General features: G+C 62.6%; 59 protein-coding genes. 29 read left to right on the top strand and 30 right to left on the bottom strand.

The features are described from left to right. Positions 1-237: 237 nt before the first annotated feature. The 5 genes from ACODSZ_RS08955 to ACODSZ_RS08935 form a co-directional block, all read right to left on the bottom strand. Entirely contained in the window at positions 238-612 is a 375-nt protein-coding gene (locus tag ACODSZ_RS08955; protein WP_008325678.1) for a hypothetical protein, read from the bottom strand. 148 nt (positions 613-760) lie between these two features. After that, positions 761-1,543 (bottom strand): 16S rRNA (adenine(1518)-N(6)/adenine(1519)-N(6))-dimethyltransferase RsmA, encoded by a 783-nt coding sequence (gene rsmA, locus ACODSZ_RS08950; RefSeq protein ID WP_175342657.1) that lies wholly within the window; start codon positions 1,541-1,543, stop codon positions 761-763. A gap of 26 nt (positions 1,544-1,569) precedes the next feature. Next, entirely contained in the window at positions 1,570-2,592 is a 1,023-nt protein-coding gene (gene pdxA, locus ACODSZ_RS08945) for a 4-hydroxythreonine-4-phosphate dehydrogenase PdxA (RefSeq protein ID WP_175342818.1), read from the bottom strand. Between the two features lie 119 nt (positions 2,593-2,711). Further along, entirely contained in the window at positions 2,712-4,205 is a 1,494-nt protein-coding gene (locus tag ACODSZ_RS08940; RefSeq protein WP_175342656.1) for a peptidylprolyl isomerase, read from the bottom strand. A 25-nt stretch (positions 4,206-4,230) separates the two neighbouring features. Next, positions 4,231-6,507 (bottom strand): LPS-assembly protein LptD, encoded by a 2,277-nt coding sequence (locus tag ACODSZ_RS08935; RefSeq protein WP_175342655.1) that lies wholly within the window; start codon positions 6,505-6,507, stop codon positions 4,231-4,233. A 97-nt stretch (positions 6,508-6,604) separates the two neighbouring features. Here ACODSZ_RS08935 and ACODSZ_RS08930 point away from each other — a divergent pair, with 97 nt between their 5' ends. The 5 genes from ACODSZ_RS08930 (at position 6,605) to upp (ending at position 11,733) form a co-directional block, all read left to right on the top strand. Next, on the top strand, positions 6,605-7,636 hold the full coding sequence (locus tag ACODSZ_RS08930) for an aminoglycoside phosphotransferase family protein (RefSeq protein ID WP_008325660.1): 1,032 nt from the start codon (positions 6,605-6,607) through the stop codon (positions 7,634-7,636). Positions 7,637-7,646: 10 nt separating this feature from the next. Continuing rightward, on the top strand, positions 7,647-8,363 hold the full coding sequence (gene murU / locus ACODSZ_RS08925; protein WP_175342654.1) for an N-acetylmuramate alpha-1-phosphate uridylyltransferase MurU: 717 nt from the start codon (positions 7,647-7,649) through the stop codon (positions 8,361-8,363). Then, entirely contained in the window at positions 8,360-9,706 is a 1,347-nt protein-coding gene (gene pepP, locus ACODSZ_RS08920; protein ID WP_488927417.1) for a Xaa-Pro aminopeptidase, read from the top strand. Before murU ends, pepP begins: the two co-directional genes overlap by 4 nt. 107 nt (positions 9,707-9,813) lie before the next feature. Beyond that, on the top strand, positions 9,814-10,962 hold the full coding sequence (locus tag ACODSZ_RS08915; RefSeq protein WP_488927416.1) for an FAD-dependent monooxygenase: 1,149 nt from the start codon (positions 9,814-9,816) through the stop codon (positions 10,960-10,962). A 123-nt stretch (positions 10,963-11,085) separates the two neighbouring features. Then, positions 11,086-11,733: a uracil phosphoribosyltransferase gene (gene upp / locus ACODSZ_RS08910; RefSeq protein ID WP_175342651.1), complete on the top strand. Its 648-nt coding sequence runs from the start codon at positions 11,086-11,088 to the stop codon at positions 11,731-11,733. Positions 11,734-11,823: 90 nt separating this feature from the next. Here the strand turns inward: upp and ACODSZ_RS08905 are convergent, their stop codons facing one another. The 4 genes from ACODSZ_RS08905 to ACODSZ_RS08890 all read right to left on the bottom strand — a co-directional run bounded on the left by ACODSZ_RS08905 (position 11,824) and on the right by ACODSZ_RS08890 (position 15,197). After that, entirely contained in the window at positions 11,824-13,263 is a 1,440-nt protein-coding gene (locus ACODSZ_RS08905; RefSeq protein ID WP_309985369.1) for an NAD(P)(+) transhydrogenase (Re/Si-specific) subunit beta, read from the bottom strand. Then, positions 13,260-13,574, bottom strand: a complete 315-nt coding sequence (locus ACODSZ_RS08900) for an NAD(P) transhydrogenase subunit alpha part 2 (RefSeq protein WP_006461707.1) — start codon at positions 13,572-13,574, stop codon at positions 13,260-13,262. The genes ACODSZ_RS08905 and ACODSZ_RS08900 overlap by 4 nt, the downstream gene beginning before the upstream one ends. A gap of 60 nt (positions 13,575-13,634) precedes the next feature. Continuing rightward, positions 13,635-13,997: an aspartate 1-decarboxylase gene (panD, locus tag ACODSZ_RS08895; protein WP_006461708.1), complete on the bottom strand. Its 363-nt coding sequence runs from the start codon at positions 13,995-13,997 to the stop codon at positions 13,635-13,637. 84 nt (positions 13,998-14,081) lie between these two features. Beyond that, positions 14,082-15,197 (bottom strand): Re/Si-specific NAD(P)(+) transhydrogenase subunit alpha, encoded by a 1,116-nt coding sequence (locus ACODSZ_RS08890; protein ID WP_175342649.1) that lies wholly within the window; start codon positions 15,195-15,197, stop codon positions 14,082-14,084. A 167-nt stretch (positions 15,198-15,364) separates the two neighbouring features. Between ACODSZ_RS08890 and ACODSZ_RS08885 the strand changes: the two genes are divergently transcribed. The 9 genes from ACODSZ_RS08885 to bfr all read left to right on the top strand — a co-directional run bounded on the left by ACODSZ_RS08885 (position 15,365) and on the right by bfr (position 20,826). Then, complete coding sequence (locus ACODSZ_RS08885) at positions 15,365-15,853, top strand: NUDIX hydrolase (RefSeq protein WP_008325648.1); 489 nt, start codon at positions 15,365-15,367, stop codon at positions 15,851-15,853. A 57-nt stretch (positions 15,854-15,910) separates the two neighbouring features. Beyond that, positions 15,911-17,017 (top strand): tRNA 2-thiouridine(34) synthase MnmA, encoded by a 1,107-nt coding sequence (gene mnmA / locus ACODSZ_RS08880; protein ID WP_488927415.1) that lies wholly within the window; start codon positions 15,911-15,913, stop codon positions 17,015-17,017. A gap of 219 nt (positions 17,018-17,236) precedes the next feature. Further along, the gene (gene hemP, locus ACODSZ_RS08875; protein ID WP_008325641.1) at positions 17,237-17,425 is read left to right on the top strand and encodes a hemin uptake protein HemP; all 189 of its coding nucleotides are present in this window, start codon (positions 17,237-17,239) and stop codon (positions 17,423-17,425) included. A 98-nt stretch (positions 17,426-17,523) separates the two neighbouring features. Next, the gene (locus ACODSZ_RS08870; protein ID WP_008325640.1) at positions 17,524-17,844 is read left to right on the top strand and encodes a hypothetical protein; all 321 of its coding nucleotides are present in this window, start codon (positions 17,524-17,526) and stop codon (positions 17,842-17,844) included. 46 nt (positions 17,845-17,890) lie between these two features. After that, positions 17,891-18,118 (top strand): (2Fe-2S)-binding protein, encoded by a 228-nt coding sequence (locus ACODSZ_RS08865; RefSeq protein ID WP_008325638.1) that lies wholly within the window; start codon positions 17,891-17,893, stop codon positions 18,116-18,118. A 9-nt stretch (positions 18,119-18,127) separates the two neighbouring features. After that, positions 18,128-18,826 (top strand): energy transducer TonB, encoded by a 699-nt coding sequence (locus ACODSZ_RS08860; protein WP_008325637.1) that lies wholly within the window; start codon positions 18,128-18,130, stop codon positions 18,824-18,826. Between the two features lie 93 nt (positions 18,827-18,919). Beyond that, the gene (locus ACODSZ_RS08855) at positions 18,920-19,651 is read left to right on the top strand and encodes a MotA/TolQ/ExbB proton channel family protein (protein WP_039786252.1); all 732 of its coding nucleotides are present in this window, start codon (positions 18,920-18,922) and stop codon (positions 19,649-19,651) included. Continuing rightward, on the top strand, positions 19,651-20,067 hold the full coding sequence (locus ACODSZ_RS08850; RefSeq protein WP_008325633.1) for an ExbD/TolR family protein: 417 nt from the start codon (positions 19,651-19,653) through the stop codon (positions 20,065-20,067). Before ACODSZ_RS08855 ends, ACODSZ_RS08850 begins: the two co-directional genes overlap by 1 nt. A gap of 279 nt (positions 20,068-20,346) precedes the next feature. After that, a complete protein-coding gene (gene bfr / locus ACODSZ_RS08845; protein ID WP_008325625.1) occupies positions 20,347-20,826 on the top strand; it encodes a bacterioferritin in 480 nt (159 codons plus the stop codon). An 87-nt stretch (positions 20,827-20,913) separates the two neighbouring features. Here the strand turns inward: bfr and ACODSZ_RS08840 are convergent, their stop codons facing one another. Beyond that, on the bottom strand, positions 20,914-21,528 hold the full coding sequence (locus tag ACODSZ_RS08840; RefSeq protein ID WP_008325623.1) for a glutathione S-transferase family protein: 615 nt from the start codon (positions 21,526-21,528) through the stop codon (positions 20,914-20,916). Between the two features lie 241 nt (positions 21,529-21,769). Between ACODSZ_RS08840 and purB the strand changes: the two genes are divergently transcribed. The 6 genes from purB (at position 21,770) to ACODSZ_RS08810 (ending at position 27,391) form a co-directional block, all read left to right on the top strand. Further along, positions 21,770-23,137 carry an adenylosuccinate lyase gene (gene purB / locus ACODSZ_RS08835; RefSeq protein ID WP_488927414.1) on the top strand — a complete coding sequence of 456 codons (1,368 nt, stop codon included), beginning with the start codon at positions 21,770-21,772 and terminating at the stop codon, positions 23,135-23,137. Between the two features lie 304 nt (positions 23,138-23,441). Continuing rightward, positions 23,442-23,966: a cytochrome b gene (locus tag ACODSZ_RS08830; protein WP_175342648.1), complete on the top strand. Its 525-nt coding sequence runs from the start codon at positions 23,442-23,444 to the stop codon at positions 23,964-23,966. Between the two features lie 64 nt (positions 23,967-24,030). Beyond that, positions 24,031-24,603 (top strand): YceI family protein, encoded by a 573-nt coding sequence (locus ACODSZ_RS08825; RefSeq protein WP_488927413.1) that lies wholly within the window; start codon positions 24,031-24,033, stop codon positions 24,601-24,603. Between the two features lie 102 nt (positions 24,604-24,705). Further along, positions 24,706-25,278: a YceI family protein gene (locus ACODSZ_RS08820; protein ID WP_008325614.1), complete on the top strand. Its 573-nt coding sequence runs from the start codon at positions 24,706-24,708 to the stop codon at positions 25,276-25,278. A 211-nt stretch (positions 25,279-25,489) separates the two neighbouring features. After that, positions 25,490-26,125, top strand: coding sequence for a pyridoxamine 5'-phosphate oxidase (gene pdxH, locus ACODSZ_RS08815; protein WP_008325612.1), 636 nt, complete (start codon positions 25,490-25,492; stop codon positions 26,123-26,125). A 57-nt stretch (positions 26,126-26,182) separates the two neighbouring features. After that, the gene (locus ACODSZ_RS08810) at positions 26,183-27,391 is read left to right on the top strand and encodes a class I SAM-dependent methyltransferase (RefSeq protein ID WP_175342646.1); all 1,209 of its coding nucleotides are present in this window, start codon (positions 26,183-26,185) and stop codon (positions 27,389-27,391) included. A gap of 95 nt (positions 27,392-27,486) precedes the next feature. Here the strand turns inward: ACODSZ_RS08810 and msrA are convergent, their stop codons facing one another. After that, on the bottom strand, positions 27,487-28,020 hold the full coding sequence (msrA, locus tag ACODSZ_RS08805) for a peptide-methionine (S)-S-oxide reductase MsrA (protein ID WP_008325606.1): 534 nt from the start codon (positions 28,018-28,020) through the stop codon (positions 27,487-27,489). A 211-nt stretch (positions 28,021-28,231) separates the two neighbouring features. On the opposite strand from msrA, the gene ACODSZ_RS08800 reads away from it, so the two are divergent. Next, positions 28,232-28,741, top strand: a complete 510-nt coding sequence (locus tag ACODSZ_RS08800; protein WP_008325604.1) for a flavin reductase family protein — start codon at positions 28,232-28,234, stop codon at positions 28,739-28,741. Positions 28,742-28,829: 88 nt separating this feature from the next. Here the strand turns inward: ACODSZ_RS08800 and ACODSZ_RS08795 are convergent, their stop codons facing one another. The 10 genes from ACODSZ_RS08795 to ACODSZ_RS08750 all read right to left on the bottom strand — a co-directional run bounded on the left by ACODSZ_RS08795 (position 28,830) and on the right by ACODSZ_RS08750 (position 38,901). After that, on the bottom strand, positions 28,830-29,567 hold the full coding sequence (locus ACODSZ_RS08795) for an OmpW/AlkL family protein (RefSeq protein WP_241821824.1): 738 nt from the start codon (positions 29,565-29,567) through the stop codon (positions 28,830-28,832). Positions 29,568-29,982: 415 nt separating this feature from the next. Next, positions 29,983-31,038: an L-threonylcarbamoyladenylate synthase gene (locus ACODSZ_RS08790; protein WP_175342644.1), complete on the bottom strand. Its 1,056-nt coding sequence runs from the start codon at positions 31,036-31,038 to the stop codon at positions 29,983-29,985. Between the two features lie 12 nt (positions 31,039-31,050). Then, entirely contained in the window at positions 31,051-32,256 is a 1,206-nt protein-coding gene (locus ACODSZ_RS08785; protein WP_488927412.1) for a 5-(carboxyamino)imidazole ribonucleotide synthase, read from the bottom strand. After that, positions 32,253-32,750 (bottom strand): 5-(carboxyamino)imidazole ribonucleotide mutase, encoded by a 498-nt coding sequence (gene purE, locus ACODSZ_RS08780; RefSeq protein WP_008325593.1) that lies wholly within the window; start codon positions 32,748-32,750, stop codon positions 32,253-32,255. The genes ACODSZ_RS08785 and purE overlap by 4 nt, the downstream gene beginning before the upstream one ends. An 11-nt stretch (positions 32,751-32,761) precedes the next feature. Beyond that, a complete protein-coding gene (locus ACODSZ_RS08775) occupies positions 32,762-33,658 on the bottom strand; it encodes a phosphoribosylaminoimidazolesuccinocarboxamide synthase (RefSeq protein ID WP_175342642.1) in 897 nt (298 codons plus the stop codon). A gap of 101 nt (positions 33,659-33,759) precedes the next feature. Continuing rightward, complete coding sequence (gene fba, locus ACODSZ_RS08770; RefSeq protein ID WP_006461735.1) at positions 33,760-34,824, bottom strand: class II fructose-bisphosphate aldolase; 1,065 nt, start codon at positions 34,822-34,824, stop codon at positions 33,760-33,762. 26 nt (positions 34,825-34,850) lie between these two features. Then, positions 34,851-36,284, bottom strand: a complete 1,434-nt coding sequence (gene pyk, locus ACODSZ_RS08765) for a pyruvate kinase (protein ID WP_008325578.1) — start codon at positions 36,282-36,284, stop codon at positions 34,851-34,853. 189 nt (positions 36,285-36,473) lie between these two features. After that, the gene (locus ACODSZ_RS08760; RefSeq protein WP_008325576.1) at positions 36,474-37,664 is read right to left on the bottom strand and encodes a phosphoglycerate kinase; all 1,191 of its coding nucleotides are present in this window, start codon (positions 37,662-37,664) and stop codon (positions 36,474-36,476) included. A 122-nt stretch (positions 37,665-37,786) separates the two neighbouring features. After that, a complete protein-coding gene (locus tag ACODSZ_RS08755; RefSeq protein WP_175342640.1) occupies positions 37,787-38,110 on the bottom strand; it encodes an AzlD domain-containing protein in 324 nt (107 codons plus the stop codon). Next, complete coding sequence (locus ACODSZ_RS08750) at positions 38,107-38,901, bottom strand: AzlC family ABC transporter permease (RefSeq protein ID WP_488927411.1); 795 nt, start codon at positions 38,899-38,901, stop codon at positions 38,107-38,109. The genes ACODSZ_RS08755 and ACODSZ_RS08750 overlap by 4 nt, the downstream gene beginning before the upstream one ends. A gap of 202 nt (positions 38,902-39,103) precedes the next feature. Between ACODSZ_RS08750 and ACODSZ_RS08745 the strand changes: the two genes are divergently transcribed. The 5 genes from ACODSZ_RS08745 (at position 39,104) to ACODSZ_RS08725 (ending at position 42,442) form a co-directional block, all read left to right on the top strand. Beyond that, positions 39,104-40,024 (top strand): branched-chain amino acid transaminase, encoded by a 921-nt coding sequence (locus ACODSZ_RS08745; protein WP_488927410.1) that lies wholly within the window; start codon positions 39,104-39,106, stop codon positions 40,022-40,024. 65 nt (positions 40,025-40,089) lie between these two features. Then, positions 40,090-40,290, top strand: coding sequence for a zinc-finger domain-containing protein (locus ACODSZ_RS08740; RefSeq protein WP_008325571.1), 201 nt, complete (start codon positions 40,090-40,092; stop codon positions 40,288-40,290). 68 nt (positions 40,291-40,358) lie between these two features. After that, positions 40,359-40,793 carry a YybH family protein gene (locus tag ACODSZ_RS08735; protein WP_488927409.1) on the top strand — a complete coding sequence of 145 codons (435 nt, stop codon included), beginning with the start codon at positions 40,359-40,361 and terminating at the stop codon, positions 40,791-40,793. Positions 40,794-40,851: 58 nt separating this feature from the next. Then, complete coding sequence (locus ACODSZ_RS08730; RefSeq protein ID WP_175342637.1) at positions 40,852-41,844, top strand: YheT family hydrolase; 993 nt, start codon at positions 40,852-40,854, stop codon at positions 41,842-41,844. Then, on the top strand, positions 41,837-42,442 hold the full coding sequence (locus ACODSZ_RS08725; RefSeq protein WP_488927408.1) for a DUF2946 family protein: 606 nt from the start codon (positions 41,837-41,839) through the stop codon (positions 42,440-42,442). Before ACODSZ_RS08730 ends, ACODSZ_RS08725 begins: the two co-directional genes overlap by 8 nt. Before the next feature lie 15 nt (positions 42,443-42,457). Here ACODSZ_RS08725 and ACODSZ_RS08720 read toward each other — a convergent pair whose 3' ends face one another. Then, positions 42,458-44,005: a M48 family metalloprotease gene (locus ACODSZ_RS08720; protein WP_008325562.1), complete on the bottom strand. Its 1,548-nt coding sequence runs from the start codon at positions 44,003-44,005 to the stop codon at positions 42,458-42,460. Between the two features lie 107 nt (positions 44,006-44,112). Between ACODSZ_RS08720 and moaC the strand changes: the two genes are divergently transcribed. After that, positions 44,113-44,619, top strand: a complete 507-nt coding sequence (gene moaC / locus ACODSZ_RS08715; protein WP_175342635.1) for a cyclic pyranopterin monophosphate synthase MoaC — start codon at positions 44,113-44,115, stop codon at positions 44,617-44,619. A gap of 92 nt (positions 44,620-44,711) precedes the next feature. Here moaC and ACODSZ_RS08710 read toward each other — a convergent pair whose 3' ends face one another. The 6 genes from ACODSZ_RS08710 to recA all read right to left on the bottom strand — a co-directional run bounded on the left by ACODSZ_RS08710 (position 44,712) and on the right by recA (position 50,595). After that, complete coding sequence (locus ACODSZ_RS08710; RefSeq protein WP_008325560.1) at positions 44,712-45,218, bottom strand: pilin; 507 nt, start codon at positions 45,216-45,218, stop codon at positions 44,712-44,714. A gap of 141 nt (positions 45,219-45,359) precedes the next feature. Next, positions 45,360-46,094: a TerC family protein gene (locus ACODSZ_RS08705; protein ID WP_175342634.1), complete on the bottom strand. Its 735-nt coding sequence runs from the start codon at positions 46,092-46,094 to the stop codon at positions 45,360-45,362. Between the two features lie 180 nt (positions 46,095-46,274). Next, positions 46,275-47,156, bottom strand: coding sequence for a succinate--CoA ligase subunit alpha (sucD, locus tag ACODSZ_RS08700; protein ID WP_008325558.1), 882 nt, complete (start codon positions 47,154-47,156; stop codon positions 46,275-46,277). Positions 47,157-47,256: 100 nt separating this feature from the next. Beyond that, positions 47,257-48,417, bottom strand: a complete 1,161-nt coding sequence (sucC, locus tag ACODSZ_RS08695) for an ADP-forming succinate--CoA ligase subunit beta (RefSeq protein WP_008325557.1) — start codon at positions 48,415-48,417, stop codon at positions 47,257-47,259. A 516-nt stretch (positions 48,418-48,933) separates the two neighbouring features. Continuing rightward, complete coding sequence (recX, locus tag ACODSZ_RS08690; protein ID WP_008325556.1) at positions 48,934-49,398, bottom strand: recombination regulator RecX; 465 nt, start codon at positions 49,396-49,398, stop codon at positions 48,934-48,936. 147 nt (positions 49,399-49,545) lie between these two features. Then, positions 49,546-50,595 carry a recombinase RecA gene (gene recA, locus ACODSZ_RS08685; protein ID WP_008325554.1) on the bottom strand — a complete coding sequence of 350 codons (1,050 nt, stop codon included), beginning with the start codon at positions 50,593-50,595 and terminating at the stop codon, positions 49,546-49,548. Positions 50,596-51,005: 410 nt separating this feature from the next. On the opposite strand from recA, the gene ACODSZ_RS08680 reads away from it, so the two are divergent. Both ACODSZ_RS08680 and ACODSZ_RS08675 read left to right on the top strand, forming a co-directional pair. After that, the gene (locus ACODSZ_RS08680; protein WP_175342633.1) at positions 51,006-52,634 is read left to right on the top strand and encodes a tetratricopeptide repeat-containing response regulator; all 1,629 of its coding nucleotides are present in this window, start codon (positions 51,006-51,008) and stop codon (positions 52,632-52,634) included. 2 nt (positions 52,635-52,636) lie between these two features. After that, complete coding sequence (locus ACODSZ_RS08675) at positions 52,637-53,242, top strand: sensor histidine kinase (protein ID WP_008325551.1); 606 nt, start codon at positions 52,637-52,639, stop codon at positions 53,240-53,242. Between the two features lie 319 nt (positions 53,243-53,561). Here ACODSZ_RS08675 and ACODSZ_RS08670 read toward each other — a convergent pair whose 3' ends face one another. Further along, positions 53,562-54,524 carry a Tim44 domain-containing protein gene (locus tag ACODSZ_RS08670; protein ID WP_488927407.1) on the bottom strand — a complete coding sequence of 321 codons (963 nt, stop codon included), beginning with the start codon at positions 54,522-54,524 and terminating at the stop codon, positions 53,562-53,564. A gap of 217 nt (positions 54,525-54,741) precedes the next feature. After that, complete coding sequence (locus tag ACODSZ_RS08665) at positions 54,742-55,164, bottom strand: hypothetical protein (RefSeq protein WP_034349661.1); 423 nt, start codon at positions 55,162-55,164, stop codon at positions 54,742-54,744. Between the last annotated feature and the right edge of the window lie 127 nt (positions 55,165-55,291).

Genomic DNA, 55,291 nt, shown 5'->3' with positions numbered 1-55,291 from the left:
CCTTGCTGGGTGGCAATGTGCGCGGCGTCGTCATTCTGACGAGACTTCACTCGCCATTATGCTGACAAAGTGACGACCGCTTCGTCATTATGTCGCGTTTTACTGACGTCTTGCTTGCTGGATTGCGCTCCCGGACACCGACAAAGCAAAACGGGCAACCTGCAAGGGTTGCCCGTTTTCCTCAAGATGGCTTGCGCCGGGATGTCCTGCCGCCAGGACCGCCGTCCTCCACGCCCCTCAGCGGCCGTAGTAGGAATAGTAATCCGGTCGATCATCGTAGCGGTAGGTACGCACCTCGGTGCGCTCCACGTAACGCACCGGACGCGGCGGCGGCGCGTAGTAGCGCGGCTGCTCATAGACCACCTGTTGCGGCGGCTGGTAGTACACCGGCTGCGGGGCCTGGTAATAGACCGGTTGCGGCGGCGCCTGGTAGACCGGCGCCGGAGCGGAATTGGCGATGAGCGATCCGATGGCGACCGCGCCGATGATGCCGGCAGCAATCGCCACGCCGTTGCCGCCCCGGTCATGCGCCATCGCAGGCGTGCTGACGACGGCGGCCGAAGCCAGAAGAGTGGTGGCGATCAATACCGATGCGATTTTTTTGCTGGCCATGATTGGCTCCTGTCAAAGAAGTCCGCGATCTGTCGCGGCACGATTCCAATATAAGACAGGTTCAGCTTTAAACCACGGGATATGAAACTTCGTTACAGTTCTTACGGGTGGCGGCGCGCCTGTAATAAAGTGCAACAGCGGGGCGCCGTCAGGCCTGGCGCACCGCCAGCAAGTTGGCCAGGGCCACGAATTGCTCGACCGGCACGGCTTCCGGACGCGCCTGCGGATCGACGCCCGCCTGACGCAATTCGTCCTCGGTGAAAAGGCCCGCCACGCAGTTGCGGATCACCTTGCGGCGCTGCGAGAAGGCCTTGGTGACCACCTGTTCCAGCAAAGCCTGTGGGCAATCCATGGGCTGCGCCAGCGGAATCATGCGCACGATGGCCGAATCGACCTGCGGGGGCGGGTCGAAGGCCGTCGGCGGGACCACGAACAGCAGTTCCATGTGATAGCGCCACTGCAGCATCACCGACAGGCGGCCATAGGCCTTGCCGCCCGGCTCGGCGACCATGCGCTCGACCACTTCCTTCTGCAGCATGAAGTGCTGGTCCTGCACGTTCGGCGCGATCTCGGCCAGGTGGAACAGCAAGGGGCTGGAGATGTTGTAGGGCAGGTTGCCGACCACGCGCAGCTTGCGGCCTTGCGGCACCGGGATGCTGGCAAAGTCGAACTTGAGGGCATCGGCCGAATGCACGGTCAGCCGCTCGGCGCTGAAACGCTTCTTGAGGCGCTCGACCAGGTCGCGGTCCAGCTCGACCACGTGCAGGTGGCGCAACTGTTCCAGCAGCAGTGCGGTCATCGCGGCCAGGCCCGGGCCGATCTCGACCATGGCGTCGTCGGCAGCGGGTGCGATGGCGCCGATGATGTCGTGCAGCACCACGTCGTCGGTGAGGAAGTTCTGGCCGAAGCGTTTGCGCGGGATGTGTTTCATGGGGATTCCAGTAAGTTCGTGCGATCTCAGGCGGTACAGCGGCGGCGTGCCATGTCGGCAGCGGCGCGGATGGCTACGCACAGGCTGCCATGGTCGGCGTGGCCCAGGCCGGCGGCGGCCAGGTCCAGGGCCGTGCCATGGTCGACCGACGTGCGGATGAGGGGCAGCCCGAGGGTGATGTTGATGCCATGGCCGAAGCTGGCGAACTTCAGGACCGGCAGGCCCTGGTCGTGATACATGGCCAGGACGCAGTCGGCCTCTTCCAGGTACTTGGGCTGGAACAGGGTATCGGCCGGATAGGGGCCGCGTGCGTCGATGCCGCGCGCCCGGGCGGCTTCCAGAGCCGGCGTGATGACCTCGATCTCTTCGCGCCCCAGATAGCCGTTTTCACCGGCGTGGGGGTTCAGGCCGGTGACCAGGATGCGCGGATGGGCGATACCGAACTTGCCGCGCAGGTCGGCTTGCAGGATATCCAGCGTGCGCGCCAGGCTCGACGCGGTGATCGCGGCCGGGACATCCTTCAAGGCCAGATGCGTGGTCGCCAGCGCCACGCGCAGGTGCGGGTTCTCGCCGCCGGCCAGCATCATCACCACCTGCGGCGTTCCGGTGACCTCGGCCAGATATTCGGTATGACCGGTGAAGGCCACACCGGCATCATTGATGGTGCTTTTCTGCAAGGGCGCGGTCACGATGGCGGCAAAGGCGCCATCCAGTGCGCCCTGCACCGCCAGGTCCAGAGTCTGCAACACGGCGCGGCCATTGCGCGCATCCAGCACGCCGGCACGCACCGGTTCGGCCACCGGGCAATCGATGACGGTGAGGCAGTCGATCGGGAAATGCGGCAGGCCGCTGTTGCGCCAGGCCTGGATGGAGAGTGCCGCCACGCGCATCTGCGGATCGATCTCGTAAGCCGTCTGCGCCAGCAGGGCGGCATCGCCCAGCAGGATGCAGCGCGCTTGGTGGCGCAGTTCCCAGGCGGCACGCAGGGAAATTTCCGGGCCGATGCCGGCCGGTTCGCCGCAGGTCAGCGCGAGGATGGGGCGGTTCATGGTGATGTCACTCATGGCCTGTGAGGGCAAAAACGGGCTTCAAAAAGCAAGGGCCGGCGACATGGCCGGCCTCTTGCGCGCAATGGGGAAACCTGCGGCCTCCCCTGCCGGATGGACGATCAGTCGTCGTTGCGATATTCGACGTAGGCGCGGTCACGGATCTGGCGCATCCAGTCCTCGGTGGCTTCCTCGATCTTGCGCTCGCGGATGGCCTGACGGGCAGCCTGGCGGGCACGTTCCTTGGAGGCGTCGTCAGTCTTGCGCTCGACCACCTGGATCAGGTGATAGCCGAACGGGGTTTCGATGGGCTCGCTGACTTCACCCGGCTTCAACTTGTCCATGGCACGCTCGAACTCGGGCACGGTATCGCCCGGGTAGATCCAGCCGAGGTCGCCCCCCTTGGAGGCGGACAGGTCGTTGGAATACAGCTTGGCCAGTTCTTCGAAGGTGGCCGAACCGTGGTCCAGACGTTCCTTCAGTTCGGTCAGCTTGCGCTTGGCTTCGGCAGCCGTCACCACCTGGTTGACCTTGATGAGGATATGACGCACATGGGTCTTCTGCACTGCCGGGGCGGCAGCCTGGGTGGCGCCGGCAGCGCGACGGCCGACCAGCTTGAGGATGTGGAAACCGTTACCGCTCTTGAGCAGGCCGCTGACCTGGCCATCCTGCAACTTGGACACGCCATCCAGGAACAGCTGCGGCAGGCGGTCGGCCGGACGCCAGCCGAGGTCGCCACCGGAAAGGGCATCGGACGCATCGGAATAGGCGGCCGCGGTCTTGGCGAAGTCGGCGCCGGTCTTCAACTGGCGCAGCACGTCTTCGGCGCGTTCGCGGCGGGCGGACAACTGCTCGGGGGTGGCGTTCTCTGGCACACGGATCAGGATCTGGGCGATGTCCAGTTCCTGGCGTTGACCACCGGCATTGGCTTCGGCGGCGAGGTAGTTGTCGATCTCGGATTCGGTGACCACCACCTTGTTGTCCACTTCACGCTCGCGCAGGCGCTGGCTCAGGATTTCACGGCGGATCTCTTCACGGAAGCTGGCGTAGTTCATGCCCTCAGCTTCCAGGCGGGTGCGGAATTCCGGCATGGACAACTTGTTCTGCTCGGCGATGCGCTGCATGGCGCGGTCCAGCATGGCGTCGTCGACCACGATGCCGCTTTCCTTGGCCATCTGCGCCTGGGCGCGTTCGACGATCATGCGTTCGACCAGCTGGCGCACCAGCTGCGCTCGCGGCGGCAATTGCACGTTCTGCGCAGCCATGCGCTTTTCCACGCTGGCCAGGCGCTCGGCGACTTCCTGGCGGGTGATGACTTCGTTGTTGACCACCACCAGGATGGAATCCACCGGACGCGGTTCCACACGTGCCCGGGTCGCCGCCGGCGCCGGCGCCGGGGCAGCGGGCGCGGCCACCGGGGTGGCCGGCTTGCTGGCGGCAGCCTTGGGCGCGCTCTTGGCCGGTGCTGCCGGTGCGCTGCCGGTGGTTTCGGTCGGCGTCACCGGGATGATGGTGGTGGCGAACTGCGCATGCGCATTGCTGATCACGCCCAGCATGCACAGCAGCACGGTCACTGTTTTGGTTGTTGCGAGGAGTGGTGTACGCATATTACGCATGGACTAATCGTTGGTTCGGAAAAGGTTAGAAGTTGTTGCCGGTCATGGTGTCCGGCAGGTTCACGTTCTGGTAACCGGGCACGCTGCTCTTGATGGCCTCCATCGGGTTGGAACCGATCTTGGAGAAGCCGTTCAGTTCAAGCTGGATGAAGAAGCCCGTCGACGCCTTGGTGGACGAGGTCGGGATGCGTTGCGCCACCACCCGGAAGACCCAGCAATCGGCCTTGTATTCGAAGCCTGCCAGACCTTCTGCCACGGTGCGGTCGGGGATCGAATAGTTCAGGCGACCCACGGCATAGATACGCTGGGTGATCGGCCACTGTCCGGACACATCGACCTGCCTGAGCGGATCGAGCACGCCCGTGTAGGGGTTGATGTAGGTGCGGTCCAGCCGGTATTGCAGGTTCAGCACGCGCTTGGGCGCCGGCTGCCAGCGGATGCCGAAGGTCGAACGCACCATCTGGCGCAGCGTCTCGCTGTACTGCACCGTGTTGTCGGTGGAGAACTCGCGCGTGATCTGGCCGCCCAGCGACAGCAGCAGGTCGGACTTGCTGCCCAGCGTGGTAGTGGTGGTCCCGGTGATATCGACCTTGGGGTCGACAAAGTAATAGCGTTGTCCCACGGCTGCGCGCAGGCGTTCCAGGCCATTTTCCTCGATCAGGCGCGAGGTCACGGCGGCCGTGAGCTGGTTGGCGTCGCTGATGCGGTCGTGGCCGACGAAGCGGTTCTCGGTGAAGATCTGCGCGAAGTTGAAATCGGACAGGCCGGAATCGAACACCGGGAACTGCGACTGGTCGCGATAAGGCGTGCGCACGTAGAACAGGCGCGGCTCCAGCGTCTGGGTCATGCTGCGACCGAGCAGGTTGGACTCACGTTCGAAGATCATGCCCGAGTCCAGCGACAGGGTCGGCAAGGTCCGGCTGAAACTGGTCGGCTGGCCCGCCGTGACGTTGGTGAGGTTGTAGCTGGTGGCATCCAGGATCACCTTGGGGGTGATGAAGTAACCCGGCCGGATGATGGGATAGGACACCGTCTGCGTGACGTAGGCACGGTCACCGCCCACCAGGTCGCCACTGGCGAAGCGGGTGAAGTCAGCGGTGGTGCTGAAGTCGAAGCCGCCGATATCGTAGCGGTTGCCGTTGAAGGTGATCTGCGGCACGCGATCGTAGGGCTTGGTGATCGGTGCGTCGACGTCCTGCAGCAACTGGTACTTGGACACCAGCCCGGTCACGCTCCAGTAGGTGCTGCTGTAGCTGAGGCTGACGTTGCGCGCCAGCAGGCGCTGCGTACTGCCGGTGATCGAATGCGAGAAGTCCGAGGGATAGTCGTTGTCGGAGGCCTTGTTCAGGTTCCAGGCCAGTTGCAGGCCGGGTGCCAGGGTCTGGTTGTGGATCGAGGACAGCGAATAACGGCCCGTGCCGGTGACGCGGTCCTGGATGCCTTCCACGTTGGTCGAACCGCTGTAGGTTTCGCCCATGTAACGGGTCTCGGCGCCCAGTTGCAGGCCCCGCCGCGCAATGAGCTTGGGCACCAGCGTCAGATCGTAGTTGGGCGCCAGGTTGAAGTAGTACGGTACCGCGATCTCGGCGCCACCGTTGGTGGTCATGCCGATGGTCGGCGGCAGCACGCCTGACTTGCGCTCGCCCGAGAGCGGGAACGACATCCAGGGCGAACCCAGGATGGGGACATCCTTGAAATACAGCAGTCCGCCGTGCATGGTGCCGACGTCACGGCCGCTGTCGAGGTCCATGGTGCTGGCGCGCAGATACCAGTCGGGATCGGGGGCCTCGCAGGTACTGTAGGTACCCTGGGTGACCTTGGCCTCGTCATCGGAGAGGAAATCGATGCGCTCGGCCTTGCCCCGCCCGCCGCTCTTGCCCAGCAGATAAGTCGGGCTGGTGACGTAGCCGGAGCCGGTACCCATGTTCATCTCGGCGCGGTCGCCGGTGTACTGGTCCTGCAGACGACGCATCCAGACGTGGCCGGTGGCCTCGACTTCATCCTGGATGATGCGGTATTCGGCCTTGTCGGCCTTGATGGTGGTCGCCCCCTTGACCAGTTCCACGTCGCGGTCAAGGTTGACCTGGCGGTCGGGACGGCCGGTCATCTGCTCGGCGCTGACGTTGACCGGCGCATCCGCGTCCTGCGCCGGGACCGGCGTGGCCGCAGGCAGCGACATCTGGGCGTGCACCGACAAGGGCAACAGGGCAGAGGCCGAGGCCACCACCATTGCCGAAGAGAACAGACGCGCCAGCCGCCAGTTGACAGTACGTTCAGTGAAAGACTTGGAAAACCGGATCATGAAAAGAGAGGCTAGATACCGTGCAGGCGGATTTTTTGGGTTGAATCCCTTATTATATGGGAACTCAACCACGTCAAACGATTTCCTCAGATAGTTCATGTCTTCACCTGGTTCCACCCCCGATCTCCGCCTGTCCGAACTGCAAGCCTGGCTGGCCACCCTGGCCGATACCCCGGTGCTGTCCGCCACCCTGCGCCCGGCCTCGGCCGACGCCAGCTTCCGCCGCTATTTCCGGGTGGATACACCCGAGGGCGGCAGCGCCATCGTGATGGATGCCCCGCCGCCGCAGGAGGACGTGCGCCCCTTCGTGAAAGTCGCCGGCCTCTTCGGCGAGACCGGGGTGACCGTGCCGAAGGTACTGGCGCAGGATACCGAGCGCGGTTTCCTGCTGCTCTCGGACCTGGGTTCCACGACCTACCTCTCGCAGCTCTCGGCCGACAGCGCGCACGCACTATACATGGATGCGATCGAGGCCCTGGTACTTTTACAAGCGCAAAGCAAGCCCGAAGCCCTGCCCGAATACGACCGTGCCCTGCTGCTGCGGGAGCTGGAGCTGTTTCGCGAGTGGTACATCGGCAAGCACCTGGGCGTGACGCTCACCGACGAGCAGAACGCGGTGCTGGACAAGACCTTCGACGCCATCCTGGCCAACAACCTGGCCCAGCCGCAGGTCTACGTGCACCGCGACTACCATTCGCGCAACCTGATGGTGCTGCCCAAGGGCAACCCCGGCATTCTCGATTTCCAGGATGCAGTCTATGGCCCCATCACCTACGATCTGGTCTCGCTGCTGCGCGATGCCTACATCCAGTGGGATGAAGAGATGGTGCTGGACTGGGCCATCCGCTACTGGGAAAAGGCGCGCCGCGCCGGCCTGCCGGTCACGCCCGACATCGATACCTTCTACCGCGATTTCGAATGGATGGGCCTGCAGCGCCACCTGAAGGTGCTGGGCATCTTCGCCCGCCTGTGGCACCGCGACGGCAAGGATGGCTACCTGAAGGACATCCCGCTGGTGATGGAATACACCCTCAAGACCGCGCGCCGCTACGTGGCCTTCACGCCCCTGGTGCGCCTGATCGAGAAGCTGGAGCAGGAACACGCGCCCAAGTTCGGCTACACCTTCTGAGGCGGCGACCATGAAAGCCATGATCTTCGCAGCCGGGCGCGGCGAGCGCATGCGTCCGCTGACCGATACCTGCCCCAAGCCGCTGCTCAAAGTCCGTGGCCGCCCATTGATCGTCTGGCAGATCCTCTCGCTGGTACGCGCCGGCATCACCGAGATCGTCATCAACCACGCCCACCTGGGCCAGATGATCGAAGACACCCTCGGTGACGGCAGCCGCTTCGGCGCCAGGCTTTTTTATTCACCTGAAACCACGGCCCTGGAAACGGCAGGCGGTATCGCCCAGGCGCGCCACCTGCTGGGTGAAGAAGCTTTCATAGCGGTCTCCGGCGACATCTGGTGCCCGCATTTCGACTACAGCGAACTGCTGACCGTGCTGGAAGACGAAGACCCCTGGGGCAATCCGCTGCCGCAAGACCAGCGCGACATGGCCTGGCTGTACCTGGTCAAGAATCCGCCCTTCCATCCCGAAGGTGACTTTGCACTGAACAACTTCGCCATTGCCAACGAAGGCCAGCCCAAGCTGACCTTTGCCAACATCGGCGTGTATCGCCCGCAGATGTTCGACGGCATCGCCCCCGGTACCCATGCCAAGCTGGGACCGCTGCTGCGCCAGTATGCCGACCAGGGCCGCATCGGCGGCGACGTCTACCGGGGCCAATGGCACAACGTCGGCACCACCGAACAACTGGAAGCACTGAACCTGCCACCGCAAGGAAACCGACCATGAGCTTCGACGCCTCCCCCTTCGCCGCCCGCCGCGCCCGCCTGTTGGCCAGCCTGCAACAAGCCGGGGGGGGCGTGGCCATCATCCCGACCGCGCCCGAGGTGATGCGCAATCGCGATGCCGATTATCCGTATCGCCATGACAGCTATTTCTACTACCTGACCGGCTTTACCGAACCCGAAGCAGTACTGGTGCTGGTGGCCGGCCAGGAAAACCGCAGCATCCTGTTCTGCCGCGACAAGAACCTGGAACGCGAGATCTGGGATGGCTACCGCCACGGCCCGCAGGCCGCGCAGCAAATGTTCGCGCTGGATGCAGCCCACCCCATTGAGGAGCTGGACAAGAACATGCCCGCCCTGCTCTCCGACGCCCGCGCCGTCTATTACGCGCTGGGCCAGGATGAGAAGCGCGATGCCCAGTTGCAGCGCTGGCTGCAAGGCGTGCGCGCCCTGGCACGCAGCGGCGTGTCCGCGCCCGGTGCCGTGGTCGATGTGAGCGTGCTGCTGGACGATATGCGCCTGTTCAAGGATGCCTACGAGATCGACGTCATGAAGCGCGCCGGCATCATCTCCGCCGAAGCCCATTGCCGCGCCATGCGCATCTGCCGCCCCGGCCTGCGCGAATACCATCTCGAAGCCGAACTGCTGCACGAATTCCGTCGCAACGGTTCGCAATATCCGGCCTACGGTTCCATCGTCGCCACCGGTGCCAACAGCTGCGTGCTGCACTATCGCGCGGGCGATGCCGAAATCAAGGACGGTGACCTGGTCTTGATCGATGCCGGCTGCGAACTGGACAGCTACGCCTCCGACATCACCCGCACCTTCCCCGCCAATGGCAAGTTCAGCGGTCCGCAGAAGGCGCTCTACGAGATCGTGCTGGCCGCACAAGCCGCCGCCGTCGCCGAGACGGCGCCCGGCAAGCGTTTCATGGATGGCCATGACGCCGCCGTGCGGGTGCTGGCGCAAGGCATGCTCGACACCGGTCTGCTGGACAAGTCCAAGGTCGGCTCGCTGGACGACGTCATCGAAAAAGGCGACTACCGCCAGTTCTACATGCACCGTACCGGTCACTGGCTGGGCATGGACGTGCATGACGTGGGAGATTACCGCGACCCGGCCTCGGCCGACGGCAACAAGCCATGGCGCACGCTGCAACCGGGCATGGTGCTCACCATCGAGCCGGGCATCTACGTGCGTCCGGGCGAAGGCGTGCCGGAGCAGTTCTGGAACATCGGCATCCGCATCGAGGATGACGCCCACGTCACGCCATCGGGCTGCGAACTCTTGACCACGGGCGTGCCCAGCAAGGTCGAGGACATCGAAGCGCTGATGCGCCAGCGCTGAAGCGAGCGCCTGTGCAGACCGCGCATGCGCCGGATCAAGCCCGGCCAGCGCGGCTCCGCTACAATGACGCCTTCTTGAATCTTCTGTAGAAGGCATCTCCCGGCATCATGGAATCCGTCGATTTCGACCTGATCATCTGCGGCGGCGGCCCGGTCGGCCAGAGCGTGGCCGGCCTGCTGGCCCGGCGCCAATTGCCTGCCGAGCGCATCGCCCTGGTAGACATGAAGTCGCCCGAGCAAGCCGCCGCCGACCCGCGCACCATCGCCCTCTCCTACGGCAGCCGCCAGATCCTCGACGAACTGGGCGCCTGGAACGATATCGGCCGCAGCGCCACTGCCATCGAACAGATCCACGTCTCGCGCCGAGGCCACTTCGGGCGCACCCTGCTGGACCGCAAGGATTACCAGCTGCCCGCGCTGGGCTATGTGGCACGCTATGGCCAGGTCAACCGCGCCCTGGCCTCAGCCATCACGCCGCTGGGACTGAGCCTGATGCGCCCGGCCGAAGCGCAAGACATCGCGGAAGACGACGATCACGTCGCCGTCACCCTGAAGGATGGCCGCGTGCTGCGCGCGCAATTGCTGATCCAGGCCGAGGGCGGTGTCTTCGGCGAGCAGCAGCAAAAGACTTTGCAGCGCGATTACCAGCAGTTGGGCATCATCGCCCACGTGCTGGCCGATGGCGTCATCGCCCATCGCGCCTTCGAACGCTTCACCGATGAAGGCCCGCTGGCCCTGCTGCCGCAGGACGACGGCTATGCGCTGGTCTGGTGTGTGCGCCCGGCCACCGGCGAGCAATTGATGGCGCTGGACGATGCGGCTTTCCTGGCGGCCTTGCAGCGCACCTTCGGCCAACGGGTCGGCCGCTTCACCCGCATCAGCGCGCGCCATGCCTTCCCGCTTGGCTTGAATGCCCGTCCCGGCCAGAGCCGGCGCGTGGTGGCCATCGGCAATGCCGCGCAAACCCTGCATCCGGTAGCTGGCCAGGGCTTGAACCTGGGCCTGCGCGATGCCCGCGTGCTGGCCGACGTGCTGGCGCGCGAGATTTCTCCCCAAGCCTTGCAGGCGTTCGAGCGCCAACGCGGCCAGGATCGCGGCCTGACCATCCGCCTGACCGACCTGATGGCCCGCATCTTTGCCGGATCGCCCCAGGGCTCGCCTCTGCAGGCCGCCCTGGGCTTGTCCCTGGGCGCCATCGACCTGCTCCCGGCAGCACGCGGGCTGCTGGCGGAACAGATGATGTTCGGTCGCCGATGAGGTGAACAATGCTGCATATGCGCGACGTCCTGTCGTCGCGCAGGCGGTCAGGAAATGCGACAATGCTGACTTGCGGCGCCCGCCGCTCCACTGAGCACTCCATCCAGCAGACACGCATTTGCCATGAAACAAGACCCGCGCTTCAAGAATCTCTTCATCCTCGACCACCCGCTGATCCAGCACAAGCTGACGCACATGCGCGACAAGCGCACCTCCACCCGCACCTTCCGCGACCTGCTGCGCGAGATCACGCTGCTGATGGGCTATGAAATCACGCGCGACCTGCCGCTGACCACCGAGACCATCGAAACCCCGCTGGTAACCTATGAAGCCCCGGTGATCGCCGGCAAGAAGCTGGCCGTGGTGCCGGTGCTGCGCGCGGGCGTGGGCATGAGCGATGGCCTCCTGGAACTGATCCCCTCGGCGCGCGTGGGCCATATCGGCGTCTATCGCGACGAGAACCACAAGCCGGTGGAATACCTGGTGCGGCTGCCCGACCTGCAAGACCGCATCATGATCCTGTGCGACCCGATGGTGGCCACGGGCAACTCGGCCGTCTATGCCGTGGATGCGCTCAAGAAGCGTGGTGTGCCGGCTTCGCACATCGTTTTCGTGGCGCTGGTGGCGGCCCCGGAAGGCGTACAGGTGTTCGCTGATGCGCATCCGGATGTGAAGCTTTACGTCGCTTCTCTGGATTCCCACCTGGATGAGGATGCCTACATCGTCCCAGGACTGGGCGATGCGGGGGATCGCATTTTCGGTACCAAGTAAGCGGCACTCTCCGCCTGGGCGGAAGCAAAGAAAAACGGGCTGCGCAATCACTGCGCAGCCCGTTTTCATTTCTGCTGGAGCAGACCAGACTCAGTCCACCGCCTTGACCATATCCTCGATGACCTTCTTGGCATCGCCAAAGACCATCATGGTCTTGTCCATGTAGAACAGTTCATTGTCCAGGCCGGCATAACCGGCGGCCATGGAGCGTTTGTTCACGATGACGGTCTTGGCCTTGTAGGCTTCCAGGATCGGCATGCCGGCAATGGGTGACTTGGGATCCTTCGCCGCCGGGTTGACCACATCGTTGGCGCCCAGCACCAGCACGACGTCGGCCTGGGCGAATTCGCTGTTGATGTCTTCCATCTCGAACACCTGGTCATACGGCACTTCGGCTTCAGCCAGCAGCACGTTCATGTGGCCGGGCATGCGACCCGCCACCGGGTGGATCGCGTATTTCACGGTCACGCCGTTGTGGGTCAGCTTTTCGGTCAATTCCTTCAGTGCGTGCTGCGCACGTGCCACGGCAAGCCCGTAACCCGGCACGATGATGACGGTTTCTGCATTTCCCATCAGGAACGCTGCATCGTCGGCCGATCCCGACTTGACGTTGCGCTGCTGCTGCGCCCCACCACCGGCGGCGGCCGCTTCACCGCCAAAGCCACCCAGGATCACGTTGAAGAAGGACCGGTTCATCGCCTTGCACATGATGTAGGACAGGATCGCGCCGGACGAACCCACCAGCGAACCGGCGATGATCAGCATGGAGTTGTTCAGCGAGAAGCCGATACCCGCCGCTGCCCAGCCGGAATAGCTGTTCAACATCGAGACCACCACCGGCATGTCCGCCCCGCCAATCGGGATGATGATGAGCACGCCCAGCGCAAAGGCGATGGCGGCCATGATGATGAAGGGCAGCCAGTTTTGCGTCAGCACGAAGATGATGCCGAAGCCGATCATGGCCACCGCCAGCAGCAGGTTCAGGAAATGCTGGCCGGCAAAGTTGACCGGCGCACCCTGGAACAGGCGGAACTTGTACTTCCCCGAGAGCTTGCCAAAGGCGATCACCGAACCCGAGAAGGTGATGGCCCCCACGAAGGTACCGATGAACAGTTCCACCCGGTTGCCCACCGGGATCAGCTGCCCGTGCGCCGAAATGCCCAGCGCCCACGGCTCGGCCACTGCCGCCACCGCGATACAGACCGCCGCCAGACCGATGAGCGAGTGCATCGCCGCCACCAGTTCGGGCATCTTGGTCATCTCCACACTGCGCGCCAGATAGGCGCCGATGCCGCCACCGACGATCACGCCACCGGCCACCAGCAGGTAACCGATGTCGCCGGAAGGATTGCCGCCCTCGCCCTTGAGCTTGACGATCAGCGCCAACGTGGTCAGCACCGCGATGACCATGCCGGCAATGCCGAAGCTGTTGCCACGACGCGCCGTGGCCGGGTGCGAGAGGCCCTTCAAGGCCTGGATGAAACAGATCGATGCGATCAGGTACAGCAGGGTCACCAGGTTCATGCTCATGCTTGTTCTCCCGACTTGGCCTTGGGCTCTTTCTTCTTGAACATTTCCAGCATGCGCTGGGTCACCATGAAGCCGCCGAACACGTTGACCGCCGCCAGCGCCACGGCCAGCGTGCCGGCGATGCGGCCGACCGTGCCTTCAGTGAGGCCCGCCGCCAGCATGGCGCCGATGATGATGATGGCCGAGATGGCATTGGTCACCGCCATCAGGGGCGTGTGCAAGGCCGGGGTCACCGTCCAGACCACGTGGTAGCCGACGTAGATGGCCAGCACGAAGATGATCAGGTTGATGATGGTGTGGCTGACTTCCATGGTGTTCCTCCTTGTGAGGCAGCCCGCCGGTGAAACGGGCCGCATGGTTCTTGTCGAGGGTCAGATTGCCTTGAGGCTGGTGATGCGGTTCTTGTCGTCCACGAAGACCACCTTGGGCTTGTAGGTGGCGACTTCTTCATCGCTCATCGGGGCATAGGTACAGATGATGAGCAGGTCGCCCAGGTGCGCCAGGCGGGCAGCCGCGCCATTGAGTGAAATCTCGCCGCTGCCGCGCTTGCCGCGAATGGCATAGGTGGAGAAACGTTCACCATTGTTGACATTGTAGAGTTCGATCTTCTCGAACTCGCGGATGTCGGCCGCTTCCAGCAGGTCTTCGTCGATCCCGCAGGAACCTTCATAGTTCAGGTCGCACTGGGTGACCGAGGCGCGATGGATCTTGGCGCGCAGCATGATGCGTTGCATGGACTTCTTCCTTCTTGATTCTGAATGTAATGGACTTGAGGGGGGCTAAACGCCCGGGTTTTCTGCCGACCCGGGCCGGCAGATTCATTTGCGCAGGATCTCGCCGCCCTGGCAGAGCAGCGTGGCCGCGACGATATCGTCTTCCTTGTTGATGACCAGCTTGCCCTCGGCGTCGATGATCAGCTTGAGGAAATCCAGCACGTTGCGCGCATACAGCGCCGAGGCGTCGGCTGCCACCAGGGCCGCCAGATTGCCTTCGCCGATGATGTGCACGCCGTGCTTGATGACGGTCTTGCCGGGTTCCGACAGGGGACAGTTGCCGCCCTGGTCGACTGCCATGTCCAGGATCACTGAACCGGGCTTCATGGCCTTGACCGTGTCTTCGCTGATGAGCACCGGTGCCTTGCGGCCGGGGATCAGGGCGGTGGTGATGACGATGTCGGCCTGCTTGGCGCGTTCGTGGACCAGCTCGGCCTGGCGCTTCATCCAGTCCGCAGGCATGGGGCGGGCATAGCCGCCCACGCCCTGGGCAATTTCTTTTTCTTCCTCGGTCAGGAAGGGCACGTCAAGGAATTTGGCGCCCAGCGATTCGATCTGTTCCTTGACCGCCGGACGCACGTCGGAAGCCTCGATCACCGCCCCCAGGCGCTTGGCCGTCGCAATGGCTTGCAGGCCCGCCACCCCGGCGCCCATGATCAACATGCGCGCAGCCTTCACGGTGCCGGCTGCTGTCATCAGCATGGGCATGAAACGCTGATAGGTGTTGGCGGCCATCAGCACGGCCTTGTAGCCGGCAATGTTGGCCTGCGAGGACAGCACGTCCAGCGATTGCGCGCGCGTGGTGCGGGGTGCGGCTTCGAGAGCGAAGGCGGTGAGGCCGGCGGCGGCCATGGCGGCGATGTTGTCGGCATCGAAGGGATTCAACATGCCGATGACCACGGTGCCCGGCTTGAGGCGAGCCCGTTCGGCCTCATTGGGAGCGCGCACCTTGAGCAGGATCTCGGCGGTGTAGACGGCTTCGGCGCTGCCGATGCTGGCACCGACGGCCACATAGGCCTCGTCGGGAATGCTGGACTTCACCCCGGCGCCGGACTCCACCATCACTTCGTGCCGGGCCGCCACCAGTTTCTTGACGGTTTCGGGGGTGGCGGCGACACGGGTTTCTCCGTCCCGGCTTTCGGCGGGGATCGCTATCCTCATTCCTCACTCCTTTTTTTGTGGATTCTTGGCCCAATCTTACACGACTCGCCTTGCCGGGCGAGAAATTGTCCAGCCTGCAAGAAAGCCGCGCGATGCCGCGCCACAGCGGCGCTGGCGCTGAAGAATGGGCCTCGACAGGGTAAAATGAGGGATTCACGAGGTCATCAATGTCTGAAGTCTGGAAACCCTCTGTCACCGTAGCCGCCATCATCGAGCGCGACGGGCGCTTTCTGATGGTGGAAGAACATAGCGCCGGCGGGCTGCGCATCAACCAGCCGGCCGGCCATCTGGAACCGGGCGAATCCCTGATCGAGGCGGCTGTCCGCGAGGCGCTGGAAGAATCGGCGCATGTCTTCACACCCACGGCGTTGGTGGGGACTTATCTTTCGCGTAACGTGTCGTCCTCGCGCGGTGGCCTGTCGGTCACCTACCTGCGCTTTGCCTTTGCGGGAACGGTCGGCGAGGCCCTGGACCGGCCGCTGGACGAGGGCATCGTGCGTGCCGTCTGGATGACACGCGACGAACTGGCGGCCTGCGCCGGACGACATCGCAGCCCATTGGTGTTGCGTTGCGTGGACGATTACCTGGCCGGCCAGCGCGCAGCGCTGGAACTGGTGCATACGGATCCCAGCGCCATCGGCACCCTGCCCGCCTGACGCGGGCGCATCACCTGGCGGACCTCTTTACGGGAGGCCGCATTGAACGGAAACAACATGAGCAAGAAAAGAGTAGTCATCGGCATGTCGGGCGGCGTGGATTCGTCGGTATCGGCATGGCTGCTGAAGGAACAGGGCTATGAAGTCATCGGCCTGTTCATGAAGAACTGGGAAGATGACGACGATTCGGAATACTGCTCCACCCGCGAAGACTGGATCGACGCGGTCAGCGTGGCCGATGTGGTCGGGGTGGATATCGAGGCAGTCAATTTTGCTTCCGAATACAAGGATCGCGTCTTCGCCGAATTCCTGCGCGAATACCAGGCTGGCCGCACGCCCAATCCGGATGTACTGTGCAATGCCGAGATCAAGTTCAAGGCTTTCCTCGATCACGCCATGAAGCTGGGCGCCGACCTGATCGCCACCGGCCACTACGCGCGAGTGCGCCAGGGGCCGCTGGGTGACTTCCAGCTGCTCAAGGCGCTCGACGCCAGCAAGGATCAGAGTTATTTCCTGCATCGCCTGAATCAGGAGCAACTCTCGCGCACCGTCTTCCCCTTGGGCGAGATCCACAAGACCGAAGTGCGCAAGATCGCCGAGCAGTTGCAACTGCCCAATGCGAAGAAGAAGGACTCGACCGGCATCTGCTTCATCGGCGAGCGGCCTTTCCGTGAATTCCTGAACCGTTATCTTTCCTACAAGCCTGGCCCCATCAAGACCGCCGATGGCAAGACCGTGGGTGAACACGTGGGCCTGTCCTTCTATACGCTGGGCCAGCGCAAGGGCATCGGCATCGGCGGCCTGAAGGCGCACCAGAACGCCGATGGCCATGGCGATGCCTGGTACGTGGCGCGCAAGGATGTGGACAACAACACCCTCTATATCGTCCAGGGACATGAGCATCCCTGGCTGCTCTCGCCGACGCTGTCGGCCGGACAGATCAGCTGGGTGGCCGGCCACGCGCCGCAACTGCCGGCACTGTCGGCCAAGACGCGCTACCGCCAGGCTGACGTACCCTGTGGCTTTGCCGACGCCGGCAGCAGCTTCTCGCTGGCCTTCGACACGCCGCAATGGGCGGTCACCCCGGGACAGTCGGCAGTGCTGTACGACGGCGACGTCTGTCTGGGTGGCGGCATCATCGAAAGCGCTGCCCTGCCGGACTGATCTTTCATCAAGGCAATTCTTGAACGCCCCGTGCGCGAACTTCGCGGCGGGGCGTTTTCTTTTGGGCAAGCTTGACAGCCTTGTTAGCCTTGAAGTGTTTCCCGCAAGACCCTAAATGATAAAAATTATCAATCAGGGCGATAAAAGGACTTGCAATCCCGCCGCAAATCGCAAATAATCTAAATAAGAATTGTTCGCATTTAATAGGAGGTGATTGTAATGAGCCAACTGAACGACAACAGCATGGACCGTCGCAACAAGCCGGGCACGACCGCCAACGGGACTCCGATCACACGCATCAAGAGCACGGACCTGTTCCGTCAGATGCGCGAACTGGAGATCGATCATGGCGGTCGCATCTACAAGCTGCGGCTGACGCAGTTGAACAAGCTGATCCTGACGGCGTAAGCCGGCAGCATCAAGACCAGGTGGATCCATAAACAGGCCAGCCAGTGTCGTCCGTCATGACGCACCGCCAGCCAAGCTAGCCCAGCGAGGAGAGTTTGATGGTCAACGAGAACATGACGTCCACATTCGTGGAACCGAGCAACGCACCGGCCCAGCCTGAACTTCTGGTGTCCGCCGTGCTGCATCTGATGTCGCACTACACCGCCAACAACAGCCAGGAAACGCAGAGCTGCGTGAAGCTGGCTTCGGTGATCGAAAGACACCTGAAGGCGCTGGCGGATTTGCCCAATCTGGCACCGGTGCTGCGGGCGACCTGCCAGCAGTTGTCGGAACAGTGGGCGCATGTGGTGGAACGGACGATGCCGCCGCAGGAAAAATTCAACTTCTTCTCGCGCATGGTTGCAGGAGCGAGATCCTAGCCATCGTCAAGACAAGAGCCTGATGAAGCAGGCAGCAAGGCGTAAAATGATCGTATGTGTTTGTAACAACATCTCTGAAGGCAAGATCCATCAGGCGGTCGACGCAGGCATGACCTCCATGGCCGAGCTGCGCAAGCAGCTTGGCGTGGGGACTTGCTGCGGCAAATGCCATTCCTGCGCCAAGAACGTCCTGCGCGAATGCCTCAGCAGTTCCCGTCAAACACAGCAAGGTGCGCGTCCGATGGTGTTCCATCCCTCGCTGGTCGCCGCCTGATTCAGATCAATGAACGCCATTTCACCGTCTCTCATGAGTATCAGCCCACCCAGCGCCCTGATGCGCCAGGCACGCAAGATCGGCCCCCTGGGCCTGATCATCCTGTTGCACATCGCCTTTTTCTGGGCGCTGCAAAGCGGCCTGGTCCACCAGGTTGCCAGCGCCGTCCCCAAGGAAGTGATCGCCACCTTCATCGTCCCCGAGAAGGCGCCCGAACCCGCGCCGCCCAAGGCCGAGCCGGCCCCGCCCAAACCGGTGAAGATCGTCAAGAAGGTCGTGACCCCGCCCAAACCGATCCCGGTGACCGAAACCCCGGCCCCGACCGCCATCACCGCACCGCCCCAGCCGCCGCAACCGGCTGCGCCCGCGCCGCAGGTGGCCGCCGAACCGACCCCGGCCCCGGCCGCCCCACCCGGCCCGGTACTGCCCAAGCAGATCACCTCCGGCATCGAATACATCGAGAAGCCCAACCCGACCTATCCCAGCGTCTCGCGCCGCATGGGTGAAGAAGGCGTAGTGGAGTTCCGCGTGACGGTCAACACCAGCGGTCGTGCCGAAAAGGTCGAGATCACCAAGTCTTCCGGTTATTCGCGCCTGGATGATGCTGCCCGCAACGCCATCATGCGTGCCGTCTTCAAGCCGTACATCGAAAACGGCCGTGCGATCACCGTCAGCACGGTCGGCAGCCTGGCCTTCCGCCTGAACTGAGCAAAGCATCTGGCCTGGCCGGGGTTTTCCCGGCCAGGCAGTCATTTCGTTTCATCATTCCCCATCTGATAGCCAAAAATAGAAGGAAACATCATGGAAGTTAGTCCGTACGGATTGGAAAGCCTCTGGGCCCAAGGCGATTTCGTTACCAAGGGCGTCGCCGTCCTGTTGCTGGCCATGTCGATTGCGTCCTGGTACGTGATCTTCACCAAGGCCTTCCAGCTGCTGCGTTTCCGCAAGGCCTCGGCCGCTGCCGGTCACCAGTTCTGGGATACCACCAGCCTGCCGGAAGGCGTAGCCACCTTGGGTCATGACAATCCCTTCGCCGAAGTGGCCAAGGCCGGTGTTACCGCCATGAGCCACCACACCGCCCACAAGGGTCACCTGCATGACCAGCTGTCAGTGAGCGACTGGGTCACCCTGTCGCTGCGCCAGGCCATCGACGAAGCCTCCGGCAAGCTGCAGACCGGCATGGCCGTGCTGGCCTCGGTCGGCTCGACCGCACCCTTCGTTGGCCTGTTCGGTACCGTCTGGGGCATCTACCACGCGCTGGTGTCCATCGGCACCACCGGCCAGGCCAGCATCGACAAGGTCGCCGGTCCCGTGGGCGAAGCCCTGATCATGACCGCCCTGGGTCTGGCCGTGGCCATTCCCGCCACCTTCGGCTACAACGCTCTGGTGCGCGGCAACAAGACCACCATCGCCAAGCTCAACAAGTTCGGCTTCGACCTGCATGCCCTGTTCGTCACCGGTGCCCGCGCGGCCGGTGAAGATGGCCAGCCCAATGGCGGCAAGGCCAAGCTGACCGCCGTTGGGAGAGCATGATGGGCATGGGTTCCCTGTCCGATTCGGACGACGATTTCAATCCCGAGATCAATACCACGCCGCTGGTGGATGTGATGCTGGTCTTGCTGATCATCTTCATCATCACCATCCCGGTGATGAACCATGCGGTCAAGATCGATCTGCCCAAGGCCAGCAGCCAGCCGGACCAGGTCAAGCCGGAAAGCATCAATCTTTCCATCGACGCGGCCGGCAACGTGTTCTGGAATGAGGAAAAGATCGACAGCAGCGCATTGAGCGTGCGCATCGCCACAGCGGCCCAAAAGCAGCCGCAACCCGAAATCCACCTGCGCGCCGAGCGCACCACCCAATATGAAAAGGTGGCGCAGGTGATGTCGGCCGTGCAATCCGGGGGACTGACCAAGATCGGTTTCGTGACCGATCCTGACAAGAAGTAATCCCCCGTCGCAAGCCCACCAGGGACTGCTGCCCGGCAAGGCGCATCCCCGCATGCGCCTGCCAGGCGGGCCTGCTCCCGGAAAACCTCCCTCGCGTCGCGAGGGAGGTTTTTTTTGATTGTCAGTCAACGAGACAATCAAGGTAAGAATGATTACTGCTAATTCTTGATGAACAATCAAACCAACTCGACTATCATCCGACCGTCCGCGGTCCGGCAGCTATACGTCACCCATAATTAACGCGGTTTTCCTCTCACATCATTTTTAAAGGTAATCCCCATGAAAGGCGATCCCGCAGTCATCAAGTTGCTCAATGCTCAACTGACCAATGAGCTCACCGCCATCAACCAGTACTTCCTGCATGCGCGCATGTACAAGCACTGGGGCCTGGACAAGATCGGCGCCAAGGAATACGCCGAATCCATTGGCGAAATGAAGCACGCTGACAAGCTGATCGACCGTATCCTGATGCTCGATGGCCTGCCCAATCTGCAAGCGCTGCACAAGCTGATGATCGGCGAAAACACCCAGGAAATGCTGCAATGCGACCTGAAGCTGGAACAGGCGGCCCACAAGACCGTCAAGGAAGGCATCGCCACCTGCGAGCAGCATGGCGATTACGTCTCGCGCGAACTGTTCCAGATGATCCTGGACGACACCGAAGAACACATCGACTGGCTGGAAACCCAACTGGATCTGATCGACAAGGTCGGCATCCAGAATTACCTGCAAAGCCAGATGTCCCCGGCCAGCGAGTAATCGCCAGCCCCGGGCAAACAAAAAGCGCGCTCATCCGGGCGCGCTTTTTTCATGGGTCCATCACCAGGACGGCAATGTTGCCATGCCTCACAGATGCGGCACGGTCTCCTTGAAGCTGGCCCGTTCCGACACTTTGTCAAACAGGCGTGCCAGCTGGGGATGATCCTCGCGCCACGCCAGGTCCGGGAAACGGAATGCCAGCCAGCCCAGTGCACAACCCACGGCCACGTCGGCCAGGGTGTAGTGGTTGCCCACGCAGAAGGGCTTTTCCCCCAGGCCATCGGCCATCGCCTTCAACGACGCCTCGACCTTGCTCCATTGACGCTTGATCCATTCCGGACTCTGCTGCTTGGTTGGACGCAAGGTCTTTTCCAGACGTACCAGCACGGCCGCATCCAGCGCGCCGTCGGCCAGCGCCTCCCAACACTTGATCTCGGCGCGTTCGCGACCGTTCGGCGGCAGCAGCTTGCCTACCGGCGTGAGAGTATCGAGGTATTCGACGATCACCCGCGAATCGAACATGGCACCGCCATCATCCATCAACAGGCAGGGCACCTTGCCCAGCGGATTGCTTTCCTGGATGGTGGTCGATGCACTCCAGACATCTTCCAGGAGGAATTCGTAATCGATCTTTTTTTCGGCCATCACGACGCGCACCTTGCGCACGAACGGACTGGCATTGGAGCCGATGAGTTTTAGCATAGCGTGTGGAGTAATGATCTCGTTCGATTATAACATTCGCATTTCCTGACAAATTTATGAAGAATCAAGCCAGGAACGGAAAGCAACGGTCCCTGCGGACCGCACCGGACGGGAAAATTGGGCCGTCCGGCGTGCCGATGGTAAAATGCCTGGCTCGGGCGGTTCGGGTTTTGGCACAAAAGCCTGCCAAAACTCGCCAATCTTCAGTCAACGCATCTCATCCGTTTTCATCTTTTCCATCATGTCCCTCTCTGCTCTCTCGGCCCTGTCCCCGCTGGATGGCCGCTACGCCTCCAAGACCGATCAACTGCGTCCGCTGCTGTCTGAAGCGGGCTTCATGCACCATCGCGTGAAGGTCGAGATTGCCTGGCTGCAAGCGCTGTCCGAAGCCGGTTTTGCCGAGATCAAGCCGTTCTCGGCCAGCGCCCGCGCGCTGCTGGACAAGCTGGCCGCCGACTTCACCGAAGCCGACGCCGCCCGCATCAAGGAAATCGAAGCCGTCACCAACCACGACGTGAAGGCGGTCGAATATTGGCTCAAGGAAAAAGTGAAGGATGTGCCCGAACTGGTGGCCGCTTCCGAATTCATCCACTTCGCCTGCACCTCCGAAGACATCAACAACACATCGCACGGCATGATGTTGAAGGCCGCGCGTGACACCGTGCTGCTGCCCTCGCTGCAAGCCGTCATCGCCAAGCTCACCGCGCTGGCCCACGAACACGCCGCCGTGCCGATGCTCTCGCGTACCCACGGCCAGCCGGCCAGCCCGACCACCCTGGGCAAGGAAGTGGCCAACGTCGTGGCGCGCCTGCAACGCGCAGCCAAGCGCATCGCCGCCGTCGAGATCCTGGGCAAGATGAACGGTGCCGTGGGCAACTACAACGCCCACCTGTCGGCCTACCCGCAGACCGATTGGGCCGCCTTCTCCAAGGATGTCGTGGAAAAGCGCCTGGGCCTGACCTTCAACCCCTACACCATCCAGATCGAGCCGCACGACTACATGGCCGAGCTGTTCGATGCCGTGGCCCGCACCAACACCATCCTCTTGGACCTGAACCGCGACATCTGGGGCTACATCTCCCTGGGCTACTTCAAGCAGCGCACCAAGGCCGGCGAAATCGGCTCCTCGACCATGCCGCACAAGGTCAATCCGATCGACTTCGAAAACTCCGAAGGCAACCTGGGCATGGCCAATGCGGTCCTGAAGCACCTGGCCGAGAAGCTGCCGGTCTCGCGCTGGCAGCGTGACCTGACCGATTCCACCGTGCTGCGCAACATCGGCGTGGGCTTCGGCTACACCCTGCTGGCCTACGACAGCTGCCTGCGCGGCCTGAACAAGCTGGAAGTGAATCCGCAACGCCTGGCCGACGACCTCGACGCCACCTGGGAAGTGCTGGCCGAGCCGGTACAGACCGTCATGCGCCGCTATGGCATCGAGAATCCGTATGAGCAACTCAAGGAGCTGACCCGCGGCAAAGGCATCTCCAAGGACGCTCTGCGCGACTTCATCAATGGCCTGGCCATCCCGCAAGAGGCCAAGGATCATCTGCTGGCCATGACCCCGGCCAATTACATCGGCACCGCCGTGGAACTGGCCAAGCAAATCTGATCGTTCCTCTTCAAGATCCACAAACTGAACGAATGGCGCACAGCAATGTGCGCCATTTTTCATTTATGCCATCAAAATAGTGAAGCATTCTTAGGATTACTCGCAAAACCGGACGGCTGAAGTGCCATTTCAGCGAGTAATGCGAGCAGCCAAAGCTCTTTATACTCGGCAAGGTCAAAAAAAGTGGCATGATCGCCTGCCGCCAGGAATCTTTCGGGATTTCTCGACGCCAGCCCGGCCCGCCCGCCTGCAGAACCATTGCAGAGCCAGCCGCTCCAAATGCCACCTACGCTCGCCACATCCTATGGAACGCTATACCAAACCCGCCGTGCTGCTGCACTGGCTGATTGCCCTGTTGATCATCTCCGCCTTCGGTCTGGGACTGACCATGGTCAACATTCCCGGCCTGACGCCGACCAAGCTGAAGTATTTTTCCTGGCACAAGTGGCTGGGCGTGACCGTGCTGGCCCTGGTCTGCGTGCGACTGCTGTGGCGTCTCACGCACAAGGCCCCGGCCTATCCGGCCAACATGCCGGGCTGGCAGCAATCGGCCGCGCATGGTCTGCACCTGGGGCTGTATGTGCTGATGTTCGCCATTCCGGTCTCGGGCTATTTCTACAGCCTCTCTGCGGGCGTTCCGGTGGTGTATCTCGGCGTGGTGCCGCTGCCGGTGCTCATGGCCCCCAGCCCTGAGCTCAAGCCGCTGCTCAAGGAGGTGCACTACTGGCTCAACATGACCCTGCTGGCCGCCTTTGCCCTGCACGTGCTGGCTGCGCTGAAGCATCAGTTCATCGATCGCGACAATATCTTCAAGCGCATGCTGCCCTGATGCCCTGCAAGCCGCTTGTTACGCAAGAACATTCATATTGCTCGTTTTTTTTACGGAACCCGACATGACCGCCACTTCCTCCCTCCGCTTCCTCAAGCCCACCCTGCTGGCCCTCGCCACGGCCTGCTTCACCCTCTCCGCCCAGGCGGCCCCGCTCAAGGTGGATGCCGCCAAGAGCACTGTCGTCGCCACCTTCAAGCAACTGAACGTGCCGGTCGATGCCAAGTTCAAGAAGATCAACGCCGCCATCGACTTCGACGCCGCCAAGCCGGAACAGGGCAAGGCCTCGGTGGACATCGACGTCTCCAGCTTCGACCTGGGTGAAGCCGAGTACAACAAGGAAGTGCAGAAGAAGGAATGGTTCAACGCCGCCCAGTTCCCCAAGGCCAGCTTCGTGAGCAGCAGCATCAAGGCCGCCGGGGCAGGCAAGTATGACGTGGCCGGCAAGCTGACCATCAAGGGCAAGACCACCGATGTCAGCTTCCCGCTGACCGTCAAGAAGGACGGTGCTGCGCAAGTCTTCGACGGTGTGCTCCCCATCAAGCGCCTGACCTACAACATCGGCGAAGGTGAATGGAAGGATACCGGCATGGTGGCCGATGAGGTGAGCATCAAGTTCCACATCGTCGCCCAGTAATTCGACCCGACAACATCACAAGAAGTCGTTCCGCGCCATGACGCACCGCCCTGCAAGGGGCGGGCTCCCCAGCGGTTTTTCTCACTCAAGGAATCAATACACATGAAACTGAATCACCTCCTGCTCGCTCTGCTCACGGCCACTGCCGCCGTCTCCGCCAACGCGGCTGACACCTACAGCATCGACCCCAGCCACACCTATCCCAGCTTTGAAGCGGACCACATGGGCGTGTCCATCTGGCGCGGCAAGTTCGACAAGACCAGCGGTACCGTCACCCTGGATCGCGCCGCCAAGACCGGCACCGTGGACATCATTGTCGACACCGCCTCGATCGACTTCGGCATGGCCAAGATGAACGATCACGCCAAGAGCGCCGACATGTTCGACGTCGCCAAGTACCCCACCGCCGAATACAAGGGCACGATCAAGTTCAACGGCGACAAGCCGGCCACGGTCGAAGGCAAGCTGACCCTGCACGGCGTGACCAAGCCGGTCACCCTGACCCTGAACAAGTTCACCTGCATCCAGCATCCCATGCTCAAGCGCGAAGTCTGTGGCGGCGATGCCTCGGCATCCTTCAACCGCGCCGACTTCGGTATCGACTACGGTGCCAAATATGGCTTCTCGATGGAGACCAAGCTGGCCATCCAGGTCGAAGCCATCAAGACCAACTGATCTTTCCCGGTACGGGCGGGACCTGGTTCCGCCCAGGCCAGGCGTGAAAGCCGATGCGATAATGCATCGGCTTTTTTATTGGCGTGCCTTGCTTGCGATCATGGAGCAATCGGCTGCCAGGCCGCACAATGGCTCGCATTCGCCGTTTTGCTGCTCTGCAAAACATTTTGAAACGCGCTAATCTAGCGCCACTCCCCAAGGAGCAAGAAGCATGTCGTTAGCAGACCTACGTAAAGACTACAGCCGCGCCAGCCTGTCCGAAGTCGACACGGCCGCCGACCCGATAGACCAGTTTGCCGTCTGGTTCGAGGAAGCGACCAAGGCCCAGGTCCCCGAGCCCAACGCCATGAGCGTGGCCACCGTCGGGGCCGATGGGCGGCCTTCTTCGCGCATCGTGCTGATCAAGCAGTTCGATGCGCAGGGCTTTACCTGGTTTACCAACTACGACAGCCGCAAGGGCGTCGATGTAGCGGAAAATCCCTACGTGGCGCTGCTGTTCCACTGGGTAGAACTTGAACGCCAGGTCCGCATCGAAGGAAAGATCGAGCGCGTGAGCATGGAAGAAAGCGACGCGTACTTCTACAGTCGCCCGCTGGCCAGCCAGCTCGGCGCGATCGCCTCGCAGCAGAGCCGGACCGTGGCCAGCCGCGAGGCACTGGAGCAGCAATACGAAACGACCAAGCAACAGTTCGGGGAGCATCCGACCCGTCCGCAGCACTGGGGCGGTTACCGCGTGATTCCCGATCGCATTGAATTCTGGCAAGGCCGCCCCTCCCGCATGCACGACCGCGTGCTCTATACGCGTTCCGATGCGGGCCAGTGGCAACGGCAGCGCCTGCAGCCCTGACGACATCCCCATGCCAGGCAGGGCCGTACAGCATTCATCACTGACGCGGAGGACATCGTGTTTTGGGAAAAGAAGCTAGACGCCTGGGTAGAAAACATTCGCAACGTGTCGGCCCTGCCACTGCGGCTGGAGCTATGGAACGGACAGCATTACGACTTCAGCAGCGGCACGCCCGAAGTCACGCTCAAGGTTCCTCATGCCTCAGCCATCACTTCACTGCTCACGCCCTCGCTGGCCAACCTGGGCGAAGCCTACGTCGAGGGCAAGATCGAGGTCGAGGGCAAGGTCAAGAGCATCATTCAGGTCGCCAACGGCCTGGCTTCCAACACCCTCAAGGCCGAGGGCCGGCTGGGCCGCATGGTGCGCAACGTGACGCACACCAAGAAGCGCGACGCCGAAGCCATCCAGTATCACTACGATGTCTCCAACGACTTCTACAAGTTGTTCCTGGATGAGAACATGGTGTATTCCTGCGCCTACTTCGAGAACGGCGACGAGGACCTCGCCACGGCCCAGCTCAAGAAGATCGACCACATCCTGCAGAAGATCCAGTTGAAGCCCGGCCAGACCCTGCTCGACATCGGCTGCGGCTGGGGCGCGCTGGTATTGCGGGCGGCGCAGAAATTTGGCGCGCGCTGCGTGGGGGTGACGCTCTCCAGGAACCAGTACGCCTTGGCACGTGAGCGGGTGGAAGCGGCCGGTCTCAGCGACCGCATCGAAATCCGCCTGCAGGACTACCGCGACGTCACCGGCACCTTCGACCGCATTACCTCCGTGGGCATGTTCGAGCATGTGGGCATCAAGAATTTGCCGACGTATTTTGCCCAGATCAGGAAGCTGCTGGCCGATGGCGGCATGGCCATGAACCACGGCATCACCAGCACCGACATCGAGAATGGCGAGTCGCCCTATGGCGCCGGTGAGTTCATCGACAAGTACGTCTTCCCCGCCGGTGAACTGCCGCACATCAGCACGGTACTACGGACCATGCAGGAAGGCGGACTGGAAGCCTTTGACGTGGAAAACCTGCGGCGCCACTATGCCCGCACCTGCGGTATCTGGGCCGACAATTTCGAAGCCAATGCCGAGGCCATCCATCGCGTGACCGACGAGAAGCGCTACCGCATCTGGCGCGTCTACCTGGCCGGCAGTGCTTACGGTTTCGAACGTGACTGGATTTCGCTGCATCAGGTCATCTGCACCAAGGCCGGCCGCAGCGCACAGCAGCTGCCCTGGTCGCGCAAGTACATCTACGCACAACAATAAGCATTCGCCAGCCCCATGAAGCAACGGGCCTGCCCTCTTCCGGGGGCAGGCCCGTTGTACGTCATACGTGGTACGTAGTGATGCGCAGCGAGGCTTTATTCAGGCTTGCTCTTCTCGGCAAACACCTCCCGCAACTTGGCCACCTTGGGCGCCACCACGAAGGCGCAGTAGCCCTGGAAGGGATGCTGCACGAAGTAGTTCTGATGGTAGTCCTCGGCACGGTAATAGGTTTGCGGCGGCGAGAGTTCGGTCACGATGGGGGCATCCCATACCAGCGCCATCTCGGCGATGATGTGTCTGGCCGTGTCGTGCTGGATGTCGTCCTGATAGTAAATAACTGAACGATATTGCGTGCCCACGTCATTGCCCTGTCTGTTGAGCGTGGTCGGATCATGGATGGTGAAGAAAATTTCCAGAATCTCGCGGAAGCTGATCTGCTGCGGATCGAAGGCCAGCTTGACCACTTCCGCATGCCCGGTCTGACCGCCACACACCTGTTCATAACTGGGATTGGCGACGCTGCCACCGGTATAGCCGGACTCCACCGACTGCACGCCCTTGACCTGCTGGTAGACCGCTTCCAGGCACCAGAAGCAACCGCCGCCCAGTACTGCAATTTCCGTGGCCATGATGTTCTCCCGTTAAGTTGCTTGTTGCCAAACTTTACCCCAATTCAGTGCTTCAGGTGCGGTCGATGTGAAGCAGTGTCAAGCTGCCAGGCAACCGTGACCGGACGGCACGGCAAGACTGCGCGCGATCCGCTATCATGTGCATCTCTGCGCATTGACCGGCTGTCCGCAAGGCAAATACCGGGCGCTTCGACCTCCAACCAGACTCCCGATGCACACACGTTTCCCCCGCGCCGAAGCGCGTCAGTTCGACGCGGCGCACTTTCGCCAGGCCCTGTCGCAGTTCGCCACGGGCGTCACCGTCATCACCACCCGACTGGCCGATGGCAGCTTGCTGGGACTGACCGCCAGCTCCTTCAACTCGGTCTCGCTGGACCCGCCCCTGGTGCTGTGGAGCCTGGGTACGCGCGCCAACAGCCTGCCGGTGTTCTCCGGCAATTCGCATTACGTCATCAACATCCTCGGCGCCGACCAGGCACATCTGGCGCAACAGTTCGCCAGCAAGATGGAAAACCGCTTCGAAGGCGTGCCCTACTCACTCTCGCGCACCGGCCAGCCCGTGCTGGATGGCGCCTCGGCCTGGTTCGAATGCCACAACCGCAGCCAGTACCCGGAAGGCGACCACGTCATCTTCGTCGGTGAAGTCGAACACTGCGAAGTCGATCCGAAGGCTGCCCTGGTCTTCCACAATGGCCGCTTCGTCAAGACCGAAACATTCTGAACACCAGGGCCGGCGCTGTTGCCGGTCGCATCAATGAAAATGGCGCCCGGATTGCTCCGGGCGCCATTTTTTCAGCCGTGTTGCCGACTTAGAACTTGTAGCCGATCGACAGGAAGGTCACGATCGGATCCAGCGTGATGGTTGTCTTGTAACGCTGTGCACCCAGTGCCGCCAGGGAGCCCGCCGGTTGGGCGGTGATGTCCGCGTCGGTCTTGAGCGGGATGTAGGAAACCGACAGGCTGGCAGACCAGCGATCGTTGAAGGCATAGGTCGCACCACCCGTGAGCACCGGCGCCCACGAGGAACTCAGGCTGGCCGTGGCCGTGCCGCCGCTGTTGAGCGAAGCGGAATTCTGGAAGCTGCGCGACAGCGACACATCCGAATACCACACATAGGTCACACCCGCGCCCACGAAGGGACGGAAGGCATCATTGGCACCACCGAAGTAGTACTTGGCGACGATCGCCGGGCTCCACTGCTTGGCCTTGCCCAGTTCACCCAGCGCTTGCAGGTCGCCCGTGCCCTTGAGCTTGAATTCCGGGGGAATCCCCAGGTCTGCGGTCAAGGCAAAGTTGTCGGTGAAGAAGTGCGTGAAGGCGATGCCGACCGTATCGGCATCGCTGACCGAAGAGGTGCGGTTCGGGAAGCTGCCGGCGCTGGGGCCATTGAGCTTGGTCAGGCCACCACTGGAATCCTGCGGCGCCAGATGGAACCAGCCCAGGTTGACGATATTGCTGCCCGCCGTCTGCGCCATGGCCGGTACAGCGCACGCCGCCATCACGGACAGGGCGGCGATTTTGGGCAGGAAGGAAAATTGTTTTTGCATTGCTGTCTCCAAGAGTTGCGGGCAGTGCCCGGATTTTTTATTCCCGACGTCTGGCGTCTGACGGGATTGGGTTCACGGCTGGTTACCGTTTTTTCATTATTCTGCGTAAGTTCACGTAACTGATGGATACGCGTTTTTACGCTGACGAAACAAAAAGAACGCACGTGCTATTTCGTGGAGATACTATGCCAGCTTTGTCACAGTTTGTATAGAAGATGTGAAGAGCACGACCGTGCTTGTCTTCTTTTGGCAACCGAGTACTGACCCGAAAGTCAGTACCAGAGCGGCAGACCGGGATAGGGCCGGACAAGGGAGGGACTGCAGCGACCAGACCGGGGGGCTTTGCAAGCACGATACGAGCGCCGTCGCGCTAGTGGCGTGCAATGGCCTGTGCGCTGTGCTGCGGTGTTGCGGTTCAGCGCTCCAGCAGGCGCGCCAGCACACCCTGCGAATCAAAAGCGGCGCGCCGCAGGCGGTCATTGACGCCCTGCCATTCTGCAGCCGGCGGCAAGGACTCCACCACGATCAGGTCAGCCCCGGCATGATCCATGTCACGCAGCGCGGCGTAGAGGTCATGGGCATAGGCATCGGCGCTCTGGGGCATGGTACGGGTGGCCATCACTGCGGGCAGCTCTTCGCCACGGAATTGGCGTTGAATCAGGGCGAGCTTCTGGCCGATGCCAGCCAGCCTGTGCAACAGATCAGGGAGCTCGCTCACCGCCGCCTGCACCACCGGCGTATGCGGCGCGTAATGAGCATCGAGCGTCCCCGAAGCACGCGGTGCAGTGGCATCGGGCGTGGCCAGGGGAACGCCCAGTACCGCAGCGATACGGTCGGCGCTGATCTGGCCAGGACGCAGCAGCACCGGACCATGCGTGTCGATGCGGGACAGATCGACGATGGTGGACTCGATACCCACTTCACTCTGCCCACCATCGAGCACGTAATCCACCAGGCTGTGGGCATCGTTGCCGAATTCCTCGCGCACATGCTCGGCGGTAGTCGGGCTGACATGTCCGAACTTGTTGGCCGAGGGACCGGCGATACCGCCCTTGCCGCCGCGGAATTCCCGCAGCAGCGCCTGCGCCACCGGATGCGAAGGGCAACGCACCCCCACCGAATCCTGGCCACCGGCCACGGCATCGGGAATGTGCGCCGCACGCTTGAGAATGAGCGTGAGCGGACCCGGCCAGAACGAGGCAATGAGGCGACGCGCTTCCACCGGTACCGAGGCGGCCCAGTAAGCGATATCAGCTTCGGGCGACACGTGCACGATCACCGGATGATTGGCCGGTCGTCCCTTGGCCGCATAGATGGCGGCAATCGCGGCCGGGTTCTCGGCATCGCCACCGAGGCCGTAGACGGTCTCGGTCGGGAACGCCACCAGGCCACCCTGCTCCAGCTTGCGGGCGGCATACATGATGGCTGCCGCATCGATGACCGGTGTGGAAGAAGCGCGCTTGTCGTTCATCACCCGCCTCGCTTACAACGTGATGCCTAGGATGGCGCAGGCTGCTGCCAGCTGGCGCTGCGCATCAGCCAAGGTGGCACCGGTGAAGGTGACATGGCCCATCTTGCGGCCACGGCGCGCTTCGGCCTTGCCGTACAGGTGCAGGTGCGCACCGGGCAGCGCCAGCACCTGATCCCAGGCAGGCTCGCGCTGCTGATCGCCCTCGCCTTCGTACCAGACATCACCCAGGATGTTGAGCATCACCGAAGGCGAATGCTGGCGCGTATCGCCCAGCGGCAGGCGCGCCATGGCGCGGGCCTGTTGTTCGAACTGGCTGGTGACGCAGACATCGATGGTGTAATGACCGCTGTTGTGCGGACGCGGGGCCATCTCGTTGACCACCAGCGCGCCGTCTTCCAGCACGAAGAATTCGATGCACAGCACGCCCACGTACTGCATCGCACCGATGATCTGCAAAGCCGCCTGCTGCGCACGCTCGGCGGCATCGGCCTTGATGTTGGGGCCGGGTACGGTGGTGGTGAAGAGGATGCCATCGCGATGCACGTTCTCGGCAATCGGATAGACCACGGCCTGACCATCATGGCCGCGCGCCACCAGTACCGAAACTTCATAGGCCAGCGGCAGCATCTTCTCCAGCACGCAGGTCACGCCCTTCATGGCGGCGAAGGCGCTGCGCACTTCTTCCACCGAACGCACGCGTACCTGGCCCTTGCCGTCATAACCCATGCGGGCCGTCTTGAGGATGCCCGGCAGCAGGTTGGCATCGAGGCCATCGATGTCGGCCTCGCTATTGATCACCAGGTGCGGTGCCGGCAGCACGCCGGACTGCGATCCGCATTCGGTGAAGAAAGCCTTCTCGGCCGTGCGGTCCTGCGCAATCGACACACCAGACGCAGCCGGTGCCACGAAGGTCTGCGCCGCCAGCGTGGCCAGGCTCCTGGCCGAGACATTTTCAAACTCGGTCGTCACCGCTGCACACAGCGCACCCAACTCCGCCAGCGCCGCACCGTCGTCGTAGGCGGCGTTGATGAGGCGGTCCGCCACCTGCCCGGCCGGGCAGTCGGCATCGGCTTCCAGCACGGCGACCTTGAAGCCCATGCTCTGCGCCGCGTGGGCGAACATGCGACCGAGCTGGCCACCGCCCATCACGCCCAGCCAGGTGGCCGGGGTGGTCGAGGGAACGGCGGGACGAAGGGTGGAGGCGGACTGCTGGGTCATACAGGCAACTTCATGTCGAGGGCGACTTGCGTCTGGGTCTTGCGGAAGGCTTCCAGCTTTTCAGCCAGAGCCGCGTCGGTGGTGGCCAGCATGGCGATGGCGGAGAGCGCCGCATTGGCGGCACCGGCTTCACCGATGGCATAGGTGGCCACCGGAATGCCCTTGGGCATCTGCACGATGGACAGCAGCGAATCCTCGCCACGCAGGTACTTGGAGGGCACGGGCACACCCAGCACCGGTACGATGGTCTTGGCCGCGATCATGCCCGGCAGGTGCGCAGCACCGCCGGCACCGGCGATGATGGCGCGCAGCCCGCGCGCGCGGGCGCTCTCGGCGTAGGCGAACATCTGGTCCGGCATGCGGTGTGCGGAAATCACCTGGGCTTCGAAGGGCACGCCAAAGTCCTTCAGGATGGCGACCGCATTCTGCATCACCTCCCAGTCCGAGGACGAGCCCATGACCACGCCGATCAGCGGTTTGACAGTATCGTTCATATCCGCCCCCGTCAGTCCTTGAGCTTCTCGCCGGTGAGGCGTTCCAGCGCCTCGCGGTACTTGGCGCCGGTCTTTTCGATCACATCGGCCGGAAGCGCCGGTGCAGGCGGGGTCTTCTGCCAGCCCTCGACGGTTTCCAGGTAGTCGCGCACGAATTGCTTGTCGAAGGACGGCGGCGAAATACCCACCTGGTAACTGTCAGCCGGCCAGAAGCGCGAAGAGTCCGCAGTCAGCACTTCATCCATCAGGTGCAGCACGCCATTGTCATCCAGGCCGAATTCGAACTTGGTGTCGGCGATGATGATGCCACGCGTGGCCGCATAGTCAGCGGCTTCCTTGTAGAGCTGGATGGCGACGTCGCGGATCTTGTGGGCCAGCTCGGAGCCGATGCGCTTTTCGGTTTCTTCAAAGCTGATGTTTTCGTCGTGTTCGCCCAGGTCGGCCTTGGCGGCCGGGGTGAAGATCGGCTGCTCCAGCTTGGAAGCCTGTTGCAGACCGGCCGGCAGCTTGATGCCGCAGATCGCACCGGTGGCCTGGTAATCCTTCCAGCCGGAACCGATGATGTAGCCGCGCACCACGGCTTCCACCAGGATCGGCTTCAAGCGCTTGGCCACCACGGCGCGTCCGCGCACCTGCTCCACTTCGGCCGGGCTCACCACGGACTCGGGATCGACGCCGGTCAGGTGATTGGGCACGATATGGCCCAGCTTGTCGAACCAGAAATCGCTCATCTGGTTCAGGACCTTGCCCTTGCCGGGGATCGGTTCATTCATGATGACGTCGAAGGCCGACAGGCGGTCGGTGGTCACGATCAACAGCTTGTCGTCGCCGACGGCATAGTTTTCGCGGACCTTGCCTGTGCCCAACAGCGGCAGGGAAGTGATCGAGGATTTGTAGAGACTGCTCATGGTGGTCTTCTCGTAAAGTCAAAAACCGGAATCGCCATTTTCAGGGCGATTCCGGTCGGTGGGGCCTTGCGTCCGGCGTAGGCCGATGAACGCTTGTGCGCTTACTGGACGATCTGTGCCAGTTCGCCGCTCTTGTACTTCTCGGCGATCTTTTCCAGCGAGACCGGCTTGATCTTGCCAGCCTGGCCTTCGCAACCGAAGGACAGGAAACGCGCCTTGCAGACCAGCTTGGCGGCTTCGCGGGCGGGCTTGAGGTAGTCGCGCGGGTCGAACTTGGACGGGTTCTCGAACAGGTAGCGGCGGATCGCACCGGTCATGGCCAGACGGATGTCGGTGTCGATGTTGATCTTGCGCACGCCGTGCTTGATACCTTCCTGGATTTCTTCGACGGGCACGCCGTAGGTTTCCTTCATGTCACCGCCGAATTCGCGGATCTCGGCCAGCAGTTCCTGCGGCACCGACGAAGAACCGTGCATCACCAGGTGGGTGTTGGGGATGCGGGCGTGGATTTCCTTGATGCGATCAATCGCCAGGATGTCGCCGGTGGGCTTGCGCGAGAACTTGTAGGCACCGTGCGAAGTACCGATGGCAATGGCCAGCGCGTCGCACTGGGTGGCCTTGACGAAGTCGGCAGCCTGGTTCACGTCGGTGAGCAGCTGTTCGCGGGTCATGGTGCCGTCGGCGCCGTGGCCGTCTTCCTTGTCACCCTTCATGGTTTCCAGCGAACCCAGCACACCCAGTTCGGCTTCCACGGTCACGCCGATGGCGTGCGAGAACTCCACCACCTTGCGCGAGACTTCGACGTTGTACTCGTAGCTGGCCACGGTCTTGCCGTCGGCTTCCAGCGAACCATCCATCATGACCGAAGAGAAACCGGACTTGATGGCGGCCATGCAGACGGCCGGCGACTGGCCGTGATCCTGGTGCATCACCACCGGGATGTGCGGATAGGCTTCCACGGCCGCCGAGATCAGGTGGCGCAGGAAGGCTTCACCGGCATATTTGCGGGCACCGGCGGAGGCCTGCATGATCACGGGCGCGCCGACTTCGTTGGCGGCTTCCATGATGGCGGTGACCTGCTCCAGGTTGTTGACGTTGAAAGCCGGCAGGCCATAACCGTTTTCAGCGGCGTGGTCCAGCAATTGACGCATGGATACGAGAGGCATGATGAAACTCCAGAACGATGAAAAAATCAGTACTCGCCAACGCGCAGGATCTTCAGCGCATTGGTGCCGCCGACCTGACCGATGGGCTCGCCCCAGGTCACGACGATGAGATCACCCTTCTGCACCACGCCTTGCGCCAGCAGCAGATCCTGGGCGCCCTTCAACATGGCTTCGGTGTCGGGCGCCTGGGCCAGTTCCAGCGTGTGCACATTGCGGAACAGGGCCGCCTTGCGGCGCGTGGCGACATTGGGGGTGATCGCGAAGATCGGGATATCGATGTTGTGACGGCTCATCCACAGCGCCGTCGAACCGGATTCGGTGAGCGCGGCAATCGCCTTCACGCGCAGGTGGTGCGCGGTGAACAGCGCGCCGTAGGCAATGGACTGGTCCACGCGGGTAAAGCGCAGGTTCAGGAAGTCCGCATCCAGCTGCACATTCTCGGAGCGCTCGGCTTCCAGGCAGATGGCCGACATGGCTTCCACGGTTTCCACCGGATACTTGCCGGAGGCAGTCTCGGCCGAAGTCATGACGGCATCGGTACCATCCAGCACGGCGTTGGCCACGTCGGAGACTTCGGCGCGGGTCGGCACGGCGTTGACGATCATGGACTCCATCATCTGGGTCGCGGTGATGGTCAGCTTGTTGGAGGCGCGCGCCATCTTGATCATGCGCTTCTGCAAGCCCGGCACGGCGGCATTGCCCACTTCCACGGCCAGGTCGCCACGGGCCACCATGATGCCGTCGGAGGCATCCAGGATTTCCTGCAGCAGGGGGATGGCTTCGGCGCGCTCGATCTTGGCGATCATCATCGGCTTGTGGCCGAAGGGCTCACCGGCCACGTTGGAGAGCTGACGCGCCATTTCCATGTCGGTGGCGTTCTTGGGGAAGGACACGGCCACGTAATCAGCCTGGAAGCTCATGGCGGTCTTGATGTCGTCCATGTCCTTGGCCGTCAGCGCCGGTGCGGACAGGCCGCCACCCTGGCGGTTGATGCCCTTGTTGTTGGACAGCTCGCCGCCGATCTTGACCACGGTGTGAATCTCGTTGCCGATCACGCGCTCGACCTTGAGCACGATCAGGCCATCGTTCAACAGCAGGATGTCGTTGCCCTTCAGGTCACGCGGCAGTGCCTTGTAGTCCAGGCCCACGCGTTCCTGATTGCCCATCTGGCAATCGGAATCGAGGATGAACTTGTCGCCGTTGGCCAGCATGATCTTGCCATTCTCGAACTTGCCCACGCGGATCTTGGGACCTTGCAGGTCGGCCATGATGGCGACCTTCTTGCCGCATTCGTCGGCCACTTCGCGCACCAGGGTAGCGCGGTCGATGTGGTCCTGCGGCTTGCCGTGCGAGAAATTGAGGCGCACGACGTCAACGCCGGCGCGGATCATGCGGGTCAGGGTTTCACGGTCGCTGGATGCGGGACCGATGGTGGCGACGATTTTTGTTGCTCTGGACATGAATACCTTCTGGTTGCGACTTGGTGATAGAAGCCCGCTGCCCGGCCCGATGCAGGGCCGATCAGGCGGAGAGCTTCCGCCCCGAACGCGCGTCTCGGACGCGTTCATCATTGGTGGTGCTACAGACTCAGAATCCGGATGGAACAGCCGGGCGCCGCGCCCGGCAACAGGGCGCAGCGCCGGTCATGCTTACTGCGCGCGTTGCAGCAGGATCTCGACAGCCGGCAGGGTCTTGCCTTCCAGGAATTCCAGGAAAGCGCCACCGCCGGTGGAGATGTAGCCGACCTTGTCGGCGATGTCGTACTTGGCAATGGCGGCCAGGGTGTCGCCACCACCGGCAATCGAGAAGCCCGGGGAAGCCGCGATGGCGCGGGCCAGGGTCTCGGTGCCACGGCCGAACTGGTCAAACTCGAACACGCCCACCGGACCGTTCCAGACGATGGTGCCGGCGCGGCCCAGCTGCTCGGCCAGGGCGGCCGCAGTTTCGGGGCCGATGTCGAAGATCATGTCGTCGTCGGCCACGTCGCTAGCCGCCTTCACGGTGGCCGCTGCGGTCGGAGAGAATTCCTTGCCCACCACGACGTCGGTGGGGATGGGCACCGAAGCGCCGCGCTTGGCCATCAACTCGATGATGGCCTTGGCGTCATCCACCAGGTCAGGCTCGGCCAGCGACTTGCCGATCTTCAAACCGGCAGCCAGCATGAAGGTGTTGGCGATGCCGCCACCGACGATGAGGTTGTCGACCTTCTCGGCCAGGGTCTTCAGGATGGTCAGCTTGGTGGAGACCTTGGAACCGGCCACGATGGCCACCAGCGGACGGGCCGGCTGATTCAGTGCCTGGCCCAGGGCATCGAGCTCGGCGGCCAGCAGCGGGCCGGCGCAGGCGATGGGGGCAAACCTGGCTACACCATAGGTGGTGGCTTCGGCACGGTGTGCGGTACCGAAAGCATCGTTGACGTAGATATCGCAGAGCTTGGCGATCTTTTGCGCCAGCTCGTCGCTGTTCTTCTTTTCGCCCTTGTTCAGGCGGCAATTTTCCAGCAACACGACCTGGCCCGGCTGCACATCCACGCCATCAACCCAGTTGGCGATCAGCTTGACTTCACTGCCCAGCAGTTCGGAGAGACGCCGGGCCACCGGGGCCAGCGAATCCTCGGGCTTGAACTCGCCTTCGGTGGGACGGCCCAGGTGGGAGGTCACCATCACTGCAGCACCTGCCTGCTGGGCCTCGCGAATGGCCGGGACCGACGCGCGGATACGCGTATCTTCGGTGATATTGCCGGCATCATCCTGCGGGACGTTCAGATCAGCACGGATGAAGACGCGTTTGCCTTGCAATTGGCCAGCGGAAATCAGATCGCTCAGTCGGTTGAATTTCATAGGTAGGAATTCGAAGAAGGGGGCGAAAAACGTCGTATTTTACTCCAGCCTGACCCGCTCCTGACGGCTTTTTGGCAGCCTGAACAACATCCGGAGCGGCGCCTGCGGGTCTGCGCAAAACTTCACAAGAACCAGCGCAACAGTGTAAAGAGTGACATTCCTGCCACAATAGTTCCCAAAAGATGACGTGTTGCCACAAAGAAAGCGCCGGCACCGATGCCGGCCAGCAACTTGGGATTGGCCAGGCTGATCTCGACGGCACCGCCCGTGGTCACCAGATCGGGGAAGATGATGGCCGCCATGGCGGCCGCCGGCGCATAGCTCAGCGCATGCTTGAGCCGAGGTGGCAGCTTGACCGCATGGCCGAACAGGAAGAAACCGCTGCGGGTGATGACGGTGGAAACGGTCATCAGCACGATGGCACCCCAGACATACCACTCATTCATGCTGCCGCCTCCACATCGCCATCATTACCGGGAAGCAATTTGTCGACCAGCATTGCCGTCGCCATGCCCAGCACCATGGCCAGCAACAGGCCCAGCCGGTAGGGCAGCCCCAGCGCCAGCACCGCCACTGAGCCCGACACCACCACGCCGGCCAGGGCCGGCAGACTGCTGGTCATCGGAATCATCACCGCAATCAGGGCCAGGGTGCCGGCAAAGCCGATGTTCCAGCTTTCCGGAATCTGGCTGCCCAGCAGGATGCCGATGGTCGCCCCCAATTGCCAGGCAAGCCAGCCGGGGTAACAGATCGCCGCAAAATAACCGACTTTGCCAGCGGGTTGATGAAACGTAGACGGAGGATAGCGCTGCGGAAAGAAGGCCATCGAGATATCGCCGTTGAAGAAGCCGTACCAGACCCGGCGATACCAGGGCAGATGCTCGAAGTGCGGCGCCACCGCCGCCGAGAAGATCACGAAGCGCAAGTTGACGATCATGGCCGTGAAGAACACCACCAAGAGCGGCACCCCGGCCGCCAGCAGCGGCAGCGCGGCAAACTGGGCCGAACCGGCGTAGACCAGGAGGCTCATGCCCAGCGACTGGTAGATCGTCAGTCCCGACTTGACCATGGCCATGCCCGAGACCATGCCCCAGGCCAGCACGGCCGGAATGGTCGAGGCACTGGCGCGCCAGCCTTCCTGGAAAGCTTCCTTCTCGATGCGGCGGGCGGCTTCGGAATCGGGCGCGTGGGTGCGCGGCGCTGCTCCTGAATCGTCCTCGCCTGTCTCCTTCTGCATGCTTGTTCCGTGACGGGATGGATGACGCGACCGGCGTCGGGGCGCGCGGTGATGTGTGCATTTTCGCTCAGTACTTTCATTCTACAGATGAAAGTTTTTACTCGCGTGAATCCGCTAGAATGGAGCTCTTTGCTCAGTTCTTCATGACCGAACTGAGGTCCATTTCAGGAAATCTGCAATCACTGCACAGAGGGAGACCACCATGTCCATGGCTGACCGCGACGGCAAGATCTGGAAGGATGGCGCGCTGATCGACTGGCGAGACGCCACCATCCACGTACTGACCCACACCCTGCACTACGGCATGGGTGTCTTCGAGGGCGTGCGCGCCTACAAGACCCCGGAAGGCACGGCCGTCTTCCGCCTCAAGGAGCATACCCAGCGCCTGTTCAACTCGGCCAAGATCTTCCAGATGGAAGTTCCGTTCGACCAGGCCACCCTGGCCGAGGCGCAATGCCAGGTGGTGCGCGAGAACAAGCTGGAATCCTGCTACATCCGCCCCTTGATCTGGATCGGCTCGGAAAAGCTGGGCGTGTCCGCCAAGGGCAACCAGATCCACGTGGCCATCGCCGCCTGGCCGTGGGGTGCCTACCTGGGCGAGGATGGCATCAACAAGGGCATCCGCGTGAAGACCTCTTCCTTCACCCGCCATCATGTCAATGTCTCGCTGGTGCGCGCCAAGGCCAGCGGCTACTACATCAATTCCATCCTGGCCAACCAGGAAGCGCTGGCCGACGGCTACGATGAAGCCCTGCTGCTGGATACCGACGGCTATGTCTCGGAAGGTTCGGGTGAAAATGTCTTCATCGTCAAGAACGGCAAGATCTATACTCCCGACCTGGCCTCCTGCCTGGATGGCATCACCCGCGACGCCGTGCTGACCATGGCGCGCGACCTGGGCATCGAGGTCATCGAGAAACGCATCACCCGCGACGAAATGTATTGCGCCGATGAAGCTTTCTTCACCGGCACCGCCGCCGAAGTCACGCCGATCCGCGAACTGGATCGCCGCATCATCGGCAATGGCGCCCGCGGCCCCATCACCGAGAAGCTGCAGACCCTGTTCTTCGACGTGGTCTCGGGCCGGGCACCGCAGTACAAGCACTGGCTCACGCTGGTGTAAGCGCGGCCGATCAGCGCGGGTTTTCACGTATCAACTTCAGTCAATTGCAAGCAACGGAGAACAACATGAGCCAAGCTCAAGCATCGCAGGGCGTGATCCTGCTCGAAGGCAAGGACCTCCCGGCCCATTGCCCCAACCCCAGCATGTCGGCCTGGAACTCGCACCCGCGCGTGTTCCTGGAACTGGACGCGCACGGCGCGGCCAAATGTCCTTACTGCGGAACCCAGTACCAGCTCAAACCGGGCACCGTGGTCAAAGGCCATTAAGATTCAGGTTTCGCACCAGACACGAGAGGGCCCACAAGGCCCTCTTTTCATCTGATCCGGAGATTCTCATGTCCCGCAACAAACTGATCCATGGTTCGCCCGATGAAATCGAAGCTGCCTACTACGACGCCCTGGCCCGCGCCGATCTGGACGCGCTGATGGACCTGTGGGCCGATGATGAGGAAATCGTCTGCATCCATCCCGGCGCACAACGCCTGGTCGGCCATGCGGACATCCGCGCCGTGTGGGAAGACATCCTCTCCAACGGCGGCCTGCATATCCGCCCGCGCCAGCTGCACGCCACCCAGAACATGATGACCGCCGTGCACAGCGTGGTGGAAGACATCGACCACGGCGGCGAGCCGCAACCCGACGTGCACGTCATCGCCACCAATGTCTACCTCAAGACCGCCCTGGGCTGGCGCCTGGTGATGCACCACGCATCGGTAGCCCCCGGTACGGCACCGCTGGAGCCGGTGATCAGCGGGGCCATGCTGCATTGACGGCGGCCTGATTTATCCACAGGCGCTTGCGCCATCCGATTCCGAGCAAGGCTGCATCATGCTTTACGTCCCACCCCGCTGGCTTCCCGGCGGCCATCTCCAGACCATCTATCCGTCCACCTTCCTGCCCAAGCCGCAGGTGGCCTACCGGCGCGAGCGCTGGGAAGCCCCGGATGGCGACTTCATCGACATCGATTTCGTCGATGGTCAGCCGGGACGACCGCTGCTGCTGCTGTTCCACGGGCTGGAAGGCTCGTCCGACAGCCACTACAGCCGCGCACTCATGGCAGAGGTGGAGCGGCGTGGCTGGCATGGGGCAATTCCGCATTTTCGCGGCTGCTCGGGTGAAATCAACCTGGCACCGCGCTTCTATCACTCGGGCGATAGCGCCGAGCTGGACTGGATCATCCGTCGCCTCAAGCTGCGCCAGCAAGACCTGGCCGCCACCCACCTGTACGCCTGCGGTGTGTCGCTCGGTGCCAATGCGCTGCTGCGCTGGCTGGGCGAATCGCAGCACCAGGCCGAGATCGTCGATGCCGCCTGCGCGGTATCGGCCCCGCTGGATCTGGCCGGTGGCGGCGCGGCCCTGGCCAGCGGCTTCAACCGGCTCTATACCTGGGTTTTCCTGCGCACCATGCGGCCCAAGTGCCTGGCCAAGCTGGAGCAGTTCCCGGGCCTGTTCGACCGCGACGCCCTGCTGTCGGCGCGCGATCTGTATGCCTTCGACAACGTGGTCACCGCGCCCCTGCACGGCTATCGCAATACCGACGATTACTGGGACCGCGCCAGCGCCAAGCACATCCTGCACGACATCAGCGTGCCCACGCTGGTATTGAATGCGCAGAACGATCCCTTCCTGCCGGCCCGCCATCTGCCACGCTCGGCGGCGCCGGAAGTGGTGCTGGAATATCCCGAACAGGGCGGACATGTCGGCTTTGCCGCAGGGGGGCCGCCGGGCAGCCTGGCGTGGCTGCCGCAGCGACTACTGCATTTCCTCGAAGGCCGGGCCGAGAGTGCCTTCGACGTCCGCCCGGAGCTGGCCCATGGATGAGATCGTCCACCAGGCCATGGCCCGCTGGCCCAACGTACCGCGCTGCTTCGGCTGGCTGCGGCTGGACGCGCGCGGCCAGTGGCGCATGCGCGATGAACGCGCGCAGCAACTGAAGCTGGCCGGCGATCCGATTCGCCACCCTGCCCTGCTGGCCTTCATCGAACGCAACTATGCCGCCGACGACACGGGACGCTGGTATTTTCAGAACGGGCCGCAGCGGGTCTATGTCGATCTGGAATGGATGCCGCATCTGCTGCGCACCCAGCCGGGCGCGGACCAGAATGCACCCGCCCTGCTGCTGCATACGCAGGGCGCGGTGGAGCAGGTCGATGCCGCCTGGATGGATGAGCGCGGACGGCTCTATCTGCGCAGTGACCAGATCGTTGCCGGGGTCGATGACCGTGACTTGGCCAGCTTGCTGCCCTGTCTGCATCCGGCCGATCATGCCGACGAAGACGCCCTGCTGCGGTGGCTGGAGGGCAGCGACGATTTGACACTTTCCTTCATCTGGAAGGGACAGGAACTGGCGCTGCAACGCATCACCAGCGACCACCTGGAAGAAACCTTCAGATTCGTCGCCAACCCCCGCCAGTACTGACTTTCCGGCCGGTGCTCAGCCGCGCTCTTTCAGATCTTTCTGCTCATCCTTCCAGCGCGCCTTCCATTCGCGCTCGAGGGCGTCGACCTGCGACTGGTCGTAGAAGGTCGCATCCGGTGCCTTGCGTGCAATTCCCAGCTGATCGATGGCGGCCAGCAGGCTGCCGTTGAGCGCATAGGATTGCGCCAGTGCCAGGTGCTGCAAGGCCTGCTTGCCCTGGGCGGCGTAGACCTTGGCCAGCAACTCCTGCACCTGGGCGTCCGAGCGATACAGCTGTGCCTGGTCGCGCAGGTAGGCCACGGCCTGGTCATAGCGCCTGGCGGCGATCAGGGCATCGGCATACTGGCGCGCGATGGCGCGCGAGATGGGAAACTGCTGGCGCAAGGTCTCCGCCACCTGCAGAGCCTGCTGGGTCTGCTTGCGGGCGATCTTGATATCGATGTCCAGACTGCCGAAGAAGATGCCGGTCTTCATCGGAACGGCTGCCTCCTGCGCCTCCTTCAAGGCCGTCTCGGCCTGCTCGAAACGGTTCTGGCGATAGTAGGCGTAGGCCAGTCCGTACTTGGCGGCGGCCGTCATGAGCTTGGTATTGCCTTTGGCCTGGTCGGTGAACTTGGCGACGTTGTCGCGCAATCCCTGTACGCCGTCATTCTGCAAGACCTGGGTACGGGCGCGCGCCAGCTGGAATTCGGGGCTGTCCACCCGCTGCTTGTAGCGCTGCTCGCGGATGCGGGCCTGGATGTCGGCGATGCGTTCGGTGGTCAGCGGGTGCGTCATCAGGTAGGGCGGCACGGCATCGCTGTAGTTGCGCGAGGCCGCTTGCAGTCGACCGAAGAAGGTCACCATGCCGGACGGATCAAAACCGCCGTCGCGCATGATCTGCAGGCCGATGCGATCGGCTTCGCGTTCGGCGTCGCGGCTGAAGTTGAGCTGGCGCTGCACGGCCAGCCCGGTGCCCCCCATCATGGTCGCCATGGCGGCATCGCCCCCGGCCTTGGACACGCCGGCCAGTGCGCCCAGCACGATGGCGGCCAGCTGGATCATCGAATTCTGCTTCTGCTGGCCCAGCATGCGGGCGATGTGGCGCTGGGCCACGTGGCCGATTTCGTGCGACATCACACCGGCCAGTTCGGACTCCGACTGCGCCGCCAGCAGCAGCCCGCTGTTGACACCGATGAAGCCGCCCGGCAGCGCGAAGGCATTGAGCATGGGATCACGCACCATGAAGAACTGGAAGTCGAACCCCGCCTCGCCACGCACTTCAGGATGAATCGAGACCAGGTGCTGGCCGAAATTGTTGAGGTATTCCGAGACCGGACCGTCGTCGACGTAATCACGATCGGTGCGGATGTCGCGCATGATCTCTTCGCCCAGCTTGCGCTCCATCAGTGGCGAGAGCCCTTCCCGTTCGGTATCGCCCAGCGTCGGCAAACCCTGGGCCACGCCGGGATGCGGCAGCAGCGTCAACGGGGCAGCGGGCAGCAAGAAACAGGCGGCACTCACGGCAGGCATGAGCAGGCGACGCAAGGGTCGGCGGGAAGGATCAGTCACGGTTCGCTGCATGGACCAGTCATCAATGTCGGACAGGAAAAAGGAGAGGCAGCGTGCGCTGCGGGCTGCCTGCTATGATACCCGCTCCTTTCCCTTCATTTCATCTTCAGTAAATCACCATGAGCACATCCGGCGAACCCGCGCCCAACGGCGGCCTCACTCACTTCGACCAGGGCGGACAAGCGCACATGGTCGATGTCGGCGGCAAGAACGAGACTCACCGCGTGGCCCTGGCCACGGGCGTGATCCGCATGCAGCCGGCCACGCTGGCCATCATCGAAGCCGGCACCGCCAAGAAGGGAGACGTCCTGGGCATCGCCCGCATCGCCGCCATCATGGCGGCCAAGCGTACCGGTGAACTGATCCCGCTGTGCCATCCGCTGGCGTTGACGCATGTGTCGGTGGAGTTCGAGACTGATGCGGCCAGCTCATCGGTGCGCTGTACCGCGCGCGTGGAAACCTTCGGCAAGACCGGGGTGGAGATGGAAGCGCTGACGGCCGTCCAGGTAGGACTGTTGACGGTCTATGACATGAGCAAGGCGGTCGACAAGAGCATGGTCATGACCGATATCTGCGTGACCGAAAAGCGCGGCGGCAAGAGTGACATCAACATGGCGCGGCCCTGAGCCGGGGCTGCGGTCCGATGCTCCCGTGGATAAGACAAACGCGCCCGAGGGCGCGTTTTTTCTTGCCGGAATCCGCAGCGTGCACCTGCGAATCAACCGCGACAGTTGGCCGGTGCAAATTTGGCCGGCAGGGTACCGGCGACGAAACCGGTGTTGGGCGTGGCGCCTTCCGGAGTGGGGGCTTGCTTGACATCCTTGGCTGCGCATTGCCACTGAATCGTGCCGGAGGTGATGGTGGGCGTCAGTGTCAGGGTGCCGCCGTCACCCACGCGCGGGCCGTAGGTGATGGTGATGACGCCGCCCACGCCACGCTTTTCCATGGGAGAGACCTCGATCTTGCTGACGTTGTCGGTCGCCGTGAAGGCCGGCAGGCCCAGTTGCGCCACGGTGAAGACACCATTGTTGGAGCTGATCTGCTCGGTCACGGCCAGCTTGTAGGGCTCGGCCAGGTTGAAGCCTTCCGAAACGCGCGCACGGGCGATGTAGTCCTGATATTGCGAGGCGCCCAGCATCGCAAGAATGCCGATGATGGCCAGCGTGACCATCAGTTCGAGCAAAGTAAAGCCTTGTTGGGGGCGACGGGTGACGACGGGTTTCATGGGATCCTCGTAAAAAAGAAAAGGGCGTTGCCAGTATCGGCAGCACCGGTCATGCGCACTAGCGAAAAAATTGCAAAGCTATCAGGTTTGTGGGGCCATGGCGCTGATATGGCTCAAGCAGGGAGAGCGGGCTTGGGCGGATCAGAGGGCAGGCCCCTGCCGCTCCTGCTTCCTGCGCTTGAGCGTGAGGCCGGTCAGCACCACCCCCAGCGAGCCGACCAGGCCCGGCAGACTCAGGTGGACGGCTGCGCCCGGCAGCACGAATTCGGTGTCGGCGATGAGGCCCTTGAGCCAGCCCTGCACGGCCACGTCGCTGAAGATCATGCCACCTGCGATGTAGCCCAGCAAGGCCGCGCCGAGGGTGACGATGACCGGGAATTTCTCCATCAGCTTCAATACCAGGGTGCTGCCCCAGACGATGATGGGGATACTGACCACAATGCCGAACACCACCAGCAGCAACTGGTGCTCGCCCGCCGCTTGCTCGGCCGCACTGGCGATGGCAATCACGTTGTCCAGGCTCATCACCAGGTCCGCCACGATCACCGTCTTGACCGCACCCCACAGGCGGTCACTGCCGTTGATGTCGGCGTGATCGTCGTCTTCATTGAGCAGCTTGATGCCGATCCACAGCAACAGGACGCCGCCGACCAGCTTCAGGAAAGGCAATTGCAGCATCGTCACGGCAAAGGCGATGAGCGCAATGCGGATGCCGATGGCGCCCACGGTACCCCAGACGATCCCCTTCATGCGCAGCTTGTCGGGCAGGTTGCGACAGGCCAGCGCAATGACGATGGCATTGTCGCCGCCGAGCAGGATATCGATCAGGATGATCTGTGCCACTGCCACCCAGTTCAGGTTGGTCAGGAATTCCATGTATGTCCTCTTGGAAAAACAGCGCCTCGGATCGGGCACATGGCTGGATGACCGCGCCGTGCGCGATGAGTGCCCGCCCTTTAGGACAGCTCTCCAAAAATGACATGGGGAGCCGGAGCTCCCCATGCTGGTCTTGCGGGTACTGATCTTGCTGCTGTGGCTGGTTCAGCCAGACGCCGATTACAGCACCGACTTCAGCAGACGGCCCATTTCGGACGGGTTGCGGGTGACCTTGATGCCGCACTCTTCCATGATGGCCAGCTTGGCTTCGGCGGTGTCAGCACCACCGGAGATCAGGGCACCTGCGTGGCCCATACGCTTGCCCGGGGGCGCGGTCACGCCGGCGATGAAGCCAACCACCGGCTTCTTCATGTTGTCCTTGATCCAACGAGCAGCGTTGGCTTCGTCAGGACCACCGATTTCACCGATCATGATGACGGCATCGGTTTCCGGATCGTCGTTGAAGGCCTTCATGACGTCGATGTGCTTCAGACCGTTGATCGGGTCGCCACCGATACCGACGGCGGAGGACTGGCCCAGGCCCAGGGCGGTCAGTTGGCCCACGGCTTCATAGGTCAGGGTGCCCGAGCGGGAAACCACGCCGATGCGGCCCTTCTTGTGGATGTGGCCGGGCATGATGCCGATCTTGATTTCGTCCGGGGTGATCAGGCCGGGGCAGTTCGGGCCCAGCAGCAGGGTCTTGGAACCGGCCTTGGCCATGCGGTCCTTCAGGGCCAGCATGTCGCGCACGGGGATGCCTTCGGTGATGCAGATGGCCAGGTCCAGCTCGGCTTCAACGGCTTCCCAGATGGCAGCAGCAGCGCCGGCGGGCGGCACGTAGATCACGGAAACGGTGGCGCCGGTGGCGTTCTTGGCTTCGGTGACGTTGGCATAGATGGGAATGCCTTCGAAGTCTTCACCGGCCTTCTTCGGGTTCACGCCTGCGACGAAGGCATTCTTGCCGTTCGCGTAGTCGCGGCACATGCGGGTGTGGAACTGGCCGGTCTTGCCGGTGATACCTTGGGTGATGACCTTGGTGTCTTTGTTGATGAGGATCGACATTTCTCTTCCTTGACTGTGATGCCTGCGCCGCGGGCGGCGCCTGGGCTGCAATGGCTTGCAGCCGGCGGCTCGCGCCGCGCAGGCTTGCGTGTTGGGTTACTTACTTGGCAGCTGCCACGACCTTTTGGGCGGCTTCTTCCATGGAATCGGCCGAGATGATCGGCAGACCGGAATCGGCCAACAGCTTCTTGCCCAGGTCTTCGTTGGTGCCCTTCATGCGGACCACCAGGGGCACCTTCAGCGAAACGGCCTTGGAAGCCGCGATCACGCCTTCGGCGATCACGTCACAGCGCATGATGCCGCCGAAGATGTTGACCAGGATGGCCTTCAGTTCGGGGTTCTTCAGCATGATCTTGAAGGCTTCGGTGACCTTCTCGGTGGTGGCACCGCCGCCCACGTCCAGGAAGTTGGCCGGCTCGCCGCCGAACAGCTTGATGGTGTCCATGGTGGCCATGGCCAGGCCGGCGCCGTTGACCAGGCAGCCGATGTTGCCGTCCAGGGAGATGTAGGCCAGATCGAACTTGGAGGCTTCGACTTCAGCCGGATCTTCTTCGTCCAGATCGCGGTAGGCGACGATTTCCGGGTGGCGGAACAGGGCGTTGGAGTCGAAGTTGAACTTGGCGTCCAGGGCGATGACCTTGCCGTCGCCGGTCAGGATCAGGGGGTTGATTTCAGCCAGGGAAGCGTCGGTTTCCCAGTAAGCCTTGTACAGACCTTGCAGGTTCTGGCGAGCAGCCGGGATCGATTCGGCAGGCACGCCGATCTTGGCGGCCACGTCGTCGGCTTGCGCGTCGGTCAGGCCATCGATCGGATCGATGATGACGTTGTGGATCTTTTCCGGGTTGCTGTGGGCGACTTCTTCAATGTCCATGCCGCCTTCGCTGGAGGCCATCAGTACAACCTTTTGCGAAACGCGGTCGGTCACCAGGGAAACGTACAGTTCCTTCTTGATGTCAGCGCCTTCTTCGATCAGCAGGCGACGGACCTTCTGGCCTTCAGGGCCAGTCTGGTGGGTGATCAGCTGCATGCCCATGATCTGGTTGGCGTATTCCTTGACCTGCTCGATGGACTTGGCCACCTTCACGCCACCGCCCTTGCCGCGACCGCCTGCATGGATCTGGGCCTTGACGACCCACACCGGGCCGCCGAGCTTCTGGGCTGCCGCTTCGACTTCGTCGACCGACATGCAAGGAATGCCGCGCGGCACGGTTACGCCGAACTGGCGCAGGATTTCTTTACCCTGATACTCATGGATTTTCATGGGAGCTTCCCTTTAGACACTGAATGAATGAAACTTGCCGGATTGAAATTCGGTAGCCGGCATCATGCCGGCCGACCAGAAAGCAGACTGCAACCCGCAGGCGGGGGTCGCATCCGTTGCCGGATGGAGTCGGGCGCAGGCGTGAGCTGCGCGGGTTGCGAGTGAATTCGTAGAATTGGGCATGTTCATGCCGTCTGCTTTAGTTGGTCTGATATTCGAAACGCGCCAGCTTGCGCCGAAGCGTTCGCATTATCCATTCCTGCTCCTGACGTGGGCCTTGCACCGTTGCGCCGTTTTAACGAACCGGCAACATGCAGTATCTCCTCAGGCTTGCGCGCCGCAGCAAAAACTTCCGAATTCTAGCACACGCCACGCAGCCTGTTGGCTGGTAGCGCTATCAGCAACTGCAAAGCCGCTGGATTACCATGTCACGGGATCAGGACGGGCTGTCCTGGCGGATTTTGTGAGAACAACGGGAAAGCTGTACCGAGCAGGTCTATCCTGCTATTGGCGCTGTCAGAGGGCGTCTTCATCATCCGCCCAGGCCTTCTGGAAGGCTTCGCGGATGCTGCGATGGGAAAAGCCGCGCTGCTGCAGGAAACGCATCTGTTTCGCCCGGGTTTCGGCATCCGCTGGGGGGGCGTCATACTTGCGGCGCAACACCTGCGCGGCACGCTCGCCCTCGCCTGCCGCCAGGTCGGCCTTCAATTCGGCAATGGCTTCACCTTCGATGCCGTGACCATGAAGCTCGGAAAAGATGCGCTGATTGCCGTAACGCGCCGAGCGACGATGCACCAGCGATTCGGAAAAACGTTCCTGGGAGAGAAAACGGGATTGCTCCAGCCATTGCAGGAGGGCTTCGATGTCATCGCCCTCTTGCGCGTAAGGGGCAAGCTTACGCGCAAGTTCCAGGCGACTATGCTCACGTGAAGAGAGATATTTGAGCGCCCGTGCTTTCAGGCTGATCGGGGGTCTTGGCATGTTGCGAACTTGCAGTACTGCGGTATTGCCTCTCTCCGAGACCGCCAACACGGCGCGGCACAGAGAGATCAACAAGCACCATCACGGCCTCCAAGGCTCAGGCAAACCCTGTCGCCGCGATAGCGCTTGAATCCTTTAGGCGGGGACTCAGGAAGCCTTGGCTTCCGCTTCGCCACCGGCCAGTTCCGGCACGCCCAGGGCGACGCGGACCTTGTTCTCGATTTCGCGGGCCAGTTCCGGATGTTCCTTGAGATAGTTGCGGGCGTTGTCCTTGCCCTGGCCGATACGTTCGCCGTTATAGCTGTACCAGGCGCCGGACTTCTCGACCACCTTGTGCTCGGAACCCAGGTCCAGAATTTCGCCTTCGCGGGAAGTGCCTTCGCCATACAGGATGTCGAAGTGGGCTTCGCGGAACGGCGGCGCGACCTTGTTCTTGACGACCTTGACCTTGGTTTCGCTGCCGATGACTTCGTCACCCGACTTGATCGACCCGGTGCGGCGGATATCCAGGCGCACGGAGGCGTAGAACTTCAGCGCATTGCCGCCGGTGGTGGTTTCCGGGTTGCCGAACATGACGCCGATCTTCATGCGGATCTGGTTGATGAAGATGACAGTGGTGTTGGTACGGTTGATGCTACCGGTCAGCTTGCGCAGCGCCTGCGACATCAGGCGGGCTTGCAGGCCGGGCAGGGAATCGCCCATGTCGCCTTCGATTTCAGCCTTGGGGGTCAGCGCGGCCACGGAGTCGACCACGATCAGGTCCACGGCACCCGAACGCACCAGGGCGTCGCAGATTTCCAGGGCCTGTTCGCCGGTATCTGGCTGCGAAATCAGCAGGTCGTTCAGGTTCACGCCCAGCTTTTGGGCGTAGGTGACGTCGAGGGCGTGCTCGGCGTCGATGAAGGCGCAGGTACCGCCCAGCTTCTGCATCTCGGCGATCGACTGCAGGGTCAGGGTGGTCTTGCCGGAGGATTCCGGACCGTAGATCTCGATGACCCGGCCACGCGGCAGGCCACCGATGCCCAGGGCGATGTCCAGGCCCAGGGAGCCGGTGGAAACGGCCTGGATTTCCTCGGCGATGACGCCGTCTTCCATGCGCATCACCGAGCCCTTGCCAAACTGCTTTTCAATCTGTGCCAACGCGGCGGCCAGCGCCTTGCTCTTTTCAGAGTTGTTCGCAGCTTTTTTGTCGTCCATAAATCTCTCTCGGCAAAATGTCGTGAAGACGGGTGTCAGGGGGAGGTCTTGCTGATAGGTCTTGCTGATGTTGCTCGGCGACAGTGGATGACCGCCCCGATAGAGCGATACTGTATAAAAAAACAGTGCCCGGTGCAAGCCTTTTTCTCGGCTCTCGATTCATCCCGAGGCGAAAACCACAATTATACGAGAGCCCGCCCAGCCAAAAACTTCATAAATCGCAGAGGAATGATGCGTGGAAGGAAAAAAAGCGGCACACTCGCGCATTGGTAGGAATAATTGGTCAGCCGAGGTCAACTGGCATGCAATCGTCGTCATCGTGCACGATATTGCGCTGCGGCAATCATGCTGCCCCGGCTTTCCGCAATCCCGAACAGATCGTCTCACAGATCGCTTTACAGAACGTTCTCATGAGTTTAGTGCCTTTCAGCCATATCAGCGCCCTGCGCTGCCTGGTCATCGACGACATGCCGACGATGCGCCAGAACATCCGCATGCACCTCGGGCAGCTTGGCGTGACCAAGGTCGACCAGGCCGCCACGCCCGACGAAGCGATCCGCTTCGTGCAATCCGGTACCTATGACCTGATCATCTGCGACTACAACCTCAACAAGGAAAGCAACGGCCAGCAGCTGCTGGAGTTCTTCCGTACGCAGAACATGCTCTCGCCGACCTGCATGTTCATCATGGTGACCGCCGAGAGCGGCTACAACCTGGTAGCCAGCGCAGCCGAGTTCCAGCCCGACGCCTACATGTTGAAGCCGCTGACGGCCAGCCGCATCGCCGAGCGCGTGGACCGCCTGCTGGAAAAGCAGCACGCCATGCTGCCGGTGACCGAGAAGATGAAGCGCAAGGACTTCGCCGGTGCCATCCTCGAATGCGACAGCGTGCTCAAGGCTGCGCCCAAGTGGATCGTGGAAATCATGAAGACCAAGGGCACGCTCTTGATCGAGCAGCGCCGCATCGACGAGGCGCGCGAGGTCTACAAGCAGGCCCTGGCCATGCGCGACGACCTGGTGTGGGCCAAGATCGGACTGGCCCGCTGCAATATCGTGGCCGGCCAGATGGATGATGCGCGCGTGATCGTGGAGGACGTGCTGGCGCAGAACAAGCAGTTCATCGCCGCCTACGACCTGCTGGCGCAGATCGACGAAGCCCAGGGCAACCAGGAAGGCGCGCTGGAGGCGCTGACCAAGTCCTCCGAGATCATTCCCTCGGCGCGCCGCAGTCGGCTGGTAGGCGACGTGGCCTACCGCAGCGGCCACCTGGATCAGGCGCGCGAAGCCTATGACCGCGTCCTCAAGCACACCAAGGGTTCGCTCACGGCACAGCCGACCGACCTGCTCTCGCTGGCCCAGGTTCACATCGACAGCGGCGATCCCGATGCCGCCCTGCGTCTGCTGGAAAGCGCGCCACGTCGCTACGAGGAATCCAACATCTTCGTCTCCGCCCAGGCCGCAGTGCAAGCCCAGGCCTACGTTCAGTTGGGCGATACCATTTCGGCCCAGCAGGCCTTCGAGACGGCCCGCCAGGCCGCCGGCAAGGAAGCCTCGGATACCGCCACCCTGGCCCTGGCCAAGGCCGCCTTCTCGATGGGCAAGGACGAGGAAGGCGCCAAGCTGATCGCCGAGGCAGTCAAGTCCGACCACGAGAACAAGACCCTGCAGATGCTGGCGCGCAAGGTGCTGGCCGATACCGGTCGCGCCAACCTGGCCGAGGAGCTCATCGACGGTGCCGTCAAGCAGTGCATGAGCATCATCGCCGAAGCCAATGCCTTGATGCGCAGCGCCAAGCCCGACGAGTCGCTGGCCAAGCTGGAGCAAGCGCTGGCCAGCATGCCCGAGAATACCGGCGTGCTGCTGGCCTCGGCCCAGTTGCACCTGCTCTGGATGAGCCAGCGCGGCTGGAACGAAGACTATGTCAAGCGCGTGCGCCGCTACCTGGCCACCCTGGACCGTCTGATTCCCGGCAACGATAGAGTCGCCAAGATGCACAAGTTCCTGCGCGACACCCTGACCAAAGTAGCCCCGAAGAGCTGACCATGGATCCCAAGCTTGCCGCGATCATCATTCACGACATCAAAAACTCCCTGGGCGTGCTGGAGGGGGAATTGCGCCGCCTGTCCGACGACGTGCCGCGCGTCCAGCAGGCCCATGTCACCTGTCTGGCCCTGCAGGAAAAGCTGATCGCCTTCCTGACCCTCTACAAGGCAGACTCCCAGGGCCTGCGCGCGCAGGTCGAGGCGGTCTCGCCGCTGGACTTCCTCGATGCGCTGGTGCGCGAGCATGGCGTGGCCCGCAGCAGTGACATCCTGCTGCAGGTGGACGAAACCGACATGCCGCTCATCGGCTTCTTCGATGAACACCTGGTGGCACTGGCGCTGGAAGCGGCACTCCAGAATGCCAGCCGCTTTGCGCGTTCGCAGATCGCGCTGGGCTGCCGCAAGCATCCGGAGGGTGGGGTGATCTTCACGGTACGCGACGATGGCCCCGGCATCGGCACCCAGGAAAAGAAGCCCTCCACCGGACTGGGCATGGACTTGTGCAACGCGATTGCCACCGCCCACAACAAGGAGACCCGGCACGGGGAAGCGCGGCTATCCAATCATCCCGAGGGCGGTGCGCTGTTCGAATTGTGCCTGCCGTAAGTCCATGGGAAGTCCCCGGGCACCAGCACCACTAGCACCACAAGCACCGCCAAGGCGGTGCTTTTTTATTGGCGAGCAGCAACAGGAAGGAAAAGGACGGGAGCGCAGAGGAAAGCCGCGCCATCTGGGCGGTTCCGGGCCGAAATGAAGAGAAATTCAGGCGCGCAATGACAAACGAAGTGAACAAAAAAAACCGCCGGCAAACGCCGGCGGTAAAACGGACTGGCGACGCTCATCCACTAACCGCCGCCTTCCGCGCCAAACAAATACGTACTACGTGAACGTTCTTGCCAATTCTTGCGGGCTACTAGCCCAGAGCTCAGGCCTGGACTGCATCGAGCTGCTGGATACCTGCCAGCACCCAGCCGCCCTGACCAGCAGCCGGCTTGGACAGGTTCCAGATCTCGGCGAACTGGACTGGCGAGGCGGTCGGGTCTTCCTTGATGAAGCCGAAGAACTTCACGCTGGCCAGGTAATCATTGCCCACCGTTTCCACGCCCAGCACTTCCGCATCCAGCGAGACCACATCGGTCTGATTGGCGACCGCACCGCGTTCCTGGATCTGCAGGCGCAGCTCGGCAAACATCTCGGGGGTGGTGAATTCGCGGATGTCGTTGATGTCAGCCTTGTCCCATGCCGCTTGCAGGCGGATGAAGTAGGTCTTGGCATTGCGCACGAAGCCCACGGTGTCGAAACCGGCCGGGATGCCGTAGGCAGGGGCTACCTCGGCGTTGCCGAAACCACCACCAAAACCGCTCTGGGTAGTCGCTGCGGCGGACTGGTCGGTCTTGAGCATGGAGCCGATCTGCGGCGTGGCCGATTGGGTATCAGCTGCTTGCGGTGCGGCGCTGGCCCAGGCCGGTGCCGGTTGCGAGGCTTGTGCCGACTCCGACTTGCGGCGGAACATGCGGATGACGAACATGATCGCCAGGGCGATCAGGGCCACGGTCAGGATGGTGCTGATCATGCTGGCCAGTGCGCCACCCAGGCCGAAGTGCGACAGCAGCGCGCCCAGACCCAGGCCCAGCAGGGCGCCACCCAGCAGGCCCTTCCACATGCTCGGTTTGGCGGCTGCGGCAGCCGGAGCCGCAGCAGGAGCGGCCGGCTTGGCAGCGGCCGCCTGGTTCTGCTGCATCGGCGCAGGGCTCTGCGCCTGACGGCTGGCGCTGGAAGACTGTTTGCCGATCGAACCGCCACCGCCAAGACGCTTGGCTTCGACGGCCGACATGCCAACAGACAGCGTCATGACCGCCACTATCAGCGCGACAAATGCTTTTTTCATGCTATCTCCTAGAGGATTCTGATGATGTGATGCGGTCACATCGGCCGTGATTCTGGAATGTCTGGAACAGGTGTGCCCGGCGGTATCAGCAGCGGCGCGGGCAGGCCGGCGCTGGTCGCACACGCGCAGGATCCTGCTGTCGCACGACGCGAAGCCTCAGGCAATATCAGGGGCAGTTCAGCGGGCGCAGCAAGTCCTGTCGCGCGTGGCGACGGGATCAGGCCCGGGGGGGACGTCCTGCGCGCGGCAGGAACGGGGGTTGCAGGGCGGCATCGCTACGCAGAGCGGGCGCCAGGCGGGAGGTTTGCGGCACCATGGCCAGGGATTGCATCAGCACGGGCTCGTCACCGATACCGGCGTGCGTGGAGAAGTCTTCACCGTTGTCGGCATAGCCGGTGCTGTCGTCGTCGTTGCCAGCCACGTCGGAGAGCGCGGCATGGGACTGGTCCTCACCCACGGCGGGGGCCTGGTCGGACAGGGAAACGGTCTTGGAAACCAGATGCTGGGTCGCCACGGCGGCTTGCACCGGGGCCGGTACCGAGAAGTCGGTGGCGGCCATCGAGCTGGCGTACGTCAGCACCGCTGCAAAAACTTGCACCGGTAACAGACAGATCAGCAGGAGGACCCACAAACGTTTCATCAGATTTTTCCAGCAATGGATGCGAGAAATTATATCAACAAAAATTGCGCCGTCAGCAAGTAAATCTTGCTGACGCTCACTACTATAAGGCCTAAGCGCCCAACTTCAATGACCCGCCTTCAATTGT

Source organism: Herbaspirillum sp. FG34, assembly GCF_057809315.1.
Note: the sequence above shows the minus strand (reverse complement) of the source record. Positions and strands in the feature narration are given on the sequence as shown.

Coding starts and splice junctions, on each gene's coding strand:
- ACODSZ_RS08710 (WP_008325560.1), bottom strand. CDS start 45,218: ATGAAACCCGTCGTCACCCGTCGCCCCCAACAAGGCTTTACTTTGCTC.
- ACODSZ_RS08745 (WP_488927410.1), top strand. CDS start 39,104: ATGTCCATGGCTGACCGCGACGGCAAGATCTGGAAGGATGGCGCGCTG.
- ACODSZ_RS08840 (WP_008325623.1), bottom strand. CDS start 21,528: ATGCTAAAACTCATCGGCTCCAATGCCAGTCCGTTCGTGCGCAAGGTG.
- sucC (WP_008325557.1), bottom strand. CDS start 48,417: ATGAAAATCCATGAGTATCAGGGTAAAGAAATCCTGCGCCAGTTCGGC.
- ACODSZ_RS08850 (WP_008325633.1), top strand. CDS start 19,651: ATGGGCATGGGTTCCCTGTCCGATTCGGACGACGATTTCAATCCCGAG.
- ACODSZ_RS08790 (WP_175342644.1), bottom strand. CDS start 31,038: ATGAACGACAAGCGCGCTTCTTCCACACCGGTCATCGATGCGGCAGCC.
- mnmA (WP_488927415.1), top strand. CDS start 15,911: ATGAGCAAGAAAAGAGTAGTCATCGGCATGTCGGGCGGCGTGGATTCG.
- ACODSZ_RS08820 (WP_008325614.1), top strand. CDS start 24,706: ATGAAACTGAATCACCTCCTGCTCGCTCTGCTCACGGCCACTGCCGCC.
- ACODSZ_RS08800 (WP_008325604.1), top strand. CDS start 28,232: ATGCACACACGTTTCCCCCGCGCCGAAGCGCGTCAGTTCGACGCGGCG.
- ACODSZ_RS08785 (WP_488927412.1), bottom strand. CDS start 32,256: ATGACCCAGCAGTCCGCCTCCACCCTTCGTCCCGCCGTTCCCTCGACC.
- ACODSZ_RS08865 (WP_008325638.1), top strand. CDS start 17,891: ATGATCGTATGTGTTTGTAACAACATCTCTGAAGGCAAGATCCATCAG.
- ACODSZ_RS08775 (WP_175342642.1), bottom strand. CDS start 33,658: ATGAGCAGTCTCTACAAATCCTCGATCACTTCCCTGCCGCTGTTGGGC.
- ACODSZ_RS08665 (WP_034349661.1), bottom strand. CDS start 55,164: ATGAAACGTTTGTGGGTCCTCCTGCTGATCTGTCTGTTACCGGTGCAA.
- ACODSZ_RS08795 (WP_241821824.1), bottom strand. CDS start 29,567: ATGCAAAAACAATTTTCCTTCCTGCCCAAAATCGCCGCCCTGTCCGTG.
- ACODSZ_RS08760 (WP_008325576.1), bottom strand. CDS start 37,664: ATGAAATTCAACCGACTGAGCGATCTGATTTCCGCTGGCCAATTGCAA.
- ACODSZ_RS08905 (WP_309985369.1), bottom strand. CDS start 13,263: ATGAGCATGAACCTGGTGACCCTGCTGTACCTGATCGCATCGATCTGT.
- moaC (WP_175342635.1), top strand. CDS start 44,113: ATGAGCACATCCGGCGAACCCGCGCCCAACGGCGGCCTCACTCACTTC.
- ACODSZ_RS08755 (WP_175342640.1), bottom strand. CDS start 38,110: ATGAATGAGTGGTATGTCTGGGGTGCCATCGTGCTGATGACCGTTTCC.
- ACODSZ_RS08675 (WP_008325551.1), top strand. CDS start 52,637: ATGGATCCCAAGCTTGCCGCGATCATCATTCACGACATCAAAAACTCC.
- bfr (WP_008325625.1), top strand. CDS start 20,347: ATGAAAGGCGATCCCGCAGTCATCAAGTTGCTCAATGCTCAACTGACC.
- pyk (WP_008325578.1), bottom strand. CDS start 36,284: ATGTCCAGAGCAACAAAAATCGTCGCCACCATCGGTCCCGCATCCAGC.
- msrA (WP_008325606.1), bottom strand. CDS start 28,020: ATGGCCACGGAAATTGCAGTACTGGGCGGCGGTTGCTTCTGGTGCCTG.
- ACODSZ_RS08885 (WP_008325648.1), top strand. CDS start 15,365: ATGTCTGAAGTCTGGAAACCCTCTGTCACCGTAGCCGCCATCATCGAG.
- ACODSZ_RS08740 (WP_008325571.1), top strand. CDS start 40,090: ATGAGCCAAGCTCAAGCATCGCAGGGCGTGATCCTGCTCGAAGGCAAG.
- sucD (WP_008325558.1), bottom strand. CDS start 47,156: ATGTCGATCCTCATCAACAAAGACACCAAGGTCATCACCCAAGGTATC.
- ACODSZ_RS08720 (WP_008325562.1), bottom strand. CDS start 44,005: ATGCAGCGAACCGTGACTGATCCTTCCCGCCGACCCTTGCGTCGCCTG.
- upp (WP_175342651.1), top strand. CDS start 11,086: ATGAAACAAGACCCGCGCTTCAAGAATCTCTTCATCCTCGACCACCCG.
- ACODSZ_RS08855 (WP_039786252.1), top strand. CDS start 18,920: ATGGAAGTTAGTCCGTACGGATTGGAAAGCCTCTGGGCCCAAGGCGAT.
- ACODSZ_RS08915 (WP_488927416.1), top strand. CDS start 9,814: ATGGAATCCGTCGATTTCGACCTGATCATCTGCGGCGGCGGCCCGGTC.
- fba (WP_006461735.1), bottom strand. CDS start 34,824: ATGCCTCTCGTATCCATGCGTCAATTGCTGGACCACGCCGCTGAAAAC.
- ACODSZ_RS08830 (WP_175342648.1), top strand. CDS start 23,442: ATGGAACGCTATACCAAACCCGCCGTGCTGCTGCACTGGCTGATTGCC.
- recX (WP_008325556.1), bottom strand. CDS start 49,398: ATGCCAAGACCCCCGATCAGCCTGAAAGCACGGGCGCTCAAATATCTC.
- ACODSZ_RS08940 (WP_175342656.1), bottom strand. CDS start 4,205: ATGCGTAATATGCGTACACCACTCCTCGCAACAACCAAAACAGTGACC.
- ACODSZ_RS08890 (WP_175342649.1), bottom strand. CDS start 15,197: ATGAGGATAGCGATCCCCGCCGAAAGCCGGGACGGAGAAACCCGTGTC.
- panD (WP_006461708.1), bottom strand. CDS start 13,997: ATGCAACGCATCATGCTGCGCGCCAAGATCCATCGCGCCTCGGTCACC.
- purB (WP_488927414.1), top strand. CDS start 21,770: ATGTCCCTCTCTGCTCTCTCGGCCCTGTCCCCGCTGGATGGCCGCTAC.
- ACODSZ_RS08680 (WP_175342633.1), top strand. CDS start 51,006: ATGAGTTTAGTGCCTTTCAGCCATATCAGCGCCCTGCGCTGCCTGGTC.
- ACODSZ_RS08900 (WP_006461707.1), bottom strand. CDS start 13,574: ATGGAAGTCAGCCACACCATCATCAACCTGATCATCTTCGTGCTGGCC.
- pepP (WP_488927417.1), top strand. CDS start 8,360: ATGAGCTTCGACGCCTCCCCCTTCGCCGCCCGCCGCGCCCGCCTGTTG.
- ACODSZ_RS08870 (WP_008325640.1), top strand. CDS start 17,524: ATGGTCAACGAGAACATGACGTCCACATTCGTGGAACCGAGCAACGCA.
- ACODSZ_RS08825 (WP_488927413.1), top strand. CDS start 24,031: ATGACCGCCACTTCCTCCCTCCGCTTCCTCAAGCCCACCCTGCTGGCC.
- ACODSZ_RS08670 (WP_488927407.1), bottom strand. CDS start 54,524: ATGAAAAAAGCATTTGTCGCGCTGATAGTGGCGGTCATGACGCTGTCT.
- ACODSZ_RS08735 (WP_488927409.1), top strand. CDS start 40,359: ATGTCCCGCAACAAACTGATCCATGGTTCGCCCGATGAAATCGAAGCT.
- pdxH (WP_008325612.1), top strand. CDS start 25,490: ATGTCGTTAGCAGACCTACGTAAAGACTACAGCCGCGCCAGCCTGTCC.
- ACODSZ_RS08930 (WP_008325660.1), top strand. CDS start 6,605: ATGTCTTCACCTGGTTCCACCCCCGATCTCCGCCTGTCCGAACTGCAA.
- ACODSZ_RS08935 (WP_175342655.1), bottom strand. CDS start 6,507: ATGATCCGGTTTTCCAAGTCTTTCACTGAACGTACTGTCAACTGGCGG.
- ACODSZ_RS08860 (WP_008325637.1), top strand. CDS start 18,128: ATGAACGCCATTTCACCGTCTCTCATGAGTATCAGCCCACCCAGCGCC.
- ACODSZ_RS08750 (WP_488927411.1), bottom strand. CDS start 38,901: ATGCAGAAGGAGACAGGCGAGGACGATTCAGGAGCAGCGCCGCGCACC.
- pdxA (WP_175342818.1), bottom strand. CDS start 2,592: ATGAACCGCCCCATCCTCGCGCTGACCTGCGGCGAACCGGCCGGCATC.
- ACODSZ_RS08725 (WP_488927408.1), top strand. CDS start 41,837: ATGGATGAGATCGTCCACCAGGCCATGGCCCGCTGGCCCAACGTACCG.
- recA (WP_008325554.1), bottom strand. CDS start 50,595: ATGGACGACAAAAAAGCTGCGAACAACTCTGAAAAGAGCAAGGCGCTG.
- ACODSZ_RS08705 (WP_175342634.1), bottom strand. CDS start 46,094: ATGGAATTCCTGACCAACCTGAACTGGGTGGCAGTGGCACAGATCATC.
- ACODSZ_RS08955 (WP_008325678.1), bottom strand. CDS start 612: ATGGCCAGCAAAAAAATCGCATCGGTATTGATCGCCACCACTCTTCTG.
- murU (WP_175342654.1), top strand. CDS start 7,647: ATGAAAGCCATGATCTTCGCAGCCGGGCGCGGCGAGCGCATGCGTCCG.
- ACODSZ_RS08730 (WP_175342637.1), top strand. CDS start 40,852: ATGCTTTACGTCCCACCCCGCTGGCTTCCCGGCGGCCATCTCCAGACC.
- hemP (WP_008325641.1), top strand. CDS start 17,237: ATGAGCCAACTGAACGACAACAGCATGGACCGTCGCAACAAGCCGGGC.
- purE (WP_008325593.1), bottom strand. CDS start 32,750: ATGAACGATACTGTCAAACCGCTGATCGGCGTGGTCATGGGCTCGTCC.
- rsmA (WP_175342657.1), bottom strand. CDS start 1,543: ATGAAACACATCCCGCGCAAACGCTTCGGCCAGAACTTCCTCACCGAC.